52 protein-coding genes and 1 tRNA gene (1 of these 53 only partly in view) are annotated in these 56821 nt (G+C 70.4%); 24 read left to right on the top strand and 29 right to left on the bottom strand.

Annotated elements, in window-relative coordinates:
* Together IEY33_RS01290 and IEY33_RS01285 are read right to left on the bottom strand one after the other, a co-directional pair.
* Window positions 1-933, bottom strand: partial view of an ion channel gene (locus IEY33_RS01290; protein ID WP_229670666.1) — the 5' portion only. It extends 159 nt beyond the left edge of the window; 933 of the gene's 1092 nt are visible here — the first part of the coding sequence; it begins with the start codon at window positions 931-933; its stop codon lies off the left edge, out of view.
* 105 nt (window positions 934-1038) lie between these two features.
* Complete coding sequence (locus IEY33_RS01285) at window positions 1039-1209, bottom strand: hypothetical protein (protein WP_188960415.1); 171 nt, start codon at window positions 1207-1209, stop codon at window positions 1039-1041.
* Between the two features lie 49 nt (window positions 1210-1258).
* Between IEY33_RS01285 and IEY33_RS01280 the strand changes: the two genes are divergently transcribed.
* Together IEY33_RS01280 and IEY33_RS01275 are read left to right on the top strand one after the other, a co-directional pair.
* Window positions 1259-2917, top strand: a complete 1659-nt coding sequence (locus IEY33_RS01280) for an acyl-CoA carboxylase subunit beta (protein WP_188960414.1) — start codon at window positions 1259-1261, stop codon at window positions 2915-2917.
* Window positions 2918-3097: 180 nt separating this feature from the next.
* Window positions 3098-3859: a TerC family protein gene (locus tag IEY33_RS01275; protein ID WP_188960413.1), complete on the top strand. Its 762-nt coding sequence runs from the start codon at window positions 3098-3100 to the stop codon at window positions 3857-3859.
* 106 nt (window positions 3860-3965) lie between these two features.
* Here the strand turns inward: IEY33_RS01275 and IEY33_RS01270 are convergent, their stop codons facing one another.
* Window positions 3966-5309, bottom strand: a complete 1344-nt coding sequence (locus IEY33_RS01270) for a lasso peptide biosynthesis B2 protein (protein ID WP_188960412.1) — start codon at window positions 5307-5309, stop codon at window positions 3966-3968.
* A 205-nt stretch (window positions 5310-5514) separates the two neighbouring features.
* On the opposite strand from IEY33_RS01270, the gene IEY33_RS01265 reads away from it, so the two are divergent.
* Window positions 5515-5697, top strand: coding sequence for a hypothetical protein (locus IEY33_RS01265; RefSeq protein ID WP_188960411.1), 183 nt, complete (start codon window positions 5515-5517; stop codon window positions 5695-5697).
* A gap of 396 nt (window positions 5698-6093) precedes the next feature.
* On the opposite strand, the gene IEY33_RS01260 is transcribed toward IEY33_RS01265, so the two are convergent.
* Window positions 6094-7458 carry an acetyl ornithine aminotransferase family protein gene (locus tag IEY33_RS01260; RefSeq protein WP_188960410.1) on the bottom strand — a complete coding sequence of 455 codons (1365 nt, stop codon included), beginning with the start codon at window positions 7456-7458 and terminating at the stop codon, window positions 6094-6096.
* A gap of 162 nt (window positions 7459-7620) precedes the next feature.
* A complete protein-coding gene (locus tag IEY33_RS01255) occupies window positions 7621-9039 on the bottom strand; it encodes a KamA family radical SAM protein (protein ID WP_188960409.1) in 1419 nt (472 codons plus the stop codon).
* Between the two features lie 240 nt (window positions 9040-9279).
* Here IEY33_RS01255 and IEY33_RS01250 point away from each other — a divergent pair, with 240 nt between their 5' ends.
* The 3 genes from IEY33_RS01250 to IEY33_RS01240 all read left to right on the top strand — a co-directional run bounded on the left by IEY33_RS01250 (window position 9280) and on the right by IEY33_RS01240 (window position 11424).
* Window positions 9280-9741, top strand: a complete 462-nt coding sequence (locus tag IEY33_RS01250) for an Lrp/AsnC family transcriptional regulator (RefSeq protein WP_188960408.1) — start codon at window positions 9280-9282, stop codon at window positions 9739-9741.
* Between the two features lie 65 nt (window positions 9742-9806).
* Window positions 9807-10262, top strand: a complete 456-nt coding sequence (locus IEY33_RS01245; protein ID WP_188960407.1) for a DinB family protein — start codon at window positions 9807-9809, stop codon at window positions 10260-10262.
* A 31-nt stretch (window positions 10263-10293) separates the two neighbouring features.
* On the top strand, window positions 10294-11424 hold the full coding sequence (locus IEY33_RS01240; protein ID WP_188960406.1) for an alpha/beta hydrolase: 1131 nt from the start codon (window positions 10294-10296) through the stop codon (window positions 11422-11424).
* Between the two features lie 283 nt (window positions 11425-11707).
* Here IEY33_RS01240 and pepF read toward each other — a convergent pair whose 3' ends face one another.
* From pepF to IEY33_RS01195, 9 genes are all read right to left on the bottom strand, one after another.
* Window positions 11708-13516: an oligoendopeptidase F gene (pepF, locus tag IEY33_RS01235; RefSeq protein ID WP_188960405.1), complete on the bottom strand. Its 1809-nt coding sequence runs from the start codon at window positions 13514-13516 to the stop codon at window positions 11708-11710.
* An 84-nt stretch (window positions 13517-13600) separates the two neighbouring features.
* Window positions 13601-14389 carry an alpha/beta fold hydrolase gene (locus tag IEY33_RS01230; protein WP_188960404.1) on the bottom strand — a complete coding sequence of 263 codons (789 nt, stop codon included), beginning with the start codon at window positions 14387-14389 and terminating at the stop codon, window positions 13601-13603.
* Window positions 14386-15162 carry an alpha/beta fold hydrolase gene (locus IEY33_RS01225; protein WP_229670665.1) on the bottom strand — a complete coding sequence of 259 codons (777 nt, stop codon included), beginning with the start codon at window positions 15160-15162 and terminating at the stop codon, window positions 14386-14388. The genes IEY33_RS01230 and IEY33_RS01225 overlap by 4 nt, the downstream gene beginning before the upstream one ends.
* Before the next feature lie 395 nt (window positions 15163-15557).
* Window positions 15558-16193, bottom strand: coding sequence for a pyridoxal 5'-phosphate synthase glutaminase subunit PdxT (gene pdxT, locus IEY33_RS01220; RefSeq protein WP_505691146.1), 636 nt, complete (start codon window positions 16191-16193; stop codon window positions 15558-15560).
* Between the two features lie 40 nt (window positions 16194-16233).
* Window positions 16234-17142: a pyridoxal 5'-phosphate synthase lyase subunit PdxS gene (gene pdxS / locus IEY33_RS01215; protein ID WP_188960402.1), complete on the bottom strand. Its 909-nt coding sequence runs from the start codon at window positions 17140-17142 to the stop codon at window positions 16234-16236.
* Window positions 17143-17247: 105 nt separating this feature from the next.
* Window positions 17248-17634 (bottom strand): response regulator, encoded by a 387-nt coding sequence (locus IEY33_RS01210; protein ID WP_188960401.1) that lies wholly within the window; start codon window positions 17632-17634, stop codon window positions 17248-17250.
* 10 nt (window positions 17635-17644) lie between these two features.
* Window positions 17645-18946, bottom strand: coding sequence for a peptidoglycan DD-metalloendopeptidase family protein (locus tag IEY33_RS01205; RefSeq protein ID WP_229670664.1), 1302 nt, complete (start codon window positions 18944-18946; stop codon window positions 17645-17647).
* Window positions 18947-19330: 384 nt separating this feature from the next.
* Window positions 19331-21613, bottom strand: a complete 2283-nt coding sequence (gene secD / locus IEY33_RS01200; RefSeq protein WP_188960400.1) for a protein translocase subunit SecD — start codon at window positions 21611-21613, stop codon at window positions 19331-19333.
* A gap of 120 nt (window positions 21614-21733) precedes the next feature.
* On the bottom strand, window positions 21734-22099 hold the full coding sequence (locus tag IEY33_RS01195; RefSeq protein ID WP_188960399.1) for a hypothetical protein: 366 nt from the start codon (window positions 22097-22099) through the stop codon (window positions 21734-21736).
* 166 nt (window positions 22100-22265) lie between these two features.
* Between IEY33_RS01195 and IEY33_RS01190 the strand changes: the two genes are divergently transcribed.
* From IEY33_RS01190 to IEY33_RS01175, 4 genes are all read left to right on the top strand, one after another.
* Window positions 22266-23075 carry a TrmH family RNA methyltransferase gene (locus IEY33_RS01190; protein ID WP_188960398.1) on the top strand — a complete coding sequence of 270 codons (810 nt, stop codon included), beginning with the start codon at window positions 22266-22268 and terminating at the stop codon, window positions 23073-23075.
* Window positions 23072-24274, top strand: a complete 1203-nt coding sequence (locus IEY33_RS01185) for a coiled-coil domain-containing protein (RefSeq protein WP_188960397.1) — start codon at window positions 23072-23074, stop codon at window positions 24272-24274. Before IEY33_RS01190 ends, IEY33_RS01185 begins: the two co-directional genes overlap by 4 nt.
* A gap of 292 nt (window positions 24275-24566) precedes the next feature.
* Window positions 24567-25814, top strand: coding sequence for a glucose-1-phosphate adenylyltransferase (gene glgC, locus IEY33_RS01180; RefSeq protein WP_188960396.1), 1248 nt, complete (start codon window positions 24567-24569; stop codon window positions 25812-25814).
* A 94-nt stretch (window positions 25815-25908) separates the two neighbouring features.
* Window positions 25909-26499, top strand: a complete 591-nt coding sequence (locus IEY33_RS01175; protein ID WP_188960395.1) for a hypothetical protein — start codon at window positions 25909-25911, stop codon at window positions 26497-26499.
* Window positions 26500-26557: 58 nt separating this feature from the next.
* Here IEY33_RS01175 and bshA read toward each other — a convergent pair whose 3' ends face one another.
* Window positions 26558-27685 (bottom strand): N-acetyl-alpha-D-glucosaminyl L-malate synthase BshA, encoded by a 1128-nt coding sequence (bshA, locus tag IEY33_RS01170; protein WP_188960394.1) that lies wholly within the window; start codon window positions 27683-27685, stop codon window positions 26558-26560.
* Window positions 27686-27876: 191 nt separating this feature from the next.
* On the opposite strand from bshA, the gene IEY33_RS01165 reads away from it, so the two are divergent.
* Window positions 27877-28758 (top strand): DegV family protein, encoded by an 882-nt coding sequence (locus IEY33_RS01165; protein ID WP_188960393.1) that lies wholly within the window; start codon window positions 27877-27879, stop codon window positions 28756-28758.
* A gap of 57 nt (window positions 28759-28815) precedes the next feature.
* Entirely contained in the window at window positions 28816-29181 is a 366-nt protein-coding gene (locus tag IEY33_RS01160; RefSeq protein ID WP_188960392.1) for a hypothetical protein, read from the top strand.
* A 96-nt stretch (window positions 29182-29277) separates the two neighbouring features.
* Here IEY33_RS01160 and rpsT read toward each other — a convergent pair whose 3' ends face one another.
* Window positions 29278-29562 carry a 30S ribosomal protein S20 gene (gene rpsT / locus IEY33_RS01155; protein ID WP_188960391.1) on the bottom strand — a complete coding sequence of 95 codons (285 nt, stop codon included), beginning with the start codon at window positions 29560-29562 and terminating at the stop codon, window positions 29278-29280.
* 201 nt (window positions 29563-29763) lie between these two features.
* Between rpsT and IEY33_RS01150 the strand changes: the two genes are divergently transcribed.
* From IEY33_RS01150 to IEY33_RS01125, 6 genes are all read left to right on the top strand, one after another.
* Window positions 29764-30324: a RecX family transcriptional regulator gene (locus tag IEY33_RS01150; protein WP_188960390.1), complete on the top strand. Its 561-nt coding sequence runs from the start codon at window positions 29764-29766 to the stop codon at window positions 30322-30324.
* 144 nt (window positions 30325-30468) lie between these two features.
* Window positions 30469-31749, top strand: a complete 1281-nt coding sequence (gene coaBC / locus IEY33_RS01145) for a bifunctional phosphopantothenoylcysteine decarboxylase/phosphopantothenate--cysteine ligase CoaBC (RefSeq protein ID WP_188960389.1) — start codon at window positions 30469-30471, stop codon at window positions 31747-31749.
* A gap of 69 nt (window positions 31750-31818) precedes the next feature.
* On the top strand, window positions 31819-32280 hold the full coding sequence (gene argR / locus IEY33_RS01140) for an arginine repressor (protein WP_188960388.1): 462 nt from the start codon (window positions 31819-31821) through the stop codon (window positions 32278-32280).
* A gap of 287 nt (window positions 32281-32567) precedes the next feature.
* A complete protein-coding gene (gene rho, locus IEY33_RS01135) occupies window positions 32568-33869 on the top strand; it encodes a transcription termination factor Rho (RefSeq protein ID WP_188960387.1) in 1302 nt (433 codons plus the stop codon).
* A 125-nt stretch (window positions 33870-33994) separates the two neighbouring features.
* The gene (locus IEY33_RS01130; protein ID WP_188960386.1) at window positions 33995-34477 is read left to right on the top strand and encodes a hypothetical protein; all 483 of its coding nucleotides are present in this window, start codon (window positions 33995-33997) and stop codon (window positions 34475-34477) included.
* A 105-nt stretch (window positions 34478-34582) separates the two neighbouring features.
* Window positions 34583-35257 carry a hypothetical protein gene (locus tag IEY33_RS01125; RefSeq protein ID WP_188960385.1) on the top strand — a complete coding sequence of 225 codons (675 nt, stop codon included), beginning with the start codon at window positions 34583-34585 and terminating at the stop codon, window positions 35255-35257.
* Window positions 35258-35400: 143 nt separating this feature from the next.
* On the opposite strand, the gene aspS is transcribed toward IEY33_RS01125, so the two are convergent.
* Window positions 35401-36717 carry an aspartate--tRNA(Asn) ligase gene (aspS, locus tag IEY33_RS01120; protein WP_188960384.1) on the bottom strand — a complete coding sequence of 439 codons (1317 nt, stop codon included), beginning with the start codon at window positions 36715-36717 and terminating at the stop codon, window positions 35401-35403.
* A 294-nt stretch (window positions 36718-37011) separates the two neighbouring features.
* Here aspS and IEY33_RS01115 point away from each other — a divergent pair.
* A tRNA-Ser gene (locus IEY33_RS01115) sits at window positions 37012-37101 on the top strand.
* Window positions 37102-37156: 55 nt separating this feature from the next.
* Here the strand turns inward: IEY33_RS01115 and IEY33_RS01110 are convergent.
* The 8 genes from IEY33_RS01110 to IEY33_RS01075 form a co-directional block, all read right to left on the bottom strand.
* Window positions 37157-38203 carry a 3'(2'),5'-bisphosphate nucleotidase CysQ gene (locus IEY33_RS01110; protein ID WP_188960383.1) on the bottom strand — a complete coding sequence of 349 codons (1047 nt, stop codon included), beginning with the start codon at window positions 38201-38203 and terminating at the stop codon, window positions 37157-37159.
* A 138-nt stretch (window positions 38204-38341) separates the two neighbouring features.
* On the bottom strand, window positions 38342-38929 hold the full coding sequence (purN, locus tag IEY33_RS01105) for a phosphoribosylglycinamide formyltransferase (RefSeq protein WP_188960382.1): 588 nt from the start codon (window positions 38927-38929) through the stop codon (window positions 38342-38344).
* A complete protein-coding gene (locus IEY33_RS01100; RefSeq protein WP_188960381.1) occupies window positions 38926-40302 on the bottom strand; it encodes a dipeptidase in 1377 nt (458 codons plus the stop codon). Before IEY33_RS01100 ends, purN begins: the two co-directional genes overlap by 4 nt.
* Window positions 40303-40462: 160 nt before the next feature.
* Window positions 40463-41350 (bottom strand): metallophosphoesterase, encoded by an 888-nt coding sequence (locus tag IEY33_RS01095; protein WP_188960380.1) that lies wholly within the window; start codon window positions 41348-41350, stop codon window positions 40463-40465.
* 92 nt (window positions 41351-41442) lie between these two features.
* On the bottom strand, window positions 41443-41919 hold the full coding sequence (locus tag IEY33_RS01090) for an NUDIX domain-containing protein (RefSeq protein ID WP_229670663.1): 477 nt from the start codon (window positions 41917-41919) through the stop codon (window positions 41443-41445).
* 2 nt (window positions 41920-41921) lie between these two features.
* The gene (gene hspR / locus IEY33_RS01085; protein WP_188960379.1) at window positions 41922-42668 is read right to left on the bottom strand and encodes a heat shock protein transcriptional repressor HspR, fused homodimer type; all 747 of its coding nucleotides are present in this window, start codon (window positions 42666-42668) and stop codon (window positions 41922-41924) included.
* 94 nt (window positions 42669-42762) lie between these two features.
* Entirely contained in the window at window positions 42763-43542 is a 780-nt protein-coding gene (locus IEY33_RS01080; RefSeq protein WP_188960378.1) for a hypothetical protein, read from the bottom strand.
* Window positions 43543-43788: 246 nt separating this feature from the next.
* Entirely contained in the window at window positions 43789-45834 is a 2046-nt protein-coding gene (locus IEY33_RS01075) for a hypothetical protein (protein ID WP_229670662.1), read from the bottom strand.
* A gap of 155 nt (window positions 45835-45989) precedes the next feature.
* Here IEY33_RS01075 and IEY33_RS01070 point away from each other — a divergent pair, with 155 nt between their 5' ends.
* Together IEY33_RS01070 and rnr are read left to right on the top strand one after the other, a co-directional pair.
* Complete coding sequence (locus IEY33_RS01070) at window positions 45990-46757, top strand: exodeoxyribonuclease III (protein ID WP_188960377.1); 768 nt, start codon at window positions 45990-45992, stop codon at window positions 46755-46757.
* A gap of 268 nt (window positions 46758-47025) precedes the next feature.
* The gene (gene rnr, locus IEY33_RS01065; RefSeq protein WP_188960376.1) at window positions 47026-51108 is read left to right on the top strand and encodes a ribonuclease R; all 4083 of its coding nucleotides are present in this window, start codon (window positions 47026-47028) and stop codon (window positions 51106-51108) included.
* A gap of 149 nt (window positions 51109-51257) precedes the next feature.
* Here the strand turns inward: rnr and IEY33_RS01060 are convergent, their stop codons facing one another.
* The 4 genes from IEY33_RS01060 to pyrR all read right to left on the bottom strand — a co-directional run bounded on the left by IEY33_RS01060 (window position 51258) and on the right by pyrR (window position 54721).
* Window positions 51258-51794 carry a class I SAM-dependent methyltransferase gene (locus IEY33_RS01060; RefSeq protein WP_229670660.1) on the bottom strand — a complete coding sequence of 179 codons (537 nt, stop codon included), beginning with the start codon at window positions 51792-51794 and terminating at the stop codon, window positions 51258-51260.
* 67 nt (window positions 51795-51861) lie between these two features.
* Window positions 51862-53109 carry a dihydroorotase gene (locus tag IEY33_RS01055; RefSeq protein ID WP_188960375.1) on the bottom strand — a complete coding sequence of 416 codons (1248 nt, stop codon included), beginning with the start codon at window positions 53107-53109 and terminating at the stop codon, window positions 51862-51864.
* 122 nt (window positions 53110-53231) lie between these two features.
* On the bottom strand, window positions 53232-54167 hold the full coding sequence (locus tag IEY33_RS01050) for an aspartate carbamoyltransferase catalytic subunit (protein WP_188960374.1): 936 nt from the start codon (window positions 54165-54167) through the stop codon (window positions 53232-53234).
* Window positions 54164-54721, bottom strand: coding sequence for a bifunctional pyr operon transcriptional regulator/uracil phosphoribosyltransferase PyrR (gene pyrR, locus IEY33_RS01045; RefSeq protein WP_188960373.1), 558 nt, complete (start codon window positions 54719-54721; stop codon window positions 54164-54166). Before pyrR ends, IEY33_RS01050 begins: the two co-directional genes overlap by 4 nt.
* Window positions 54722-54987: 266 nt before the next feature.
* On the opposite strand from pyrR, the gene IEY33_RS01040 reads away from it, so the two are divergent.
* The 3 genes from IEY33_RS01040 to IEY33_RS01030 all read left to right on the top strand — a co-directional run bounded on the left by IEY33_RS01040 (window position 54988) and on the right by IEY33_RS01030 (window position 56790).
* Window positions 54988-55509: a redoxin family protein gene (locus IEY33_RS01040; RefSeq protein WP_229670732.1), complete on the top strand. Its 522-nt coding sequence runs from the start codon at window positions 54988-54990 to the stop codon at window positions 55507-55509.
* Between the two features lie 38 nt (window positions 55510-55547).
* Complete coding sequence (locus IEY33_RS01035) at window positions 55548-55985, top strand: hypothetical protein (protein ID WP_188960371.1); 438 nt, start codon at window positions 55548-55550, stop codon at window positions 55983-55985.
* 283 nt (window positions 55986-56268) lie between these two features.
* Window positions 56269-56790 carry a winged helix-turn-helix domain-containing protein gene (locus IEY33_RS01030; protein ID WP_306415594.1) on the top strand — a complete coding sequence of 174 codons (522 nt, stop codon included), beginning with the start codon at window positions 56269-56271 and terminating at the stop codon, window positions 56788-56790.
* The last annotated feature ends 31 nt before the right edge of the window (window positions 56791-56821 follow it).

Raw genomic sequence — 56821 nt, 5'->3', positions numbered from 1 at the left:
GAGTTCGTTGACCTTGTAGCTGCTGCGCGCGTGAATGCTGCTCTGTGAGGCGTCGTCGGTGGCGCGCAGCACGACGAGGATCTCGGCGTCGTCGCGGTCCAGCGCTTCGAGCGTCTGGTTCCAGAGGGGGCTGCCCTGCACGATGGGGTGCACGACCGTCCAGGTGGTCGGGAAGAACGTGACGCGGCTGCGTTCCAGCGGCAGCGGGTAGAAGCGCCGCACGCGGCCCGGTTCGGTCGGGCCGGTGGCGGGGTGCAGGGCGACCTCGCTGCCGGGTTCGCGGTCCTCGAAGTGCGAGAAGGTCACCTCGGCGTTCAGGTCGATGAGTTGCGTGCGGTGGCCGTTCATGACGCGGAACATCAGGGCCTGTCCGCCCTGGTAGGGCGCGATGACGGCCGTTTCGCTGAACAGCACGCGGTGGTTCGGGCGGGAGAAGCGCGCGAAGAGGATCCCGGTGGCGAGGGCCACTCCGAGCAGGCCGACGAAGGCTTCGGCCGTCACCACGAAGTCGGCGGCGATGCTCTTGGGGTACACGTGCCCGAAGCCGATGGTGCCGAAGGTCTGCACGCTGAAGAAGAAGCACGCGAGGTACCGGTCGAGGCCGCGTGCGGGCATCTCGCTGAGGGCGGACGGGCCGAGCATGGCGTACACCGCGCCGAACAGGCCGTTCAGGAGCAGGTACGCGAGGGCCATCATCAGGAAGAAGCGGTTCCAGGAGATGGTGAGCAGTTCGCCGTACAGGTTGATGCCCTGCAGGCCGATGTTCTGGCGGCGGACGTTGAAGCTCCCGTCGCGGTTCAGGAAGCGTTCGCCGCTGTCGTCGGCGACGGCGCCGCCGAGGCCGAGGTCGGCGTTCAGGTCGTTGGAGGTGGCGGAGGTGGGGGGCGTGCCGAGCGGCTGGCGGGCGACACTGTCGGGGGCGGGGCGGGTCAAGCGCGGTCCCGTGCGGGTTTGAGTGCGGGCGGGCAGGGGTGGGGCGCGCGGGCGGGGTGGGCGCGCGCGCCGGACGGACAGCGCGGCCGGGTCACGCCGCGCAGTCTAGAGCATGGCCTGCAGCGTGAAGTGTGCCCGCTTGCCGGGGTGGGGGGCGTGGGCGGCGTGCTGGTGCGGCGCGCCCGGTCCGCCGCGCGGCAGCCCGGACGCCAGCAGTGGGCTGTTCAGGTCCGGCAGGCCGGGAAGGTCGGACGGCGGGGTGAGGTCCGGTCGCACGGCCCGCGCCTGCCTAACGCCCGTTAGCCTGCGCTGATAGACTTCAGGCATGACCAAGACCACCAGCGCCTGGCCGGAGGCGCTCGAACGCCTGCAGCACGACCGCCTCGCCGTCCACGCCGGAGGCGGCCGCAAGGCCACCCAACGCCAGCACGACAAGGGCCGCCTCACCGCCCGCGAACGCGTTGCGGCCCTCGTGGACCCCGGCACGCCCTTCGACGAGCTCATGACCTTCGCCGGGTGGGACATGTACGCCGACGCGGGCGGCTGCCCCGGCGGCGGCGTCGTGACCGGGATCGGCACGGTCGCCGGACGTCCCTGGATGATCATCGCGAACGACGCGACCGTCAAGGCGGGCGCCTTCTTCCCCATCACCGCCAAGAAAGTCATCCGCGCGCAGACCATCGCCTTCGAGAACCGCCTTCCCGTCATGTACCTCGTGGACTCCGCCGGCGTGTACCTGCCCATGCAGGACGAGATCTTCCCAGACCAGGACGACTTCGGCCGCGTCTTCTACCTCAACGCGCGCATGAGTGCGGCGGGCATCCCGCAGATCAGCGCCATCATGGGCAACTGCGTGGCGGGCGGCGCGTACCTGCCCGTCATGTCCGACACGCTCGTCATGACGGAAGGCTCCGGCCTGTACCTCGCCGGTCCGGCCCTCGTGCGCGCCGCGATCGGACAGGTGGTGGACAGCGAGGAACTCGGCGGGGCAGGCATGCACGCCGCCATCGCCGGGACCGTCGATTACCGCGAACCGGACGACGAGGCCGCCCTGCGCCGCCTGCGCAAACTCGCGGACCTGTACGCCCGTGGACGGCAGGCGGGCTTTGCAGGGCAGCGCCGCGCCCCCCTGCCCCCCGCGGGCGCCCGAACGCCGCAGGACGTGGTGAGCGTGGACGGCAGCGCCCCCTACGACGTGCGCGACCTCGTGCACGCCCTCACGGACGCCGACCCGGACGGCGGGAGCAGCTTTCAGGAGTTCAAGGCCGAGTACGGCGAGACGGTCGTGTGCGGCTTCGCGCGGCTCGGCGGGTACCCGGTCGCGCTCGTCGCGAACCAGCGCACCGTGATCCGCAAGAAACTCAAGGCGACCGGCGTGCCGGGCCTCAACACCCGCATCGAGGTGGGCGGCGTCATCTACGGCGACAGTGCCGACAAGGCCGCCCGCTTCGTGCTGGAAGCGAACCAGGCGGGCGTGCCGCTGGTGTTCCTGAGCGACGTGACGGGCTTTATGGTGGGCCGCGACAGCGAGCACGAGGGCATCATCCGGCGCGGCGCGAAACTCGTGAACGCCATCAGCAACAGCGTCGTGCCGCGCCTGACCGTCATCACGGGCGGCAGTTTCGGGGCCGGGCATTACGCCATGAACGGCAAGGCCTTCTCGCCGCGCTTCATCTTCGCGTGGCCCAGCGCCCGCTACGCCGTCATGAGCGGCAACGCCGCCGCGAAGACGCTGCTCGACATTCAGCTCGCGGCCCTGAAACGCGCCGGGCACGAACCGGACGACGACGAACTGCAGCGCCTGTACGGCGAGGTCAAGGCCAAGTACGACTCGGAACTCGACCCGCGCTACGCCGCCGCGCGCCTGTGGGTGGACGACCTCGTCACGCCCGCCGAGACCCGGGACCGCCTGATCCGCGCGCTGGACGCCTGCGCGCAGAACCCCGAGCAGGACGCACTGCGCCTCGGCGTCTTCCAGGTCTGACCCAGGCGGGACGGCGGCAGGACCGGCTGCTGTGCCCTGGATCCGGGGTGGGCTTCGGTATAGTCCGTGCCCACCCTGGATAAAGTTCCTTCATTCGGGCCTTAGAAGTCGCATCGTTTCTCCCGACACCATGGAGGCGAGGGTGGCCCGGCAGCGACCGGTGCGCCCCGAGGAGCCCCCGTGCTGGAATCGTTCAGTTTCGCCTGGCTGTCCCAACCGGAAGCCTGGCTGGCCTTCGCCACCCTGCTGCTGCTGGAAGTGGTGCTCGGCATCGACAACGTCATCTTCATCTCGATCCTGGCAGGCAAACTGCCGCCCGCGCTGCAGGCACGCGCACGCACCGTCGGCCTGCTCGGCGCGCTCGTCATGCGGGTGCTGCTGCTGTTCTCGGTCGCGTGGATCGCGCGCCTCACCACGCCGCTCTTCGCGGTGTTCGGGCACGACTTCTCGGGCCGTGACCTGATCCTGCTCTCGGGCGGCCTGTTCCTGCTGTACAAGGCCGTGACCGAGATGCACGAGCAGCTCGAAGGCGGTGAGGAGCACGCGGGCACGCCGGGCCGCAGCCTGAGTTTCGCGGCCGTGATCGGGCAGATCATGCTGCTCGACATCGTTTTCTCGCTCGACAGCGTCATCACGGCCGTCGGCATGGCGGACGACCTGGGCGTCATGGTGAGCGCCGTGATCGTCACGGTGGGCATCATGCTGTTCGCGGCAGGACCGATCAGCAGTTTCGTGTCGCGGCACCCGACCGTGAAGATGCTGGCGCTCGCGTTCCTGCTGTTGATCGGCGTGAACCTCGTCGCGGACGGCCTGGGCCTGCACATCCCGAAAGGCTACACGTACTTCGCGATGGCGTTCTCTGTCGCGGTGGAACTCCTGAACCTGCGCCTGCGCCGAGGCAAGGCCGTGCAGCTGCACGACCGCACGGACCGCGTGAGCTGACGCCAGCAGAGATGAACGAAGGGGGCGGCGAGCCGATTGACTCGCCGCCCCCTCCTCTACTGCCCTGGTGATTTCCGGGCCACGCGCGGCCGTCCCCGGCATCCCGTCAGGGAACGCCTGCGCGTTCCTCGAAGACGGGACGGTACACGAAGCGGTTCATCGGTTCGCCGTAATCGTCGAGCGGCCCGTTCGGCCCCTCCACCCACGCGTGCCCGATCACGCCGCCGTCCTCGGTGCGGCGCACGCCGCTCACGTACACGGCCGGGAAGCCGCGCCGCCGCAGGGCGCGGAACGTGGCGAGCGACAGCGGCACGCACACGCCCGGACTGCGCGGATACACCAGTTTCGTGAGCCAGCGCGTGCCCTGCATGATGCCCTGCGTGAGCACCGGGTCGAGGGACGCGGCGGGCGGCGGCGTGCCCTGGGCCATCTGGCGCACCAGTTCACGCGGGTCACGCAGGGCGCCCGCGCCGGACTTCACGGACACCCGGGAGGCCCGCAGGGCCAGTCCGGCCGCCAGCACGTCCGGCGCGGCGAGCGCCATGCGCCACAGCAGGCGCGGGTGCAGCCGCATGAACGCCAGCATGAACGGGTACGTGGACCCGTCGCGCAGGGCCGCGCGCCGCACCCGTGCCGCCCAGGTGGAGTCCCCGTACCGGTACTCGCGGCGGTAGGGGTCGCAGCCCTCCAGGAACGCGAGCCACGTCCACGCCACCCCGAGTGCGCGCGCGCGTGCCGTGACCGTGCCGCGCGTCACGCCCGGCAGGGACAGCAGCACCTGCAGGTCCACGTAATCGGCGGGCCGGGTGTCGCCCGCGTCTCCCGTCCAGCCCCGGTTGAGCGCGACATGCAGGGCCGCGTCTTCCCACGACGGTCGGCGCACGCGCACGCCGTACAGCGTGACCGGCACGGACGCCGCCCAGAACGCCCGCGTCAGCCCGAGCAGGCGGCGGTTCGGGCCGGCCGCCCAGTACAGCAGGTACCGGTGCACGTCCAGCCGCACCTGCCCGTCCGGGCTGTACAGGTGAGCGATCTCGTGATTCCAGCGGCCCGGATTGCCGGAGAACCCGTCGTCCCGCCAGCCGAGCCTCGCGGCGACCTCCAGCAGGCGCGGCAGGTCCCGCTCGTGCAGCAGAACGTCCACGTCCCCGTACGGCCGGGCGCCCGGCACCGGGTACGCGAGTTCCGCCAGCATGAAGCCCTTCAGCAGCACGCACTCCACGCCCACCTCCGCCAGCCCCGCCAGCAGCGACACCACGTTGCGGCGCTGCACCATCTGCCGCGCCAGCAACGACAGGCGGTGTGGCTGCAGCGCGGCCCGCATCGCGTGCCCGTCCGGCAGGCGCGACGCCACCCACGCCGCCATGCCGGTCGGCACGAGCAGAGGCGCGTCGCCCCGCACGGGGTCCGGCACGTCCGACGTGAGCAGCTGAGCGAGACGGTGCGGCATGACAGTCATTCTAGAGGCACGCTGCCCCGCACGAACATTCACGCGAGGTGCAGACGCCCTCAACGTCTGCTCAAGTATTTCCCCGTGGCCGCGTCAGGTTCACATGAGTACACTCGGGGCAGTCATCGGGCCGCTCAGGCGCTGTCCGGGTGGGCACATCGCTCACCTCTCCCGTCCCACACCCGCCCGAAACTGGAGGTTCAGCATGTCCAACTTTATGATCTACATGATCGGCATCGTCGTTCTGATCGTTGCTCTCTTCGTTGCCGGGAGCACTTTCGGCTGGCCGCAGAGTTACGTCCTCATCGGTGCGGTCGTCCTGCTCGGCATCGGCATCCTCGCGGGCGTCACCAGCACCAAGCGCCGCGACCCGCCCGCCGGCGAATAACCCCGCCCGCCATACCATAAGCGACGGAGGCCCGGCTGTAACTCGCAGCCGGGCCTTCCATTGTCACCCCTCCTCGAGCTGCACTTCTGAAGGCCGTCCGAGCGAGCCAAGCACCCACGTGTACCGTCAGGAGAAGATCAAACGGATGCCGGTACTGTTTCAGGCGCCTCTGAACTCCGATCAACTCCATGATCACCGCCTTCCCAGGACGATCACCGGAATGTGGGTATCGTCCGGTATACAGCTGAACTCTTAGAGTTCAGCCGAGCGACAAGGGCACCAACAGGTATGGTGTTGAGGAGATAGAAGCGGGCAGGCGTCCTCATGAGCGCTGTTCTGCCCAGGAAGAGATGCTGGCGCTGCTCCTGGCATCACTTCCATCTCCTCGACACCGTGTCACTTCAGGGCGCGCAGGGCGTCCCGCATGATCTCCAGGCCCGTCGCGGCCTCCTCGCGCGTCAGGATCAGGGGCGGAGAGATGCGGATCACGGCCTCACCGCAGTCGAGGTTCAGCAGGCCGCGCCCGAACATCGCCATGCTCGCCCGGTCACGCAGCTTCCCGTCCGGGCTGCCGTCCGGTTTCACGAACTCCAGCCCGATGAACATGCCCGCGCCGCGCACGTCTCCCAGGAACGGGAATTCCGCCTGCATGCCCCTCAGTTCCGCCATGATGAACTCGCCCACCTGCGCGGCGTTCTCCATCAGGCTGTCACCGCAGCCGGGGTGCTTCACGGCGCCCTCCAGCAGGTCCAGCGTCGCGTGCGCCGCCGCCGCCGCCACCGGGTTGCCGCCGTACGTGCTGCCGTGCGACCCGACCGGCCACGTCATCACGCTCTCCTTCGCCAGCATCGCACTGATCGGCATGCCGGACGCGATGCCCTTCGCCACCGTCACGATGTCCGGCTGCACGCCGTCGAAATGCTGGAAGGAGTACATCTTCCCGCTGCGGCCCATGCCCGCCTGCACCTCGTCGAAGATCAGCATGATGCCGTACCGGTCGCACAGCGCCCGCAGCTTCGGCAGGAAATCGGCGGGCGGCACGATGTACCCGCCCTCGCCCTGCATCGGTTCGATGATGATGGCCGCCACCTCGTCCGCCGGAATGATCGTCTGGAACAGGCCCTCGATGTGGTCGATCACGGCCTGCCCGCACGTCTCGGCCGTCGCGCCCAGCGGCGGACGGAACGGGTTCGGGTACGGCACGTGCGACACGTTCGGCAGCAGCGGCCCGAAACCACGCTTGTACTTCGTCTTGCTGCCCGTCAGCGTGATCGCGCCGTACGTGCGCCCGTGAAACGACCCGATGGTGCTGATGATGTGCGACCGCCCCGTATGGTTCCGGGCCAGCTTCACGGCCGCCTCGACCGCCTCCGCGCCGCTGTTCCCGAAGAACACGCGCCACTTCTCGCCCGGCCGCTCCACGTGCTTGACCATGCGCTCCGCGAGACTCGTGGTGATCTCCTGCGGGTAATCCGTCAGGCAGACGTGCGTAAATTTCGTGATCTGCTCCTGCACCGCCCGCACCACATGCGGATGCGCGTGCCCCGTCGTACTCACCGCGATGCCTGCGAAGAAATCCAGCATCGTGTTCCCGTCCACGTCCGTGAGCCACACGCCCTCCCCGTGATCCGGCACGAACGGATAGGGCCGCATGTAGGAGGTCGAGAGGTGCTGTGAGTCACGCTCCATGATCACGGCGGTTTTGGGGCCGGGCAGAGAAGTCTTCAGTTCAGGCTGACGGGGTTTAGGAAGGGTGGTCATGGGTGTTCTCCTGGGGGTGGGACGGCAGGGTCGCGGACGACCCCTCCGTCCCTTCGGGTCACCTCTCCTCAGAGAGAGGCGGATGATTCTGGCTTCCCTTGACTCGTTGAGCCCACAGGGAGGGGCGCTGGCCGCACAGCGGACGGAGGGGTCGCCTCTCGCTCAGTCGCCGCTGACGGGTTGCGCGGCCTGAATCATGCCGTCGGGTGCGGTGTCCGTCACGGCCATGTCCAAGCCGATGCCGTGGGCGGCCCACTTGTCCTCGCGGCTGTTGAGGCGGTGCTTGGTGGCGCCGGGACGGTTGCGGCTCTCGCTGAATTCCTTGGGTTCGATGCTGATGCGTTCGCCTTCCATCAGGCCGTAGATGCCGCTCTGGCCGGGTTCCTTGCGTTGCCATTCGGTGGGGACGAGCATGTCGGGGCCGGTGTAGTCGGTGGGTTCGCTGTACGCGGCGATGTAGCCCTCGAAGTTGCGGAGGATGAGTTTCTCGGGGCTGTGGCTCAGGACGTAGTTGGGGGCGACGGGGATCTTGCCACCGCCGCCGGGCGCGTCGACGACGTAGGTGGGGACACTGTAGCCGCTGGTGTGGCCGCGCAGGCTTTCCATGATTTCCAGGCCCTTGCTGACGGTGGTGCGGAGGTGCCCGGCGCCGTGGACGAGGTCGCACTGGTAGATGTAGTAGGGGCGGACGCGGATCTTGACGAGTTCCCGCACGAGTTTCTGCATGATGACGGCGTGGTCGTTCACGCCGCGCAGCAGGACGCTCTGGTTGCCCAGCGGCACGCCGGCGCGGGTGAGGCGGTCGCAGGCGTCGGCGACTTCGGGGGTGATCTCCCGCGGGTGGTTGACGTGGATGTTCATCCAGACGGGGTGGTTCTCGCTCAGCACGTCGCAGAGTTCCTGCGTGACACGCATCGGCATGAAGACGGGGACGCGCGTGCCGATGCGGATGATCTCGATGTGTTCGATCTTGCGGAGTTCCGCGAGCAGGCGGCCCAGCACCTTGGGGGCCAGGGTGAGGGGGTCGCCGCCGGACAGCAGCACGTCGCGCACCTGGGGGGTGTTGCGCAGGTAGTTGAGCTGCGCCTCGTACTCGGCGGGGTTGAAGGTCTCGCTGGGGTCGCCCACGATGCGGCTGCGGGTGCAGTAGCGGCAGTAGCTGGCGCACTGCGTGGTGACGAGCATCAGGACGCGGTCCGGGTAGCGGTGCACCAGGCCGGGGACGGGACTGTGCTTGTCCTCGGCGAGGGAGTCTTCCATCATGCTGGTGAACGGTTCGAGTTCGTGGTGGGTGGGGATCACCTGCCGCCGGACGGGGCAGGTGGGGTCCGTGGGGTGCATCAGGGACGCGAAGTACGGGGTGATGTCGAGGCGGAAGATGCCCTTGGCGCTGGCACCCTGGCGTTCGCTGTCGGTCAGGCGGACGACTTCTTCGAGTTCGTCGACGGTGTTGATGCGGTTCTTGAGCTGCCATTTCCAGTCGTACCACTGTTCGTCGGGCACGTCCGCCCACTTGGGTGCGCGGTGGTTTCTGGGCAGCATCTGCTGGCTGTCGGTGGTCGCGTGGGGGTGGATGTGCATGCGGTTGACCTCGGGGGACGCAGGAGTGACCGTGCCCGGCAACGGTGGTTGCGGGTTCGGGTGGGTGCTCTCGTGAAGTTCGGGAGGGCGGATGGACGTTCTGGCCTCTTCAGCTTAATGGTGGGCGTGGTTGCATTGGAATGGGCGTTGACGTTCAAAAGCGGCTGTTTCTCGGCCAAAACCCTGCCAAACGGCACGCCGCACTTTACGCTTGCCAAGTATCCTGCTAGACTCGGCCCAATGAAACTGCATGGCGGCTCCCTCGACCCCCTCGACTACCGCATTCTGAGAGAGCTTCAGGAGGACGCCCGCCTGAGCATGCGCGAGCTGGGCCGCCGCGTTGACCTGTCCGCGCCCGCCGTCACCGAACGCGTCCGCCGCCTGGAAGAGACGGGCGTCGTCCTCGGGTACGGTGCGCGCGTGGCGTCCAAACCGCTCGGGCGCAGCATCACGGCCTTCGTCGGCGTGCAGGACAGCGGCAAGCGCGACCCGGAACTCGTCCGCTGGGCACAGAAGCACGACAGCGTGCTGGAGTGCCACAGCGTCACCGGCAACAACTCCTGCATCCTGAAGGTCGCCGTGCCGGACGTGCACGCCCTGGAAGGCCTGCTCGGCGAACTCATCGCGATGGGTTTCACCTGCGAGACCAGCATCGTGCTCAGCACGCCGCTGGAAGGCAAACTGATGCTCCCACCCCGCTGAACGGGGCGCGGGTGCGCCCGCTGCGGCCTGACGCGCCCACCTGTCGGGCCGGGTAAGCTGCCTGCATGCTTGCTGAACTGCGTGACCTGTTCGTGCGTGACCTGGAGAGACTGACGGCGCAGCTGGAGGCGTACCCGTCGGAGGCGTCGGTGTGGGTGGTGCCGGACGGCGTGCTGAATTCCGGCGGGACGCTGGTGCTGCATCTGGTGGGGAACCTGTCTCAGTTCGTGGGGCTGGAGCTGGGCGGCGTGCCGTTCGTGCGGGACCGTGCGGCGGAGTTCGCGCGGCAGGACGTGCCGCGCGCGGAGCTGCTGGCGCTCCTGGCCGGGGTGCGGGAGGCCGTGTCTGGCACGCTGGAGCGCCTGCCGGAGTCGCGGCTGGGCGAGGTGAGCGGCACGCAGCTGCCGGGCTTTCCGGCGGGCATGACGGTCGGGTTCTTTCTGGTGCACCTGTACGGGCACCTGAACTGGCACCTGGGGCAGCTGGATTACCACCGCCGCATGACGGGTACGGGCCAGTGAGAGGCAGCGGCCGGTGACGGGCGAAGGCTTCGTGCAGACCTTCATACTGGGGTCGCTGCCGGACGGCACGCCCGGGGCGGCGTTCGCGCTGGTGACGGCGCAGGACGGGTGGGACGCGGGCCGGGCCGACCTGCGCTTCGCGCTGGAGGACGACCGCTTCGTGCTGCGGCGCGCTTACCCGGCGGGCACCCTCCTGAGTTTCAAGGTGACGCGCGGCTCCGCGCAGAGCGAGGAGGGGGACGCGTGGGGGCAGCGTCGCCCGGACCGGCGGCACGAGGTGACGGGCGACGCGGTGCACGTGCTGGACGTGCAGTCGTGGATGGACGGGCCGAGCGTGCCGCGTCCCTCGAGCGTGACGGGCGTCACGTGGACGCACGCCCTGCACAGCCCGGAGCTGGGGGACGCGCTCACGGTGACGGTGTGGGTCCCGCCCGGCTACTCCGGCGGCACGGCGCGGTTCCCGGTGCTGTACCTGCACGACGGGCAGAACGTACTGGATCGCCGGACGGCGTTCGCGGGCGAGGAGTGGGCGTGCGACGAGGCAGCGCACGCGCTGGCCCTGGCGGGCCTGCCGTGCCTGCTGGTGGCCGTCACGGTGCGCGGCGAGCACCGCGCGGAGGACTACGTGCCGTTCGGGATGGAGGCGAACGGCTTCACGAGCAGCGCGGACGCGTACCAGGCATTCCTGGCAGGCACCCTGAAATCCTTCGTGGACGCCACGTACCGGACGGTACCGGACGCGGCCCACACGGCGCTGGCGGGCAGCAGTTTCGGCGGGCTCGCGTCCCTGTACGGCGGGCTGTCACGACCGGGCGTGTGGGGCACGGTCGGCGCGTTCAGCCCGAGCCTGTGGGTGAGGGACGGGGGTGGACGGGACCTGTTCGGGCCGGGCGAGGGTGGGCGCGGCATGGTGGAGTGGTGCGCGGACCACCCCTCCCCCACTTCACGCGTGTACGTGGACATGGGCACGCGCGAGGGGACGACGCTCGCGTGGGCGGACTCGCTGGTGGCGCACACGCGGCATTTCGCGGACGTGATGGCGGGGCGGGTGCGCGAGGTGCAGCTGGTGATCGCGCCGGGCGACCATCACGACGAGCGGGCGTGGGCGGCGAGGTTCCCGGGATTCCTGCGCTGGTGGCTGGAGGGCCTGCCGGACGCCTGATACGGTGTTGATCCGATTCCAGGGATGCCGGAACGTGTACCGGCAGCCCTTCTTGGGCAGAACGGGAAGAGTGACGTGGCCAGCCGCGTCCGTTCACGACGACACGCCCTGCAGGACGCCTGCCCGCTTCTTGGGCAGAACAGCGCCCATGACTGGCGCAGCTCCGCAGGAGGGGACGCCTGCCCGCTTCCGTCTCCTCCAAACCGTACTTTCTGGCGCCGTTACCGCTCGGCTGACCTCCAGAAGTTCAGCTCGACACCATAGGGCAGCCGGTGAGGACGTTTCAGGGGCGGGCGGCGTCCCTGGCCTGCAGGAGCGCTTCCAGGCGGTCCACGTAGCCGGACAGCACCGCGAAGGTCCGTTCGACGGCGTCGGGGCGTTCCATGTCCACGCCCGCATTCCTGAGCGCGTCGAGCGGTTCGAGACGGCCACCCTCGCCCAGGAAGGTCAGGTAGCGGCGCGCGGCGTCCCCGTGCGCGGCGAAGCCCGCGAGGAGTTCGTGCGCGGCGGCGATGCCGGTCGCGTACTGGTACGCGTAGAAGTTGCTGTACAGGTGCGTGGAGAACTGCCCCCACAGGATGCCGCTGCGTTCGCGGTCCATCTGCACGCCGGTCCCGTACCCGTCCTGCAGCAGGTCGGCCATCAGGGCGTTCAGGTCCGGGGCGGACAGGCCGCGTCCCGTCTCGACGCGCGCGTGGATTTCGGCCTCGAAGCGCGCGAGGGTCGGCATGATGAAGAAGTACCGGTGGAAGTTCCCCATGGCTTCCTCGATGATCGCCACCTGGACGTCCGGGTCCTGCTGCGTGTCGAGCAGGTGCGCGCGGACCATCGCCTGGTTGAAGTTGCTGGCGACTTCCGCCGCGAAGAGGGTGTAGCGGGCGTGCGCGTACGGCTGGTGCTGCCAGCTGAGGAAGCTGTGCATGCTGTGCCCGATCTCGTGCGCGAGGGTGCTCATGCTGGGCAGGCTGTCGTTCCAGCTCATGAAGATGTACGGCTTGATGGGGTACACGCCGTTGCTGTACGCGCCCTGGCGCTTGTGGCGGTTCAGGCCGTAGTCCACCCAGCGTTCGCTGGTCAGGCCGCGCCGCATGGCGCTCACGTACTCTTCCCCGAGGGGCGCCATGCCCTGCGTGATCCAGTCGACGGCCTGCGCGTACGTCACGGTGGGCGGGTTGGCGCTCAGGGGGGCTTTGACGTCGTACTCGCGCAGGTGGTCCTGCCCGAGCCAGCGGGCGCGGACGTTCCAGTACCGGTGCCAGATGGGGAGGTGTGCGCGGTACGTGTCGATCAGGGTGTGGAAGACGGGGTTGGGGATGGACGTGGCGTGCAGCGCGGCCGTGAGGGCGTCCGGGTAGCGGCGGGCGCGGGCCGTGAAGACGTTCTGGCGGACGCCGGTGGCGAGCGCGGCGGCCATGCCGTGCCGCACGGCGAGGTGCGCGTCCGCGTACCCTTCCCAGGCGGAGCGGCGCACGTCCCGGTCGGCGGAGGCCGTGAGCGCGTCGATGTTGCCGTGCCCGACCTTGACGCCGTTCACGCTGCCGAAGTCGAGGTCCATGTTGGCGAGGGTGGGGTGGATGCCGCGCGCGCTCCCGAACGGCGAGCCGAGCGCGCCGAGCAGTTCCTCCACCTCGGCGCTGCGGACGTGCGGCCGGGTCCGCAGGACGCGTTCCACCAGCACGGCGTAGTCGCGCAGGTCGTCGCGCTGCAGCCAGCCGCGCAGGGTGCCTTCGTCCATGGCAAGCAGTTCGGGGGACGCGAAGGCCGTCGCCTGCGCGTGGCTGGACGCGAGGACGCCCGCCCGGTCACGGCGGTCGGCGGCCTGGGTGTCCTGCCCGTCCACGCTGGCCTGCATGCCCGCGTACGCCGTGAGTCGCCCGAGGCGCTGCCGGACCTGTTCGTCCTCGCGCAGGTACGCGGCGAGCGTGACGGCGTCCGTGCCGAGGCGGCCCGCGAAGGCGCGGAGCGTGCCGAGCGCCTCCGGGAAGGTGCGGGCGTCGTCCTCCCAGGCGTCCGGCGTGGCGTAGATCGCCTCGATGTCCCAGCGGACGGCGGCGGGAAGGTCGGCGCGGGCGGGCGGGTCCTGGAGGGTCATGCAGGGCAGGGTAGCGCAGCGGGACGCCCCTGCCGTGAGTGGCGCTCCGGGCATCCCGCACCCTTCACGTGCGGTGGGGTGGCGTCAGGGTTCGGGGCGGAAGGTGCCGGCCTTCACGTCACGCAGGAACTGGACCGTCTCGCGGGCCACGTCGCGCGGGTGACTGTCGATCAGGGCGTGCGTGCCGCCCTGCACGGTGCAGGCGCGCGCGTACGGGAGGCGGCCGCACAGCACGTCGAGCGTCCACGAGCGGATCACGGGGTCGGCCGAGCCGTCCACCACCAGGGCCGGACAGTGCACCTGCGCGATGAGCGGCCCCGTCTCGTGCCGCGTCTGGTCCTGCGCGAGCCGGTACGTCCTGAGCGGCGAGACGCGCAGGTACGCGCTCAGCGCGAAGGGGTACAGCCTGAGGCGTTCGCGCGGCAGGTTCAGCAGGAAGCGCACGATCTGCGCCGTGACGCTCGGGTTCTCGGGAATGCCGGTCGGGGCGCACAGGGTGAGGCTCTCGGGAAGGTGCGGGTAGCGGGCCGCCACGTCGATGATGACCTCGCCGCCCAGCGAGTGCCCCAGCAGCGGCACGCCGTGCAGGCCGCGCGCCGTGAGCCAGTCGGCGAGGTGGTCGGTGAGCTGCTCGATGCGGTACGGGCCGCGCGGGTGCGCCTGACTGAAACCCATGCCGGGGTGGTCGTACACCCAGACGGTATGTTCGCGCCGCAGGATGCGCGCGAGGCGGCGGTACATCCACGACGCGCAGCCCAGACCCGGCACGATCACGAGCGGCGCGGCGTCCGGCGGTCCGGGGTACACGCGCGCGTGCCGGATCAGGCCGTTCACCCGGACGAAATGCGAGTACGGCGCAGCAGATGGGGTCAAGGGGCGCTCCGTCCGGCACGCGGGTCGTTCAGGAAGGCGAGGACCTCGCGGTTGAAGCCCGGCGCCTCGTCCACCATCAGGACGTGCCCGGCGCGCGGCAGCAGCACGTACCGCGCGTCCGGCAGGGCCGACGCGAGCGCCTCGCCGAGCGCCGGGGGGAGCAGCACGTCCCGCCCGCCCCAGATGACCAGCGTCGGCTGCCGCACGTCCGGCAGCAGGTCCGTCACGTCGTCGCTCAGCAGGTCTCGGCTCGACCGCACGAGGTTCGGCAGGCCCGCCCGCGCGCCGTCCGCCAGGATGGTCGGCACGAACCCCAGCCGCCCGTACCGCAGGGCGCGCGGCAACTGCGCCGCGACGCGCCACCACTCGCGGTGCAGCAGGCCGCTCGCGGCCGCCAGCACCAGCCGCGTCACCCGCTCGCCCTGCAGCGCCGCGGCGCGCAGCGCGATCTGCCCGCCCATGCTGTGCCCCAGCAGCGTCACGTCCCGCAGGTCTGCCGCAGCGATCCACTCGGCGACCAGGGCGGCCGCGTCGCGCACGCCGAGCGCCCGCTGGCGCCGCCGCAGCGACCCGAACCCCACCAGTTCCACCACGTACACGGTCCGTTCGCGCTCCAGCACCGGCAGGTTCGCCCGCCACCAGCGGCGCGACCCGCTCAGCCCGTGAATGAGCACCAGCGGCGCCGCCTCGCCCGGCGGGCGGCCACTGCGCCGGAAGTACAGTCGGCGCGACCCGGACACGTACACCTCCGGCGGACGCTCCCGCGTCAGCACGCCGTCCCCGGCAGGTGAACGGAGGAGCGGTGGGCAGGGCGGGCGGCGAGGGTGGACGCGGCGGTCACGTGCGGAGCGTAGCATGCCGCGCCGCGCCCCTCTGTCGCCGGACAGACAGCAGGAACACCACCGCGCGGACCCCCACAGGCCCCACGGACGACGTGCGCACCCGGCCAAAAAGACCGGACGCGCACGCCACAGACGACTGAACTGTCCACCGCACGCGGCGGCAGGAGGGGACCGGTGAGCCCTCATACGGTTTTGATCCGATTCCAGGGCTGCCGGAAACAGCACCGACATCCCTTCCATCTTCTCCAAACCGTACTTTTTGGTGCTCGCTTCGCTCGGCTGAACTCTACAAGTTCAGCTCAAAACCGTATCAGACCGTCAGGATCTCAGCCCGCCAGGGTCGGGGCCGTCACCGGCAGCATCGTCAGGAACAGCTGGTGAATGCGGGCGTCCCGCGTGAGTTCCGGGTGGAAGCTCGACGCGAGCAGCCGTCCCTCACGCGCCAGGACCACCTGCTCCCCCTGACGCGCCAGGACCTGCACGCCCTCCCCCACCGACTCGATCACGGGCGCACGGATGAACATCGCCGGGAACGGCGCGTCCAGCCCGCCCACCACGAGCGGCCCCTGGAAGCTGTCCACCTGACGTCCGAACGCGTTGCGCTGCACCACGATGTCCATCAGGTCCAGGCTCGGCTGCGTCCCGAACTGCGGCGGCGCGCCACGCACCGCGCCGCTCATCAGGATGGCGCCCGCGCACGTCCCGAACACCGCGCCGCCCGCCGCGTGAAACGCCCGGATCGGCTCACGCAGCCCGTAATCCAGCATCAGCTTGCCCATCGTCGTGGACTCGCCGCCCGGAATGACCAGACCCGACAGGCCCGGCAAATCCGCCGGGAGGCGCACCTCCCGCACCGTCACGCCCAGCGACTCCAGCACGCGCCGGTGCTCCCGGAACGCGCCCTGCAGCGCCAGCACCCCCACCACCGGCCCACCCGCTCCGCTCGGCCCTTCAGGCGGCAGGTGCCCACCCGCTCTGCTCGGCCCTTCGGGCGGCAGGGTGTTACCAGCCACGCGTGGCGAGGCGTTCCTTGAGTTCCAGGGTGTCGAGGTTGATGCCCACCATCGGCTCGCCCAGGTCGGTGCTCACCTCGGCCAGCACGTCGGGGTTGTCGAAGTGCGTCACGGCCTTCACGATGGCGCGCGCGCGCTTCTCGATCTTGGCAAGGTCGCCCTCGCCGCTCTTGAAGATGCCGCTGCCCACGAACACGCCGTCCAGGCCGAGCTGCATCATCAGGGCCGCGTCGGCGGGCGTGGCGATGCCGCCCGCCGCGAAGTTCACGACCGGCAGCGTGCCGTGCTCGTGCACGTACCGCACCAGTTCGTACGGGGCCTGCAGGTCGCGGGCGACCGTCATGAGTTCCTCGGTCGGGCGGGCCTGGACGCTGCGGATCTCGCCCAGGATGGTGCGCGCGTGACGCACGGCCTCCACGACGTTCCCGGTGCCCGCCTCGCCCTTCGTGCGGATCATGCTGGCGCCCTCACCGATGCGGCGCAGGGCCTCGCCGAGGTTCTTGCTGCCGTTCACGAACGGGACCTTGAACTTCGACTTCTCGATGTGGAAGGCCTCGTCGGCGGGCGTGAGGACCTCGCTCTCGTCGATGAAGTCCACGCCGAGCGACTGCAGGATCTGCGCTTCCACGAAGTGCCCGATCCGGACCTTCGCCATGACGGGGATGCTGACGGCGCCGATGATGCCGCGGATCATCTGCGGGTCGCTCATGCGGGCCACGCCGCCGTCCTTGCGGATGTCGGCGGGAACGCGTTCCAGTGCCATGACGGCGGTCGCGCCGGCGGCCTCGGCGATGCGGGCCTGGTCGGGCGTGACGACGTCCATGATGACGCCGCCCTTGAACATCTCGGCGAAGCCGGTCTTGATCTGGATGGTGGCGGTCTGGGTGATGTTGTCCATGCGGGCAGCATACCGAAAACTGGCCCCATGATTAAGGCCAGTTCAGGGATTGCAGTGGTGCCAGTTTGGCCCTGGTGGGGCGGCCCGCTTCAGGGCGTCAGCGCTTCAGGAGGTCTGCGGGGGCAGGTTCAGCACCCGCCGGATGATCTCCACGAGCTGCGACGGCCGGAAAGGCTTGGTGAGGTACGCCGCGCCGAGCCGCGCGCCGATCTCCTGCTGCGCCTGACCGCTCACGCCCGACAGGAACACGATGGGCGGGCAGCCGCTCAGCTCCTGCATGCGGCGCGCCGTGTCGAAACCGTCCCAGGGAGACATCAGCACGTCCATCACCACGAGGTCGAAGCGGTCCCGCTGCACGGCCGCGAGCGCCTCCTGCCCGGACGTGGCCGTCGTGACGCAGAAGCCGCGCGCGGTGAGACTCAGGTGCAGCAGTTCCAGAATCTGCACCTCGTCGTCGACGACCAGCAGGGTGGGGCACTCGACGGACCTCACGGCGCGTCCATCAGGGCAGCAGGCCCAGCGGGTTCACGGGCCGCCCGCCGAGACGCACCTCGAAGTGCAGGTGCGGGCCGGTGCACATGCCGGAGCAGCCGACGTAGCCGAGCACGTCGCCGCGCTGCACGTGCTGCCCGACGCTGACGGCCGTGCGGCTCATGTGACCGTAGATGATGAGGGCCTCGCCGGTGTCGGTGTACACGTTGTTGCCGAAGGCGCCGTAGCCGCTCTCGGTGACGGTGCCGGACGCGGCCGAGTAGATCGGCGTGCCGTACGGCGCGGCGAGGTCCACGCCGCCGTGGAAGAACTCCTTGTGGAACTCGATGTCCTCTTCACCGAAGCGGCTGGTGATGCGGTAACTGCGCAGCGGCCAGATGAGGCCCCCGCCGACCGAGCCGCTCGACGCGGCGCGGACGGTGCTGCCGCGCGGCGCGCTGGCGACCGCCCGGGCCTGCAGGGCCGCAGCCCGCTGGGCGGCGTCGTAGCGGGCCTGCGCCTCGTACTTCGCGATGAGCGCCTGACGCTGCGGGCTCTTCTGGTACGCGAGGTACTTCTCGTACTGCTCCTGGATGGCGTACTGGCGCTTGAGTTTCTGGGTTTTGACCTTGTCCTGGTACGCGAGGTACTTCTCGTACTGCGCCTGGACGCGCGCCTGCCGGGCCGCTTCCTTCTGGCGTTCCTGCCGAGCGATCAGCTGGTCGCGGAAGCCGGTAGCGATCACGCCGGGCAGCAGCAGGTAGTCGCCGACGTGCAGTTCGTTCGGCAGGCCGATGCCGTTCGCGAGGGCGACGCGGGCGGGGTCGGCGCGGTACGCGTGCGTGAGGCCCTGCACGGTCTGGCCGTCCTTGATGCGGACGAGCAGGCCCGGAGCGTCCGGGATGAACAGCCGCTCGCCGACCGAGAGGCGGTCGAGCGTCTCGCGGCTGAGGTTGGCGCTCAGCAGTTCCGTGACGCTCAGACCGTGCCGCGCGGCGACACCCGCCATGGTGTCGCCCTCCTGCACGGTGTACACCTGCACGCCGGGCGGCAGCTGCCCGTCCTCGGTGACGGCGTTGCGCAGCGACACGGCGACGACCGCGCCTGCCGGGAGCGGGCCGGGCCGGGCGGTGGACAGGGCGGAGACGTCCACGCCGTAACTGTCGGCGATGGCCTGCGCGGTGTCGCCCGCGCGCGCGACGACGTACACCGCGCCGGGCCGGGTGGGGGCGACGTGCGCGGGGAGGGTCAGGCCGGGGGCGCGCAGGGTGACCTGCGGCAGGGCGTGTTCCAGGACGGGAGAGGTGGCGTGCGCGGTGGCCGAGAGGGTCATCAGGCCCAGGCTGATGAGGGTAACGGTGCGGACCGGGCCAGAGAGGGGTTGATGAATCACAGGGATCTCCATCCGGGGGCGGGCCAGGGGCACGCGGCGTCCGGTGTTCAGTCACACTCGCGGCGGTGGGAGGCGGTGAGTCCACCCGTCCCGCCCGACACAGCATGAAGTTTAGCTTAATGTTCGCGGATCGGGAGCGTCAAACGCCGCGCCTCGACCGGCCCGGTCATCATGCCGCCCCTGCATGAGCCTCACCTAAACCCCGACCACACCCGCCCCCGCCCCGCCGCACCCGCACACACACACGAAAAACCCCCGCACGCGGCGGGGGAACATGAGAAACGGAACCGTGAGCTCCGGCGCGGCCACCGGGCCGCTCCAGGCTCAGCTCTTGACGGGCGCGGGCGTGCCCTTGCCGCGGTTCTGGCTGCGCTCCTCGAAGAACACGATCATCGGCGAGACGATGTAGATGCTGCTGTACGTCCCCACCACGATCCCCACGATCATCGCGATCGAGAAGTCGCGCAGCACCGGACCGCCGAACACCAGCAGCGCGAGCAGGGGAAGCAGCGTGCAGACCGAGGTCATCACGGTCCGAGACAGCGTCTGGTTGATGCTGCCGTTCACGATGGCGCGCGAAGTCTGGCCGCGCATGACCTTGTGGTTCTCACGGATGCGGTCCGACACGATGATCGAGTCGTTCAGCGAGTACCCGATCACGGTCAGGACCGCCGCGACCGTCGCGATCCCGAACTCCAGGTGCAGCAGGCTGTACAGGCCCATCACGATCGCCACGTCGTGGAACACCGCGAACACCGACCCGGCCCCCGTCACGAGATCGAAGCGGAACCACACGTACGCCAGGATGAGCGCCAGGCCCAGCAGCACGGCGTAGATGGTCTGCGTGGTGAGTTCCTGCCCGACGGCCGGCCCGATCGTCTCGGTCTGCTGTACCTGGCCGCCCGGCAGGGCCGAGATGCGGGCCGAGATGGCCTTGATCTGCGTGTCGTTGAGCTGCGGGACCTTCACGGTGTACTGCGCGCCCTGAATGCCGGGCGTGAGGCTGCGCTGGATGGTGGAGTTCTGCGCGGTCACGTTCGCGATGCCTGCCCCGGTCACGGCGGTCCGGACGGCCTCCACGTCGGTGCTGGTGTCGGCGCGCACGGTGAGGCTCGTGCCGGACGTGAAGTCCACGCCGTAGTTCAGGCCGCGGACGCCGAGCAGGACCGCCCCGCCGAGCGCGAGGAGCAGCGAGATGCTCGTCACGATGGGCGCGACCTTGATGTAGTCGAAGTGCGGCACGCCGATCCGGGCGGGCGCGGTGAAGTCGCGGCGGCGCGACAGCCACTGCAGCATCCACCTCGCGAACACCAGGTTCGAGAAGGCGGACGCGACCACGCCGATGATCAGCGTCACCGCGAAGCCCTTCACGGGGCCGCTCGCGTACGCGTACAGCGCCAGCGCGGACAGCAGGTGCGAGGCGTTCACGTCGAGGATCGTCATGGTGGAGTGCTCGTAGCCTGCCTGGATGCTGTTCTTGATGCCCTTGCCGATCTTCAGTTCTTCCTTGATGCGCTCGAAGGAGATGACGTTCCCGTCGATGGCCGCACCGATCGTCAGGACGAGACCCGCGATGCCGGGCAGCGTGAGCGTCGCGCCCAGCCCGCCGAGCAGGCCGAGAATGATGACGCTGGAGAACAGCAGGCCGAGCGCGCCGACCAGACCGAACCACAGGCCGTAGTAGAAGAACAGCATCACGAACACCAGCGCGATCCCGACGAGCGCGGCGATGGCGCCGCTGCGGATGGCGTCCGCACCGAGGCTCGGCCCGATGGCGCGCTCCTCGTCGATCTTGATCTTGATGGGCAGGCTGCCGGACTTCAGCACGAGGGCCAGCTGGCTCGCCTGCTCCTGCGTGAAGGTCCCGGAAATCTGGAAGGAGTTGTACAGCGCCGACTGGATGGTGGCGACGCTCTTGATCTGGTTGTCGAGCACGATCGCCATGAGACGGCCGACGTTCTTGCCGGTGAAGTCCCCGAAGGCGGTGGCGCCCTTGCTGTTGTTGGTGACCTGCACGATCCAGCGGCCGGACTGGTCGGTGCCGGCGCTCGCGTTGGAGATCAGCTCACCGGTCGCCTGCACCGGGCCGAGGTCCGTGAGGGCGTAGCCGCTGCTGTCGGGGTTCTTCTGCTGGAGGGCCGCGTCGGGCTTCGCGCCCTGGTTGACGATCCGGAACTCCAGTTTCGCCTGCTGCTGGATGATGCTGCGCGCCCGGTCCTGCTGGGCGGGCGTCGCGCCGGGGATCTCGACCACGACGCGCTTGCCGCCCGCGACGGTCACGGTCGGTTCGGTCACGCCGAGCGAGTTGATGCGGTTCTCGATGATCGTCTTGACCTGGTCGAGCTGTTCGCGGGTGGCGGTGCCGCTCTCGGGCGACAGCGCGATCCGCAGGCCGCCGCGCAGGTCGAGGCCCAGCGTCACGAACTGGTAGTTGCTGTCGTTGAGGGTCCAGAGGTTCTGCTTGTGCTCCCAGGGCCGCCACACGAACAGCAGCGAGAGGAGCAGCACGGCGAGCAGCATGAAGGTGGTGGTGGGACTGGCCTTGGCGGGCGGCGCCTTGCGTTTCGGCGTGGGGCGACGCTTCTGGTTGGGGTTCATCAGGGACATGAGGTCTCCGGGGCTGAGGTGAGGCGGGAAGTGGAGGGGCGGGCGCGGGGGCCGCCGCGAACGCCAGCGTCGGCCCCTGAGGGGACCGGGCACACCGGGAGGGCGGCCGTCCGGGCGTTCCTAGCCGCCGTCGAGGTTCAGGCGGCCGAGCGTCACGAGGCGCGGCTGGACGCCGGGGACCGCGTGCAGGCGCGGCACGGCGAGCGGGCGCGGCCATGCGCGCAGGGCCGGGGCGGGCGCCTCACTGACCTGACCGGGACCGCCCACGCTGGGCTGCGGAACCGGGACGGGCCGCAGTTCCGGCAGGGCCGGACTCGTCTGCGACGCCAGCGCCTGCCGCGCGTGCAGGGACTCGCCGAGCGTCAGCCCGAACACCAGCCACGCGAGCGGGAGCAGCACCGACACCAGCGCGCGCATCCACACGGCGGGCAGGGCGCGGGCGTCGCGGCCGGTCGGGGCGGGGTCGGGTGGAGGGGGTGCGGTCATGGGGAGCTTTCGGGCGCGGGGGCGGGCCGCGCGGCACCGCCCGCGTGCCGGACAGCCCACGATATCAGGTCCGCCTGACGCGGATCTCACAGCCTCTCGGCCCGTGCGCCGTGCGGGCGGAGCGTCGTACGGCGCGGCCCTGGCCCCACGCGTCATAATGGCCGTGATGTCAGTTCCGGAACCCGTCCATTCCCTGCAGAATCCCCAGGTCAAACGCCTCGTGCGCCTCAAGTCCCGCCGTGAACGCGACGCGGAAGGCGTGTGGCTCGTGGAGGGCGCGCGTGAACTGAGCCGCGCGCACGAGGCGGGCGTGCAGCTGCGGCAGCTGTTCGTGTGCCCGGACCTGTACAGCGACGAGGCCCGCGAGGTCGCCGGGGCGCTGCAGGACGCGGCCGGGAACGTGACGGTGCTGGGCCGCGCGCCCTTCGAGAAGGCCAGTCACCGCGAGAACCCGGACGGCCTGCTCGCGCTCGCCGAACCGTTCCGGCCCGCCCTGCCGGAGCCGGGCGAGGACACGCTGGTGCTGCTGCTGATGGGGCTGGAGAAACCCGGGAACCTCGGGGCACTGCTGCGCACGGCGGACGGGGTGGGCGTGGACGCCGTCCTGGTGGTCGGGGACGGCACGGACCTCGGGAATCCCGGCGTGATCCGCGCGAGCCAGGGCAGCGTCTTCTCGCGCCCCGTGGCGGGCCTGCCCGAGGCGGACGCGCTCGCGTGGCTGCGGCGGCACGGCTTCCGGCTGGTGGCGTGCACGCCCGAGGCGAGCACCGTGTACTGGGACGCGCCGCTCACGGGCCGCGTGGCATTGTGCCTGGGAAGCGAGCACGACGGCCTGCCCGCCCACTGGCGCGAGCAGGCGGACGTGCGCGTCGGGATTCCCATGCAGGGGCAGGCGGACAGCCTGAACGTGTCCGTGGCAGGTGCGCTCGTGCTGTACGAGGCGCTCAGGCAGCGGCGCGCCGGGAGGGGCGCGTGAACGTCAGCAGCCTGAGCAGCGACCCGTACCGCGACTGGCTGCGGCAGACACTGAGCCCCGAGATGGGCCTGCGCCGCGCCGACACGCTCGTGCAGGCGGCCGTCACCCGGCGCGGCTGGCCCGCCATGCAGCCCTTCGGGCCGCGCGAGGTGGTGGCCGTGCTGCAGGACATGTACGGCACGCTGCGCGAGGACCTCGGCGACGCCCGCGCCGACAAGTGGCTGGAGGCCGCCACGCAGTCCCTGTCGCTGTTCATGCAGACGGCCCCCGCGCCCGTCAAACCGGACCCGAACGCCGAACCGGTCCGCGCGCCCGTCAAGTGGGGCCGCCGCGCGCACGACCTGCCGCTGCTGCTCGCCCGCGTGCACAGCGAGACGGCGCAGCGCTCCCTGGACGCCATCCGCGTCACACCGGAACTCGCGGGCCTGGAACGCGCCGCCGAGTGGGACGTGCAGGCCACGCACGCCGAACTGCGCCGCTGGGAGGCCGAGGACCGACTGAGCAGCATGCGCGCCGAGCACGCCCGCGCCGAGATGGCCGAACAGGTCCGCAGCGCCCGCGCGCAGGAACGCCTGCTGGACCTCACGGTCCGCGAACTGGAGAGCGAACTGAAGTTCACGGAGCAGGCGCAGCGGCGCGGCAACGTGCCCGGTGACGGGCGCAACAACAGCTCCATGACCACGCAGCTCGCGCACAACCGCCTGATGCTCACGCAGACGCGCGCCTTCCTGGAGGTGTTCGCGCCGCTCGCAGACGAGCAGTTCGCGGACGTGGCCCCCCTGGTGCCGGACATCGACCTGGAAGCGCAGCGGCTCAGCATCAGCGTGCAGCTGCACCCGAACGTGCTGCGTGCCCGCCACACCCTGAACTACGCCGAGTGGCAGGCGGGCGACGCGGCCGACAGCGACCCGCGCGTGCGCGAGGCCCAGCAGGCGCTCGCGCAGGTGGAGCGCGAGGCGGCCGCGCTGCTGCAGGACACGCTGAACACGGCCCGGCAGCACCAGATGCAGTTCTCGGCGCTGCGGCAGCGTTCGCAGGAGCTGGAGCGCCGCGTGGCGCAGCTGAGCGGCGCGGGCGGCGACCCGCTCTCGCTGGCGCGCGTGCAGTTCGAGGCGCAGCAGCTCCGCGCCGCGATCCGCGTGCACGCCGACCGGCTGCTGGAGGCGCTCGGCCTGCTGGACGCCCTCGGCGGGAACTGAACGGCACGCGCACGGCACCCCGGCCCCCGCACTCCGCGGCCCTGCCGGGCCGGAACGCGCTTCAGTGTTTCTGCGGTTGCTCCTCATGCACTTGCGGCGGGGCCACCCCTTGCCGGTATGCTGTGCGTACCGGGCTGGACGGTATCCATGACAGGCCAGTGTGCCCGGCTCGACCGGACCACGCGGGATGAAGCACGGGAAGTCCACGGCGCAGGCGTGCGCGCCGCACTCCGGCCCGACATCACGAATCAGGCGGACAAGCACCGCGACAGCAGGTCACGAGGGGGATGTTATGAAATCAGCACGCATTCTGGGCATGATTCTCGCGGGCGGGCAGGGCAGCCGTCTCTCACCACTCACCCTGAAACGCTCCAAGCCGGCCGTGCCGTTCGGCAGCAAGTACCGCATCATCGATTTCGCGATCAACAACTTCATGAACAGCGACATCTTCAGCATCTACGTGCTGACGCAGTTCAAGGCGCAGAGCCTCACGGAGCACATCCAGCGCGGCTGGCGTTTCGGGACGTTCCTCAGCGATTACTTCATCACGCTGGTGCCCGCGCAGATGTACCGCTTCGAGGAGCTGGGGCCCGTCTGGTACCGCGGCACGGCGGACGCGGTGTACCAGAACATGCACCTGATCGACAACTACGACGCGGATTACGTCGCGATCTTCAGCGGCGACCACATCTACAAGATGAACATCCGGCACATGGTCGAGCAGCACATCGACGCGGGCGCGGACGTCACCATCGCCGCGTACCCCATGCCGCAGACCGAAGCGCACCGGTTCGGTGTGATGCAGGTGGACGACAACTGGCGCGTCACGGAGTTCCTCGAGAAGCCCGCCAACCCGCCCGGCATTCCCGGTGACCCCACCACGACCCTGACGAGCATGGGCAACTACATCTTCTCCCGCAAGGCGCTCGACGAGTTGCTGAACACCAACATGGGCGGCGACCTGGCCGGGTTCGACTTCGGCGGGGACGTCATCCCGCACGCGCTCGCGGCCGGGTACAAGGTGCAGGCCTACGACTTCCACAAGAACCCGATTCCCGGTCAGGAAGGCATCGCGAACACGTACTGGAAGGACGTGGGGACGCTCGACGCGTACTACGAGGCGAACATGGACCTCGTGAGCGTCTCGCCGGAATTCGACCTGTACAACCACCAGTGGCCGCTGCGCACCAGCAGCGAGTTCTCGCCGCCCACGAAGTTCGTGCACGAGGTCGAGGGCCGCAAGGGGCAGGCGTTCAACAGCATCATGGCGGGCGGCACCATCATCAGCGGCGGTACCGTGCGTGACAGCGTGCTGGGCCGCGCCGTGCGCACGCACAGTTACTCGCTGGTGGAGAGCAGCGTGCTGTTCGACAATGTCGAGGTGCACCGCAACGCGCACATCCGCCGGGCCATCATCGACAAGGATGTCGAGGTGCCCGAGGGAACCCGTATCGGCCTGAACGCCGAGGAGGACGCGGCGCGCGGCTTCAAGATCACCGAGAGCGGCATCGTGGTCGTCCCGAAAGGCTACAGGTTCTGACCCTCGCGGCTGGGTGCGTGCCGCGTGAGGGCACGCTCAGGGCCGCGTGAGGGGCCGTCACCGGGCCGTCAGCTTCGCGGCCTATACTCTGGGCATGAAGAGGACCCTGCTGGCCCTGCTGCTGGCCGCCACGACCAGTCTGACCGCCGCCCAGTCCGGCGGCACCCTGAACGGACTGACGGTGAGCGGCACGGTGAGCGGTCCCCTGCCCGCGCAGGCCCGCATCGGCGGGTTCACGATGGACCCGGGCGGTCAGCCGGTGTCGGAACTGGCGAGCGTGCCCGTCACGGGCAGCCGTTTCAGCATCGACCTGCCGAGCGTCCTGCCGCCCCAGCGGACGCTGGTGCAGCTGCGCCCGGACGCGATCTTCTGGCCGGGCGTGCTGGAGCCCGTGACGGTCCAGGGGCAGGCGAGCATCGCGGAACTGCGCTTCTACGTGTACGGCGACGGGAACGGCAACGGCCGCCGCGACGACACCGAGGGACTGCAGGAAACGTCGGCATTCGTGGGCAAGTCGGTGCTCGTGGTGAGTTTCGCGAGCAGCGCGTCGCAGGTGGGCGCCGCACGCGGCTTCCAGGCGAACCTGAAGCCCGGCTGGAACGGCCTGCTGATCGACGTGGGCCGCGCCGTGAAGGTCACGTCGAGCGGCACCGTGAACGGTGTGACGGTCAACACGCAGCGCTGAACCACGCAGAGAGCGGCGCGGCCATCCCACGGGAGGCCGCGCCGTTCCGCGTTCCGCGTTAAGGCTGCAGCAGCTGCGCGTACGCCTGCAGGTACTGCGGCACGATCAGCGACGGGTGGAAGTGCTCCACCGCCCGCCTGCGCGCCGCCTGACCCATCGCGAGGTACGTGTCCCGGTCACGCAGGATGGACAGGGCGGCGTGCGCCATGGTGTCCACGTCGCCCACCCCGGCGAGGGCGCCCGTCACGCCGTCCAGCACCACTTCCGGAATGCCGCCCGCGCGCGTTGCGACGACCGGCACCTCGCACGCCATGGCCTCCAGCGCTGCCAGACCGAAGCTTTCCTGGCTGCTCGGCAGGAGGAACAGGTCCGCGATGCCCAGCACCGACTGCACCTCCGGGAAGGACCCCAGGAACTGCACGCGCCCGATCACGCCGAGCCGTTGCGCCAGCTCGAAGGCCGCGACGCGTTCCGGCCCGTCCCCGATCATCAGGAGGCGAGCCGGGAGTTCCGACGCGACGCGCGCGAACGTCTCGATCACGTCCGTCGCGCGCTTCACGGGCCGGAAGTTGCTGACGTGCACGATCAGCGCCTCGTCCGGGTGCGCGAAGCGGGCGCGCACCGTCGGGTCCGGGTTGCGCCGGAAGCGGTCCGTGTCCACGAAGTTGTGAATCACCTCGATCGGCACGTCCACCCCGAACACGTCCCGCGTCTGGTCCGCCAGGAACTTCGACACGGCCGTCACCATGTCGGACTTCAGGATCGCGTGCCGCGTGCTGTGCAGGAAGCTGGGGTCCGCGCCGACCAGCGTCACGTCGGTGCCGTGAAGCGTCGTGATGACGCGCGAACGGCCCGTGATGGCGCGCGCGTGGATGGCGGCCGTCGCGTGCGGAATCGCGTAGTGCGCGTGCGTCAGGTCCAGGTCGTGCTCCAGGATCACTTCGGTCAGGGCGTTCGCGGCGCTCAGTTCCGGGTACGGCTGCTCGAACAGCGCGTACGCGTAACTGCTCACCTGATGGAAGTACGGCCCCCGCCCGAACAGGCCCGGATGCCCGCCCAGCCGGAACGGCACGGACGCGCCCACGAAGTGCACCTCGTGCCCGGCCCTGGCGACCTCCAGGCCGAGTTCCGTGGCCACCACCCCGGAACCGCCCGCGCCGGAGTGACACAGCACGCCGACCTTCATGGCTTCCCGGCGGCGCGGGCCGCAGGCTGACGGGTGGACAGGTGGTCAGTGAGCATCGGGTGCGGAGTATAGCGGTCCGTCGTCAGTTCCGGTGTTCGCGGCGCGCAATCCGGCACCCCGGACAGGCATTCGTGAGGGAAGCGTGAAAAAGGTCATGGCGGCCCTTCAGGCACGTGCCCATCATGCAGCCAATGACCACCCCCACCCGCCCCGCGGCCGACACCGGCTTCGCGCTCGTGACCGACTCGACCTGCGACCTCGGCCCGGCAGACCTGCGGAACATGAACGTCACCTCGCTGCCCCTCACCGTCACCCTGCAGGGCCGCCGCTACCAGGACTGGACGGAACTCGACCCGGAAACCCTCTACGACCGTATGCGCGCCGGCCACCAGGCCACCACCGAACCCCCCAGCGTGGAGGCCTTCATGCGCGCGTACCGCCCCCACCTCGACGCGGGCCGGGACGTGCTCAGCCTCCACCTGTCCGCCAGCATCTCCGACACCGCCGGGCACGCCCGGCAGGCCGCGAAGGAACTCGGCGCGGCCGACCGCGTCACCGTCTTCGACTCGCGCATGGCGTCCGCCGGACTCGCCGAGCTGCTCATCGCCGCCGCCAGCCACCGCGACCGGCACCTCAGCGTCCAGCAGGCCACGCAGGCCCTGGAAACGCTGCGCGGGAACATCCACGCGGAATTCGTGGTCCCGAACCTCGAATACCTGCAGCGCGGCGGCCGCCTCTCCCGCGCCGCGCTGGTCCTCGGCAACCTGACCGGCATGCGGCCCGTCCTCGGCTTCGAGAACGGCAGCATCGCCGCGCGCCGCCGCGTCCGCGTGAACACCGCCGAACAGGACCTCGTCCGGCACCTCGAACAGCACGCGCAGGGCCGGCCCGTCAACGTCACCGTGTATCACGCGGGGCGCGACCCGGAACGCCTGCAGGACCTCCAGAACGCCGTGAAACGCTCCTCCCTGCAGGTCAGGCGCGGCCGCCTTCAGCTGCTCGGCTGCGTCATCGGCGCGCACGTCGGCCCCGGCACGTACGGCTTCATGGTCTCCCCCACCGACACACCCTGACGCGCCCGGCAACGTCCGTACACAAGACGCACCCGACCCGCTAAAGTGTGACTCAACATGCGATTCCTCGTTGCCCTGCTGCTGCTGCTCGCCACCACCATCGGGCTCATCTACCACTACGGCGGCATCAAGCTCGGGCTGGTCACCGTGAACAACACGCGCATGTGGAACGTGACCGGCGAGACGAGCTACTCGTACCTCAACGGCAGCGCCGGAGTGGATGTCGAGGGCGAATGCACGTCACGCTCCGGCACGGTGATCCTGCGCCTCATCAGCCCGGAAGGCGAGCAGGTGGGCGGGCAGCAGTGCCCGAAAGGCCACTGGCGGATCAGGATGGCGAACAAGGACAAGATCGGCGTGTACCAGCTGAAGATCACGTACCTTGACTACTTCGGCACACTCGACATCAAGGTGCAGCGCTGACAGGGAAACCGGACGGTGAGAGGCCGTTCACACCTGACAGAAGAGGAGCGGCTCCCCGTGTATGGGTGCCGCTCCTCTGATTGTGGTGGGGTCTGGTTACTTCTGGGCGGCCTGCGCGGCGGCTTCTTTGTTGATGCGCTTGGCGAGGCGGCTCTTCTTGCGGGCCGCGGTGTTGCGGTGCATGGTGCTGCCCTTGGCGGCCTTGTCGATCAGGCTCTCGGCCTTGCGCTGCATTTCGGCGGCGTTGTCGGCGCTGAGGTGGGCGGCTTCGACGGCCTTCTTGACGAAGGTCTTGATGGTGCTCTTGCGGCTGCGGTTGAGGGCGCGGCGCTTGAGGCTCTGGCGGTGGCGTTTCTGGGCGGACTTGTGGCGTAAGGCCATGATGGTCTCCTTCTCCCGCGTGGGCGGGGCGGTTCCTGCCGGGCGGGCGGGAACGCGAGCGTCAGGGGGGCGCGCTGGCCTCCGTGCGCGGCCTGCGTGGCGGGTGCCGTGCAGGTGTGCCTGCGGTACAGGCAACTTATGAAGTGTACAGGGTGTGGCGGGTGTGGGCAAGTGCCGGGGGGCGGGTGGGAGAATGCGGGCATGAGGCGTGGTCGTGAACGGCGTGACGGTGAGGGCAGTGTGGGGGCGCAGCGGGCGCGGTCGCCGGAGGAGGTGCGGGAGGCGCTGCTGATGTATGCGTTCCGTGCGCTGGGGCAGCGGGCGCTGAGCGAGGCGGAACTGCGGGCGCGGATGCTGCGGCGCTCGGAGGACGCGGCACTGGTGGAGGGCGTGCTGGGGCGGGTGCGGGAGCTGGGGTACCTGAGTGATGAGCAGGTGGCGTTGTCGGAGGCGCGGCGGCCGGGGGTGGGGGCGGGGCGGGTGCGGCAGAAGTTGCGGCAGCGGGGCGTGGCGGGCGCGCTGATCGAGGAGGTGCTGGAGGCGCGGGATCCGGAGGTGGAGGTGCTGGAGGCGCGGCAGCTGCTGGCGCGGCGCTGGCCGGGGTTCCTGCGGGCGCCGGACCCGAAGCGGCGGGCGTTCGCGTTCCTGGTGCGGCGGGGGTACGCGCCGGGCCTGATCTGGTCGCTGCTGAAGGACATGCCGGAGGCGGGCGACGTGCTGGAGATGGACGGGGAGGGGTGGGGCGGGGACCTGGAGGAGTGATCCGGCGTTCGTCCGGTCCGGCCTGAGCGTGAGGTGCGGCGGGGGCGCGGGGCCTGGACGCCCGTTCGGCTCCGTTCGCGTCCCCGGGCGACCGGGGTGCCTGGGCGGGGTGGGGCGGTCTGGCAGCTCGTTTAGACTGGGGGGATGAGTTCCGGTCCCGATGTCGCGCCTGTCCATCCCGAGTCCTCCCCTGCCCGGTCGTCCGTGGAGGCGGCGTTTCCGGGGGCGCGGCCGACGGCGCTGGTGATCGTGGGGGGCAGCATGGCGGCCGTGAAGGCGCCGTCGGCGCTGCGGCGGTTGCGGGAGGCGGGTTTCCGGACGCGGGTGATCGCGACGCGGGCGGCCCTGGCGTTCGTGACGCCGCTCAGCCTGAGCACGGCGGCGGACGACGCGGTGGCGACGGACGAGTCGTGGTTCGTGCCGCAGCCGTCCGCGCAGCACCTGACGCTGGCGCGGTGTGACGTGGCGGTGTGCGTGGGGGCGGGCGCGGACCTGCTGGCGCGGGCGGCGCAGGGGCGGGCGAGCGACCTGGCGAGCGCGACGCTGCTGAGCGTGCCGGGGCCGGTGCTGTGGGTCCCGGCGATGAACGAGCGGATGTGGTCGCATCCGGCGGTGCAGGCGAACGTGGCGGTGCTGCGCGGGTTCGGGCACCGGTTCCTGGGGCCGGAGTACGGGGCGTTCGGGTCGAGCGGCGAGGGGGAGGGGCTGGGGCGCATGGCGGAGCCGGAGGCGATCGCGGCGGCGGCACTGGCGCTGGTGCGGCCGCGCGTGCAGGATCTGGCGGGGCGGCGGGTGGTGGTGTCGGCCGGGCCGACGCGGGAGTACCTGGACCCGGTGCGGTTCATCAGCAATCCGAGCAGCGGGAAGATGGGGTTCGCGGTGGCCGAGGAAGCGCGGGACCGGGGCGCGCGGGTGGTGCTGGTGTCGGGTCCGGTGTCGCTGCCGGACCCGGCGGGCATGGAGGTGCGCCGGGTGGATTCGGCGCTGGAGTTGAGGGACGCGGTGGTGGGTGCGGCGCTGGGGGCGGACGTAGTGGTGATGACGGCGGCGGTCGCGGATTACCGGGCGGCGGAGCAGTCGCAGGAGAAGCAGGCGAAGGTGGCGCAGGAGGTGGTGGTGCGTCTGGTGCCGAATCCGGACATCCTGGCGGAGCTGGGGGGACAAAAGGGCCGCCGGGTACTGGTAGGCTTTGCGATGGAGACGCATGCGGGCGTGGAGCGCGCGGCGGCGAAGGCGCAGCGGAAGAACGCGGATTTCATCCTGTTGAATTATCCGACGCAGGAGGGGACGTCGTTCGGCGGGGACGACAACGAGGTGACGCTGGTGCGGCCGGACGGGTCGTGGGAGGCGTGGCCGCGCACGTCGAAGCGGGAGGTGGCGCGGCGGTTGCTGGATGAGGCGGTGCGTCTGCTGCCCGGGGACTGAGTGGGCGTGGGGCATGGTGGCATGAATGAGCGCTTGCATATTCAGCCCATTTGTGTATAACTATTCATCATGCTCAGCAAGGACCAGCGGCACCGCCGCATTCAGGACATCATCGCGCAGGACAGCATCGCCACGCAGGCGGAGCTCGTCGCCCGGCTGCGCGCAGAGGGCATCGTGGTCACGCAGGCCACCGTCAGCCGCGACATCAACGAACTGCGCCTCGTGCGCCTCCCGGTCGGCAAGGGTCGCCACCGCTACTCGCTCGCGCAGGTCAACCACCACGACACCACCCAGGTGGAACTCGAACGCCTCTTCCAGAACTTCGTGACGGACGTGGACCGCGGCGAGAACGTCCTCGTGATCCGCACCGCCGACGGGCACGCGACCGGCGTGGCCCTGCTCCTCGACCGCCTGCGGCGGGACGACATCGTGGGCACCATCGCGGGCGAGGACACCATCTTCGTGGTGGCGCGCAGCGTGCAGGACGGCGAGGTGCTGATGGAGGAATTCAACGAGATGATGCTCGGCTGACCCCCGCTCCCCGGTCGTCTGCCCCTGGCGCGCGCCGACCGGACGGACGTATGCTGAACCTGCACCCTCCACCGCATCTTTACTCCCGGCGCGACCGGCACTCCGGGCACCAGGTGTTCCCGGGTGAGGCACCACCCGCCCGACATACCGTACCTTGTACACCAAGGACCCTGTCCTTCCCCCCTCGACCGCCTGCCCCGCCCGGGCACGCGGCCCCTGCCGCCCCCGGCGCAAGGAGACCCCATGACCCCCCACACCCCACCGGCACCCCAGCAAGGGCGTGCCGCATGACCGACCAGCGCTCCCGCCCCGCCCCCGACAGCCCCGGCGACAGTTACAACTACGCCGACCTGCAGAACAAGATCCTGCCGGAACTGCACCTGATTGCGGCCGGCATGGGCATCGAACACTACCGCAAGCTCAAGAAGGACGCCCTCGCCCTCGCCATCCTGGAGCGGCAGGCGGAACGCGACGGGCAGGTCCTCGCGAGCGGCTACCTGGAGATCGCGCCGGACGGATACGGCTTCCTGCAGCGCGACCTGCTGGACGCCGAATCGCGCACGGTGCTCGTCACGGCCGGCGTCATCAAGCAGAACCACCTGCGGACCGGCGACCAGGTGATCGGCCGCGCCCGCACCCCCCGCGAGAACGAACGCTACGGGACGCTCGTGCGCGTCGAGGCGATCAACGGCCTGGAGCCCGAAGCGGCCCGCCTGCGCCCCCGCTTCGACGACCTGACGCCCACCTTCCCGGAACAGCAGCTGGTGCTGGAAGAGCCGGGCCGTGACGACGGCCTGAGCCTGCGCGTGGTGGACCTGCTCGTCCCGATCGGGCTGGGGCAGCGCGCGCTGATCGTGGCGCCCCCCAAGGCCGGCAAGACCACGCTGCTGAAGAAGATCGCGAACAGCATCGTCCGCAACTACCCGAACGTGACCGTGATGGTCCTGCTCGTCGACGAGCGCCCCGAGGAGGTCACGGACTTCCGCGAGAGCGTGGAGGGCGCGCAGGTCATCGCGAGCACCTTCGACGAGCCGCCGCAGAACCACGTGCGCGTCGCGGAATTCGTGCACGAACGCGCCCGGCGCATCGTGGAGGACGGCGGGGACGTCGTGATCCTCCTCGACAGCATCACGCGCCTCGCCCGCGCGAACAACCTCGTGACGCCCCCCACCGGCCGCACCCTGTCCGGCGGTCTGGACAGCAACGCCCTGCACTGGCCGAAACGCTTCCTGGGCGCGGCCCGCAACATCCGGGGCGGCGGCAGCCTCACGATCCTCGCGACGGCGCTCGTCGAGACAGGCTCCCGCATGGACGACGTGATCTTCGAGGAGTTCAAGGGGACCGGCAACGCCGAACTGGTGCTGTCGCGCCGCCTGGAGGAACGCCGCGTGTTCCCCGCCATGGACATCACGAAGTCCGGCACGCGCCGCGAGGAGCTGCTGATGGACCCCGGCACCCTGCAGAAGATGTGGCTGCTGCGCAAGGTCATCAGCGACATGGATCCCGCCGACGCGATGGAGATGCTGCTCGGCCGCATGGGCAAGACCCGCAACAACCAGGAGTTCCTGTCCGCCCTCGCCGGAGGGTAACCCGGAGTTCCGCCCGCCCGCCCGCCCACCCCGCCGCGTCCACCCGGACCGGCGGGGTTCTCCTGTGGTGGGTGAACGGTTCCCCTGCACGGCGCTGACGTGTTTCAGGCATGCTGGAGCGCGTCATGCTTCCGTACTCCTCTCCCCTCCCGTCCGTCCGCCACCCCTCCTGCTGCCTCGTGGCCGCCCTGCCCCTGCTGGGGGCACTGCTGGGCAGCGTGGGGCACGCGCAGGCGCTGCAGGTGTCGCTCGGCGGGGCGTACGGCACGGACGGCCGCGCGTCCCTCAGTCCGGCCGTCACGATCCTGAACGCGACCATCGTGGCGGGCTTCGGCGTGAACGCCCGCGTCACGGCGGACCTGGGCGCACGGAACGCCCTGGACGGCTCGCTGCTGGCGGTGCTGCCGGTCGGTCCGTCCACGTCCAGCTGGAACGTGTACGCCGGGCCGGGCGTGTCCCTGACCTTCGGGCGGCCCGTGCTGCTGCGCCCCAGCGTCACGGCGGGCCTCAGCAACGAACTGAACGGCCAGACGCAGCTGTTCGCGGAGGTGAGCGCCGTGTGGCAGGGGCCGCTGCTGGGGCGCGCGGGCTTCACGTACTCGTTCTGACGGACAGGGCGGGCGTGTTGACCTGACGTTCATCTGTTCCGTCCTTCAAGGCTCCGTGAGACTTTCTGAGGAAGCGACTCATGTTGCTGGCCCAGGCTGGAAGGCATGAAGAACTTCCTCGCTCTGACCGCCACCGTCGTCGCCGCCACCCTCGCCACCGCTGGCGCGCAGACCTACACCCCCAACCTCAACAACGTCGAACTCGGCCTGAACGGCGGGTACCAGCAGGGCCTCAGCGGCGGCATCACGCTGCGCGCCGGGAACGTCGCCGGTCCCTTCGGCTTCCGCGTCGGCGCCGACTACAGCCGCGTCAACGACTCCCTGAACGACGACGCCAACCTCGGCCTCGGCACCTGGGGCACCTACAAGCAGGCGGGCGGCAGCGAGTCCGGCCACAGCACCACCCTCAGCGCCGACGCCACCTACGACCTGCCCTCCGCCGTGCCCGGCGTGAACGCCTACGTGTACGGCGGCGCGCGCTACAACATGTTCCAGGCCGTCGCGGACTTCGGCAACGGTGGCGGCAAGACCACCTACACCGCCAACCAGATCGGCCTGGGCGCGGGCGTCGCGGCCGGGTACGCCATCACCGGCAACCTCAGCCTGACCGGCGACCTCGGCTACGACCACTACTTCGCGGGCCCCATCAGCTACAACGACGGCACGAACAGCGGCACCGTGTCCAGCTCGGACGGCGCGGCGTACACGAACCTCGACAGCCTCGTGAACCAGCCCACCAACGTCGTCAAGGCCAAGATCGGCCTCGCCTACCGCTTCTGATCCCGCACTGACACTTCATACGGGCGCCCCCCACCATGACCGGTGGGGGGCGCTTTCCGTGCTGCTCATACGGTTTTGATGCTCGCGGCCGGGCGGCGGCTTCGCGTTCCGCTCGGCTGAACTCCAAAAGTTCAGCAACCGTATCAGGGGGTGAGGCGGTTGCGGTCGCGGGGGAAGGCGCGGGCGTACCGGACGTTCGCGATGCCCAGCAGGCGCGCCGTGAGGCGTTCCGCGCCGATGGCGAAGCCACCGTGCGGCGGCATGCCGTACTTGAAGACCTCGCTGTACCCGGCCAGCGATTCCGGGTTGAGCTTGTACGTGCGGATGCTGTCCATCAGCATCTCGTACTCGTTGATGCGCTGCCCGCCGGACGTGATCTCGATGCCGCGGAACAGCAGGTCGAAGCCGCGCGTGAGTTCGCCGCCCTCCTCGGGGTACGCGTAGAAGGGCCGGGCGGCGCGCGGGTACTTGGTGACGAACACGAAGTCACTGCCGTGCCGCTCCAGGTAGTACTGGCACAGCAGGCGTTCCGCTTCCGGGTCGAGGTCCTTGCCGCCCACCACGTGCCCGTACTCGCGGTGCACCAGTTCGCGCGCCTCCATCAGCGGGATGCGCGGGATGAAGTCCGGCAGGGCGGGCAGGGCCGCGCCGAGCAGCGCGAACTCGGCGGCGCAGGTGGCCTTCAGGTGCGCCATGATGCTCACGAGCAGGCGGTTCTCCAGGGCCATCACGTCCTCCTCGGAGTCGATGAAGCCCATCTCGACGTCGAGGCTGAGGTACTCGTTCAGGTGGCGGCTCGTGGCGTGCTCCTCGGCGCGGTACACGGGCGCGACCTCGTACACGCGCTCGAAGACGCCCACCATGATCTGCTTGTACAGCTGCGGGCTCTGCGCGAGGTACGCCTGCTCGCCGAAGTAGTCGAGCTTGAAGAGGTTCGCGCCGCCCTCCGCGCCGGCCGAGACGATCTTCGGCGTGCTGATCTCGGTGAAGCCCTCGGCGTTCAGGTGCTCGTGGAAGGCGCGCACGAGTTCCGCCTGCACGCGCAGCGTCGCGCGTTCCTTCAGGCCGCGCAGCGACACGTAGCGGTAGTCGAGCATGGTCTCAGGGTTGACGTTCCACTCCATCTTCGGGATTTCGAGCGGGCTGGCCTGCACGGCGGCGCTCAGCACGCGGAAGTCCGTGATCTGGATCTCGTACCCGCCGGGCGCCTTGGGGTGCGCCTTGACGGTGCCGGTCACCTCGATGCTGCTCTCCGGGAGGGGCAGGTGCAGGCCGCTGCCGACGCACTGCGCGACGCCGCTCACGTCGCGCAGCACCGCGAACTGCACGCCGCCCAGGTCGCGGCGGGCGTGCAGGAAGCCCTGCAGGCGCACCTGCTGCCCGTCGTGGCGGCCGAGGTCGCGGGTGAGGGTGCGGGGGAGGGCGTGGGTGGCTTGCGCGGGCGTTTCGGGGGTGGTCATGGGACTCCTTCTGGCGGCGGGCGGGAAAGGGAACGCCCCCGCTCCGTTGAGGGGCGGGGGCGCGATACACGGCAACGGCGTCCCCTACCGGGAATCGTCGTTATTGGCGTTGCGGGCCGTGTTCATTGCCTGCGAGTGTAGCGGCGCGGCCCGCCGGGGGTCAAGGCGTGAGCTAGACGTGAGGTGCGGCGGCGGGCGCGGCGGACGGAGCGCTTGCGCGATGCGCGGAGGTACGCTAACCTGAGCCGCTCCGGAAGACAGACGCCGCAAGGCGCTGACACCGGCCAGGATTGTGGAGAGGTGCCCGAGTGGTTGAAGGGGTACGCCTGGAAAGCGTATGTGCTGGTAACGGTACCGTGAGTTCGAATCTCATCCTCTCCGCCAACCAAGAGCAGGCCCGCGAACGAGTGTCGCGGGCCTGCCTGCTTTGGCTCTCCGGTCAGGCGGGCGTGAGCGGCCCGTAGATGCGGGTCAGGTCCTTGCGGAGGGTGGCGACGTGGTTCGGGACGCCTTCCTCGCGGGCCAGCACCGCTCCCTTCTGGTCCACGCCGGGCCGCACGAGCGCCCACGCGACCAGCTCGCCGGACGCCTGCCGCAGGTGCAGCTTCAGACCTGCGGCCACGCCGTCACGGGCGTCCTGCGGCGCGATGGCCCACACGTCGTCCGCCGGGGTGACGGCATGCACCTGTTCCGGCACGTGCAGGCGCAGCAGTTCGCCTTTCAGCCAGTCCATCACGTCGCGCCGCCCGGCGAGCAGGCCGCGCCCGATGTCCGTCCGGACGTTGTTGAGCGTGATGGTCGTCCCGTTGCGGCGCGTGCTGGTGCCGCCTGCCGCCGCGATGAGCGCCATGCCCGCCGCGATGTCCCACTCGCTGCGCGGCGACATGGTGAAGGTCGCGTCGGCCTCGCCCGCCGCGATGCGCGCCATCTTCAGGGCGATGCTGCCGCTCGGGTGCATGGTCGGCAGCGGGTAGGCGTGCAGTTCGCGCTCGTGCTCGGTGTCGGACACCGCGATCACGCTCTGCTGCGGCGCGCGGTCACTGAAGCCTGCCGGGACGCCGTTCTTCCAGACGCCCTGGCCGACGATGCCGGTGAACAGTTCGTCGTTCTCCGGGGCGAGCACCACGCCGAGGACCGCCTCGCCGCGCACGCTCAGGCCGATGCTGACGCAGTAGTCGGGCTTGCCGTCCACGTACTCCTTCGTGCCGTCGATGGGGTCGATGATCCACACGCGCTCGCGGTCCAGGCGCTCGTCGGTGTCGAGCAGTTCCTCGCTCAGGATGCCGTCGTGCGGGAAGGCGGCGCGCAGGCCCGCCACGATGAGTTCGCTGGCCTCGCGGTCCGCGACGGTGACGGGGTCGTCCTGGGAGGTCTTGAGTTCCACCTCGAAGCCGTGGCGGCGGTAGTGCAGCAGGATGACGCCCGCCTGCCGGGCGAGGTCCTCCGCGACGAGGCGTTCCTGAGTGTAATCGGCTGAATTCGTCATCGGACCAGTGTAGTGCGTGCAGGACAGCCCGCTCCCCGGCGGCGGGAGGGCCGGAGCATGCAGACGGGGCGCCGGGACTGTCCGGCGCCCCGCTGGGGAACTCGTGCTCGGCTCGGGTGACCGAGCCGAGCTTGAGTGTCAGTCCGGCGCGTGCCCGCCGAGGTCGCGCAGCGCGCCGACGAGCAGCGGCCCCTCGACGGCCATCACGCGGGCGCGCAGGGTGGCGAGCGTGTCGCCCGGCAGGACCGGGACGCGTTGCTGCGCGAGGATGGGGCCCTCGTCGATGCCTTCCTCCACGAGGTGCACGGTCGCGCCGGACTCGCTCTCCCCGGCGGCCAGGACGGCCGTGTGCACGAGGTCGCCGTACATGCCGCGCCCGCCGTAACTGGGGAGCAGGCTGGGGTGCACGTTCACGAGGCGGCCGTGGTACGCGGCGAGCACCTGAGGCCCGAGGGCCTTCATGTAGCCGCTGAGGACCACCGTGTCGGCCTGCGCGTCGTGCAGGGCGTCCAGCATGGCGCGGTCGAGGTCGGCCGGGTCCGGGTGGCGGCGGGCGCTCAGGTGCAGGGTGTCCAGGCCCGCGTCCCGCGCGTGCGTCAGGGCGGGCGAGCCGGAGTTGTTGCTGATGCACAGGACCGGCGTGGCGTGCAGTTCGCCGCGCTGCACGGCGCTCAGCACGGCGCGCATGCCGGACCCGCCGTGCGACGAGAGGAAGGCGAGCTTCAAGAGGTCGCCCCGGAGATCTCCCGGAGCAGGTGGGCGCTCGTGAGGACGCCGTCGTGGTAGTCGCTGAGCGCGAAGCTCTCGTTGGGGCTGTGCGGCGCGTCCTCGTTCAGGCCGAAGTCCACGAGGACGACGGGCGCGTGCAGCAGTTCGCGGAACGCCGCGACGATCGGGATGCTGCCGCCGCCGCGCGTGTACACGGGCGCCTTGCCGTGCACGGCCGCGAGCGCGCGTCCGGCCGCCTGCACGTAGGGGTTGTCGAGGTCGATCAGGACGGGCTGACCGCCGTGCAGGTCCTTCACGACGACCTGCGCGCCTTCCGGGGCGATGGTCGGCAGGTACGCCTGGATGAGGCGCGTGATGCGTTCCGGGTCCTGGCCGGGCACGAGGCGCATGCTGATCTTCGCTCCGGCGGTGCTGGCGATGACGGTCTTGCTGCCTTCGCCCTGGTAGCCGCCCCAGATGCCGTTCACGTCGAGGGTCGGGCGGGCCCACAGGCGCTCCAGGGTGCTGAAGCCCGCCTCGCCGGGCAGGGCGGTCGCGCCGATGCTCGCGGCGAAGCTCGCGTCGTCGTGCGGGAGGCCCGCCCACATCTCGCGTTCGGCGGGCGTTAGTTCGTCCACGCCGTCATAGAAGCCGGGGATGGTGACGCGGCCCTGCTCGTCCTTCAGGGAGGAGATGATCTGCGCGAGCGCGTTGATGGGGTTGGGGGCCGCGCCGCCGTAACTGCCGCTGTGCAGGTCGCGGTTCGCTCCGGTCACGTGCACCTCTACGTAGCTCAGGCCGCGCAGGCCGTACGTGACGGTGGGCACGTCGGGAGCGAAGCGCGACCCGTCCGAGATGACGATGGTGTCGGCGCGCAGTTCGTCCACGTGCGCGCGGATGTACGGTTCGAGGTTGGGGCTGCCGACCTCCTCCTCGCCTTCCAGCAGGAATTTCACGTTGACCGGCAGTTCGCCCTGCGTGAGGAGCAGTTCGGCGCCGCGCACGTGCGCGTACGCCTGGCCCTTGTCGTCGGTCGCGCCGCGCGCGTAGATGCGGCCGTCCCGGACGGTCGGCTCGAAGGGCGGCGTCTCCCACTTCTCGAGGGGCGCTTCGGGCTGCACGTCGTAGTGCCCGTAGATGAGGACGGTGGGCTTGCCCTGTGCCTGGAGGCGTTCGGCGTACACGACGGGGTGGCCGGGCGTGTCGTCCACGCGGGCCGTGAAGCCCAGCGACGCGAGTTTCGTCTGCAGGTACTCGGCGGCGCGGCGCATGTCGGCCCTGCGGGCCGGGTCGGCACTGACGGACGGGATGCGCAGCAGCGTGAAGAGTTCCTGCTCGGCCTGCGCGCGGGCGTCCTGCGTGTACTCGGGGAAGTCGGTGGTGGCAGTCATGCGGGAGATTCTAGAGCGAATCTCGCGGGCGGGCAGGGCGCGCGGCCCTCGCCGTCCGGTGGGTGCGTCCCGGCGCGCCCGTCCCGGGCCGGGGGCAGGATCAGGGGCGTTCCACCCGGATTGAACCCGCACATACCGCGGGATTCCGGCAGAGTCCGGGTCAGTCGCGTTCGGTGCGGGGGAGGCCGACGGCGAGGTCGCGTTCCGTGAGGTACACGGTGTCCAGAATACCGACGTATCCGGGCTGGTCGAGGCGGCCCGGGTCGGCGTCGAGGCGCACGATGAAGCCCGCGCCCGCCTGGTACGCCATCGCGCCGTCCAGGCCGAGGACCGTGCCGCCCGCGTAGCTGTGCGGCCGCAGGAAGGGGCTGGACGGTTCGCCGCTCAGCACGAAGACGGGCGTGTGGCCGTGCACGAGGCGCTTCCCGCCGAAGAAGTCCAGCATTTCCGCCGCGAGGTCCCCACCCTGTTCGGTGGTGTAGATCTCGCGTTCCGCGAAGGCGTTCAGGAAGTCCACCCAGTTCTCGGGCGTGCTGGCACGCAGGAACGCCGAGGTGCGCGCCGCGACCTGTTCGCGCGTGTGGCCCAGCGCGAGGTACAGGCGGGCGTCGGCGTGCACGAACAGCCAGTCGCCGTGCAGGTACGTGGGCGGGCGCTCTTCGAGCCATTCCATCTCCTCGGGTTCGAGCTGAGACAGGTCGCGCAGTCGGCCGCCGTTCTGCTTCCAGTAGTCGTACAGGCCGTACGGGTCGCCGCCCTGCCTGCGCCTCCCCCGGAAGCGGAGCGCGGCGAGCAGCATGACTTCGTGGTTGCCGAGCAGGCTGATGACCTGCCCGCCCGCCTCGCTCGCCTGCTGTTCGAGGCGGCGCACGAATCGCAGCACGCCCAGCCCGTCCGGGCCGCGGTCCATCAGGTCGCCGAGCAGCACGAGGGTCGCGCCGTCCCCCAGCCAGTTGTCCTCGAAGTCGGCGAGCCGGGCGCGTTGCAGCAGGGTCCGCAGGCTGGACAGGGCGCCGTGAACGTCGCCGATCACCCAGAGGTCACTCACGCGCGTGGCCGGGGCGGCACGGGGCGGGGAGCGTGCAGGAGGGGCCTGCGCCGTGCGTGGAGGGGGTCTGGTCGTTGCTCACCGGTAGTTCATCATAGCGGGCCGGGCGTGCCCGCGTGCAGGGAAGCGTGCAGCGCCTGCAGGTACTGCCGCGTGGCGGGCGACAGCGGGCCGGGCACCTCGCCGGGCGGAAACCAGCGCGCCTCGCAGGCGTCGTCGGCGGCAGTGGGCATGCCGCTCACGTCCCGCGTCAGGTACAGCACCGTCACCCACGCGACCGTGTTGCCGTCCGGGTACGTGTGCAGCGTGTCCGGGCCGCTGAACACGCCGAGCAGCGAGAACGCCCCGGCGGTGAGGGTCGTCTCCTCGTGCAGTTCGCGGCGGGCGGCAGCGTCCGTGGCCTCGCCCGGTTCGACTCGGCCACCGGGCACGTCCCAGCGGCCGTTGTCGCCGCGCCGCACGAGCAGCACCTCGCCGCGCGCGTTCAGGCACAGCACGCCCGCCCCGACGAGCTGCCGGGGCGGGCGAGTGACCTCCCTGCGACTGAAGGCCCTGAGCAGGGCGCGCACCTTCAGTCGTCCTGTATATCCGGGTCGGGGGCGTCCGGGGAGAGCGTGCCCCGGGCGGGCGAGGCGTTCGGCAGTTCACGCCACGCGGTCATGCGGCTCTGGATGTCCTGCTGGATGTCCCCGATGCGGTTCTCCAGGCGGGCGCGCGTGCCTTCCAGCGCGAAGCGCAGCCGCATGATCTCCTCGACGCCCGCGAGGTTCACGCCGAGCTCCTGCGTGAACCGGCGGATCTCGCGCAGGTGGTCGATGTCGCGCTCGCTGTACAGGCGCGTCTTGCCGCTGCTGCGCCCCGGACGGATCAGGCCCTTGCGCTCGTACAGGCGCAGCGTCTGAGGGTGCATGTCCACCAGTTCCGCCGCGATGGAGATGACGTACACGGGCCGGTCCTTCGGGTCGCTGACGGGGCCCTCGCTGGACGGCAGGGCGCCCGCCTGGGCGCGGGAACGGATCTCGCCCTCCAAGCGCTCGATCTCGGCCTCGAACTCGTCCTGAATGTCGTCCAGTTCGTGCTGGAGACGCATGACTTCCTCGACGCCCGCGAGGTTCACGCCGAGTTCCTGCGTGAGCCTGCGGATCTCGCGCAGGTGGTCGATGTCGCGTTCGCTGTACAGGCGCGTCTTGCCGCTGCTGCGACCGGGACGGATGAGGCCCTTGCGCTCGTAGAGGCGCAGGGTCTGCGGGTGCATGTCGACCAGTTCTGCCGCCACACTGATGACGTACACGGGTCGCTGCTTGGCATCGGTCGCCATAATTAACCTGAGTATAGCGCAGTCAGGATTCAGGAACCCGGCATGGGAAGCAATTGATCCGGCCGCTCCAGGCGCGCCTCCAGCGCCAGAACCGTCAGTTCAGGATGCGGCTGGCGTCGTTCTGGACGGTCCAGTCTGCGCGGAACACCAGCGGTTCGGCGGGCGCGGCGTGCCGGACGTACCAGACGCGTACGCCACGCTGACCGTCCGGCCAGGGCGTCAGGACGGCGCTCGCCCCGACCGGCAGAGACGTGAGCGGCCGCCCGCGCTGGTCCTGCGGGCGCAGCCAGCCGTTCTGGCCGCTGGGCGACCAGCCCGCGAGGTACAGCGCGCCGGAGGACACGTTCAGGATCTCGGCGCGGCCATTCCCGAGCCGCAATTCCAGGTCCGGCCACGCGGGCGACTGCAGCGGCCGGAACCGGAGGTCGAAGCCGGGGTGCGGGCTGCGGGTGCGGACGGGCGGCCGCGCGCCGCTGAGCGCGTACCCGAACGCCATGAGCAGCAGCCCTGACCAGAGCGGCCACGTGATCTGCACGGGCGCGAGCGCCACCGACGCGCCCGCCAGGAACGCCATCGTCACGAACGCGCCCCGCCCGATCACGCGCGCCTGCCTCGCGTGGCGGGCCGGGGCGGGCTGGAATGCGCCCGGCGCGTACGCCGCGATCAGGAGCAGGGCCGCGCCCAGCCCGAACATCGGGTCGGCCTGTACGAGCGGCGCGGCGAGCAGGGCCGACACGCCCGGCGCGGCGAGGTACGCGAAGGCGGGCCGTTCACCCTGCCGCGCGTGCCGCCACACGCGCACGAGCCAGTGCAGCGCGAGGGCCAGCACCGCCAGCAGGTACGGCCAGGAGAGCGTGGTGAGCGTGTCAAGCATGACGCGGCACGGCGGGGCGGGCGGGGCGGGCGGCGGGCATCCGTTCAGCATGCCGTGCCTGCGGGGCGCGGCGCGGTGAGTGAACGCGCAATGTGCCGGAAAGGGCTGGTGGGAGAGGCACAGCGAAGGCGGGAGGGTGAGGACCGCTCTCCCCCGCTCTCCCGCCCCGTGTTCGTGGCACCGTGCTGTCCGGCTTCGGTCCTCGTTCCGTCCGGCTGACCTCCTGAAGGTCAGATCACCGTGTCGTTACCAGCTCAGTTCGGGCGTCGTCACGACGCGGTCGGCGGGCAGGTCCGTGAACAGCGTGTACCGGACGGTGTACGTGCCGGGCAGGATGCGCGGCAGGACGATGGTGTCGCCGTCCAGGGTGGGCGTGAGCGACGCGAGGCTCGGGCCGGACACGCTGAGCGGGCCACGCAGCACGGGCGCGCTCGCCCCGGTGGGCAGCGGGTCGAGGATGCGGAGGTTGTCGACGTTGCCGTCCGACACGATCTGCAGCGTGACGGTGTACCCCGGCTGGCTGGGGCCGTTCCCGCCGAGCGACGAGACGCTCTCGGCGGTCTTGGCGACGTGGACGCGCTGGCCGTTCTGGACGCTGCGCGTGACGTTCACGCCGCTGGGGTTGCGGACGCTGGCGTCCCCGGTGGCGCGCACCCCGACGGGCGCGAGGACCGCTTCGGCGCTGTCGCTGCGGCAGATGCGGACGGGGACCTTCAGGCGCAGCGGCGTGCTGCTGCTCAGGTCGCCGCGCAGCTGCAGCGGGTAGTCGCTGCTCCAGCCGACCGGGAGGTTCAGGTTGAGGGTGCTGGGCAGCCGGTACGGGAAGTCCGTCTTGGCCTGCGCGGTCAGCTGCGAGGCGTCGCAGGCGTCCAGCACGTCGGGCGACGTGGTGAGCGTCACCTCGGTCCGCACGTTGTACTCCAGCGTGACGTGGCCGGTCGCGCCGTCCGTGACGATGCCCGACTGGGCGGGCGTGACGGTCGCGCCGGGGATGCTGCCGGGCGCGACGGGGTAACTGCCGGGCGCGAGCGGCACCGTGACGGGCGCGGCGTACGTGCGGCCGCCCAGGTCGAAGGGGACGTTCGTGAGCGGGATGCGGGTGTCGCCGTACACGGCGACGGCGTCCACCGTGAGCGCTCCCTGCGGCGGGCGGGCCACGAAGCGCAGCCGGGCGTTGCCGGGCGCGACGCGCAGCTCGGTGGGGGACGTGACGGTCCCCTGGCCTTCCAGCACGTTCGCGGAGACGGGCACCCAGCCCTGCGGGAGGCGCGGCCGGACGACGTTGTCACTGCCGACGCTGTAGGTCGCGCCGGGAATGGGCTGGCCCTGCGGGTCCACCACGTCCACGATCAGCTGGTTGGCGACCTTCTGCCCGCCGGGGTCGGCGAACCCGCCCACGAGGGCCGTGACCGGCTGGTTGTCGAGCCGGAAGCTGAACTGCACGGCGTTCGAGTACTGCCTGGTGGTGGGCAGCACGCGGATGTACACGGGCCACTCCCCGACCATCGCCTGCGTGACCACGAAGGTGTTCGTGGCCTTCTGGCCGTCGTTGCTGGTGGTGAGGTTCACGCGCGTCCCGTCCGGCTGCACCACCCAGGTGAGCGCCTCCTGCGGGCCGTCCACGTCGTAGTTCGACACGGCGAGCGTCTTGCCGACCCACGCGGCGGGCACGCGCAGGCGCGCGGCGAGCAGGTCCTGCTGCGTGCTGTCGCGCGCGTTGACGCTGAAGTCCGACGTTTCGAGCGCGAAGGGGGACGCGACGCGCAGCGCGAAGCTGTTCTTGCCGTCGCCGCTGCTGCGGACCGTCAGGGTGTACGTCCCGGCGGGCAGGCCGCCGGACAGCAGCGATTCCCACGCGTGCTCGCGGCTCGCGAGGTAATGCCGTTCGATGACCGTGCCGGACGGGCCGGTCAGCGTGAAAACCGTCTCGAACGGTTCGTTCTTCTTGTACAGCTCGTCGCCGAAGTACCCGGCGCCGCGCCGTCCGTCCGCGTAGTCCATCAGGTTCAGGGCCGGGCTGTACACTTCCAGCCCGATGGGACGACCGGCATTCTGGCCGTCCACGCGGATCTGGTACGTCTCGGTGTTGGAGGTCCAGCGCTGCCCGACCGACACGAGCGGCAGGATGCCGCCGGTGGACTGGGCGCTGCCGGGCGCGGTGACGGGCGCGCTGGTGGGCACGACGGGCGCGCCCGTCTGCGCGCGGGCGGCCGCGAGGGTCAGGGTGAGGGTCAGGAACGCGGCGCGCCTCACGGCGTGGCTGCGCGGGCGGGCGGGGGTCTGGTCGGGCATGGAGGGTCCTCCGGTGGGGTCGTGGTCGTCAGCGTGGGGATTGAGGGATTCTTAACTTCAGAGCAAATATACACGCGCCCACCCGGACTCCAGCCTGAACCCGGCCCACCCGCCGGGGGGGGTGCGGGTGGGCCGGAGCGGGCAGGACGGGCGGTATGCTGCCGGGCGTGCATGTCGTCACCCTGAACCTCAACGGACTGAGAAGTGCCCTGCGCAAGGGCCTGCTGCCCTGGCTGGAGGAACACGCGCCGGACGTGCTGCTGCTGCAGGAGGTCCGCGCCAGCAGCATGCCGGAAGTGTTCGCACCGCTCGGCTACCACTCGGTGTGGCACCCGGCGAGCAGGGCCGGGTACAGCGGCGTCGCCATCCTGTCGCGGGAAGCGCTGCAGGACGTGGTGATCGGCATCGGGGACCCACTGCTGGACGACGAGGGCCGCCTCGTGTCGGGCGTCCTGCACGGCGTGCGGTACGCGAGCCTGTACCTGCCGAGCGGGTCGAGCGGCGAGGAACGCCAGGGCTTCAAGGACCGCAGCCTGCCCATCCTGAGCGCCTGGGTGCAGGCTCGGCTGCAGGAGGGTCCGCTCGTGCTGGGCGGGGACTTCAACGTCGCGCACCGCGAGATCGACATCCGCAACTGGCGCGGCAACGTCCGCAACAGCGGCTTCCTGCCGCACGAGCGCGCGTGGATGGGTGAGCTGCTCGCGCTGGGCCTGCGCGACACGCACCGAGAGACGCTGGGCGAGCAGGCCGCGTACACGTGGTGGAGCAACCGCGCGAACGCGTACGCGAACGACGTGGGGTGGCGCATCGATTATCTGCTGAGTGCGGGCGTGGACGTGCGGGACGTGACGGCGCACCGGGCGGCAAGGCTGTCGGACCACGCGCCGCTCGGCGGACGGGTGCGCGCCCTGACGCAGGACTGACCCGGGTTGCGCTCCGGACCGCCTCCCTGCCTGCGCTGAGCATGAGGGTCCGGTCAGGCCGGAAAGGTGGGGGCGTGCTACAGTGGAGGAGCTTCCGGGCTATGGCTGCACCTGAGCGTTGTGCAGGCCCGTGACAAGCAATCCTCGCCGGAGCGGCTGGGCAGGAAAATCCCGCCCCGCGCAACTGTACCGCCGAAAATCCCGCAGACGGAATGCGACGAGGTTTCCGGCGTACCGCACCGCCCGCGAGCGAACACAAAGGTGCTGAATGCCAAAGAGCAGCAAGGAGCGCGGGGCCACGAAGCCCGACGCGACCCCCCGGGACAGCAGTGTCCAGAAGAGGGCGAGCAAGGCGAAGAACGCCGCGCCAGACGTACAACCCGAAGCCGAATCCAGCCGCAAGCGCGCTAAGCGTACCGCGGCGAGCGTCACCCCTATCCCAGAGGCCGTGCAGACCGAGACGGCCCCCGCCCGCCGCGCCCGCAGGACCAGGGACGCGGAGCCCACAGCGGCCGACGTGCAGCCGGCCCAGGCGGCTGAGCCGATCACCGAACCCGTGCAGGCCGCGACTCCGGCCCGCCGTGGTCGCCGGACCTCGAAGCAGGCCAGCGAAGTGCAGGTCAGCGAAGTGACCGGGCCGCTGCAGGCGCAGCCCGAGGTCACGGAGGCCGTGCAGCCCGAGCCCGAGCAGCCCGTGGCGCCCGCGCGCCGTGGCCGCAAGCCGAAGGCCGCCGTTGCCGCGCCCGGAGCGCAGCCTGAAGTGGCCGCGTCTGCTGAAGTGGTGGAAGCTTCCGACGTGGCCGTTCAGCCCGAACCCACTCCCGAGCCCGAGATCGCCGTTCCCACGCCGCGCCGTGGCCGCAAGCCGAAGGCCGCCGTGCAGGTGGAAGCTGTCGTTGCGCCGGTGGCCGTGCAGATGGAGGATGCGCAGGTCGACGCCGTTCCGGCCGAGGCTGTCCTGCCGGAACCCGAGCAGACGACCACGGAACCTGCCCAGCCGCCCGTCACGAAGGCGAAGCGTGGCCGCAGGGCCGCCGTGACACCTGTCCCCGAGGCCGCTCCCAGCGAACCGGAAGTGGTGTCGGTGGCCGTGCCCGTGGACGAGACGCCCGTGGAGCCCGCTCCTGCCGCCCGTCGTGGCCGCAAGCCCGGCCGTGCCCGCAAGGACGAGACCGTGACGGCCGAAGTGGCCGCAGGGCCGGTCGAGACGACGCCCGAAACGGTCGCCGAGACGCCCGCCCAGCAGCAGGCGCCCACTGAGGAGCCGCGTCTGACGCGCCGCGGTGGCCGCAAGCCCCGCACGACGGCCCCCGACGTGGTGGCCGAGCAGGCCGGGACGGGCGCACAGGCCGAACCTGCCGTGACGCCGGACACCCTGGCAACCGTGCAGGAAACGCAGGACGCCACACCCGAACAGGGGGAGCAGGACGAGCCTGTCGCCCCGCGTGGCCGCCGGAACCGTGGCCGGGGCAGCGTCAAGGTGACCGTGCAGGCGCAGGACGCCGGGACGCCCGCCGGACCGCTGACGGACGAACGGCAGGACGACGGGGAACAGGACGACGCGACCGACGGAGACGCCACCGCAGCGGCGGACGCGCACCCCGCGCAGACGCTCGTGATCGAGCAGCTGCGTAAACTCGGCCGTCCCGTGCACATCCGCGACTTCGAACGCAGCTTCACCCGGCAGGGCCGCGAGCGGCTCGGCACGTACCGCAGCGACCTGACGGCCCTGATGGACGAACTCGTGCACGCGGGCCTCGTCATTCAGACGCGCAAGCGCACGTACGGTCTGCCGGAAGCGATGAACCTCGTGCGTGGCCGCTTCCAGGCGTCCGCGAGCGGGTTCGGCTTTGTAATCCCCGACTCGGGCGGCGACGACTACTACATCCCCGAGGGCCGCACCATGGAAGCCTGGAACGGCGACACGGTCCTCATCCGGCCCGAGGGTCGCGGCGGGCGGCGCGGCGACAGCCCGGCGGGCGTGGTGGTGCGCGTCGTGGAGCGCGCCTCCGCGCAGCTGGTGGGGAGCCTGGAGCACTCGCACGGGTACGCGTTCCTGAAGCCGGACGACATGCGCAACAAGCACCGCATCATGCTGGTGCCCGAGGGCCTGGAGGGCCTGCCGGACGGGGCGCGCCTCGTGACGGAACTGTACTGGCCGGAAGACACCGGTGAGGACGAAGTGTACGGTCAGGTGCTGAAGGTCCTCGGGAACGAGGACGACCCCGTCACGGAAACGCAGGCGGTCGTCATCAAGTACGGCCTGCGCGACGAGTTCCCGCCGGAGGTGCTGGAGGAGGCGGAAGCCATTCCGTCCAGCATTCCCGAGTCGGCGCTGTTCGGGCGTCTCGACCTGCGCGACTACAACATCTTCACGGTGGACGGCCGCGACGCGAAGGACTTCGACGACGCGATTCACATCCAGCCGACGCCCGAGGGGAACTTCGTGGTGGGCGTGCACATCGCGGACGTGTCGCACTACGTGAAGGCCGGACAGCCGCTCGACGACGAGGCGTACGCCCGCGCGACGAGTGTGTACCTGCCGGGTCAGGTGCTGCCGATGCTGCCGGAGCACCTCAGCAACGGCGTGTGCAGCCTCGTGCCGTACGAGGACCGACTGACGCTCAGCGCCCTGATCGAACTGAACATCGACGGGGACATCCTCGACGTGAAGCTCGCGCCGAGCGTCATCCGCAGCAAGGCGCGCCTCACGTACGACGAGGTGCAGGCGTACAGCGAGGCTGTCGCGACCCTGCAGGGCGACGCGCGCGCCCTGGAAGGCGACCTGCACCTGCTGCTGAAGATCACGTCGCGCCTGCGTCAACGCCGCCTGCGCGAGGGAGCCCTCGACTTCAAGATGCGTGAAGTGAAGGTCGACGTGGGCAAAGGCGGGCACCTGGAGCTCGTGCCGGTGCGCGAGGAGACGGCGCGCGGCATGATCGAGGACCTGATGCTGCTCGCGAACAAGGTCGTCGCGCGGCACCTGCTGGAACGCAACGTGCCTGCCCTGTACCGCATTCACGAGGAGCCGACCCTGGCGCGCTTCCAGGAGGTCAGCAGCGCCATCGGGCGACTCGGGCTGGCCTTCCCGGGCGGGGAACCCACCCCGCAGGCGTACCAGGCGGTCCTGAAGAAGGTGCGCGGCACGCCGCAGGAGACGGCCGTGAACACCCTGCTGCTGCGCAGCATGCAGCAGGCGAAGTACGCGGGCGAGAACCTCGGGCACTTCGGGCTGGCCTTCGACGAGTACCTGCACTTCACGTCCCCCATCCGCCGTTACCCGGACCTGCTGGTGCACCGCATGCTGAAAGCCAGCCTGAGCGGTGAACTCAGCGACCGGCAGAAGGCCGAGATGGAGGCCCGCCTCGCCGAGATGGGCCGCCACACCAGCGAACGCGAACGGACGGCCAGCGAGGCCGAACGCGACCTGACGAAGTACTATCAGGCGAAGTGGGCGCAGGAGAACCTCGACGGCGTGTTCGAGGGGTACGTGTCGGGCGTCATCGCGAGCGGCCTGTTCGTGGCGCTGGAGAACGGCGTCGAGGGACGCATCCACATCTCGAACCTCGACGACGACTACTACCTGTACATCGAGGACGCCGGCATCATGAAAGGCAAGACGACGGGCCGCGTCTTCCGGGTCGGCGAGCACATCACCATCCGCATCACCCAGGTCAACCCGCTGGCCCGGCAGATCGAATTTTCACAGGAGAGCAACATGGACGGCAATGAAGGCAAGCCCCGCGCCCGTCGCCGCGAAGAGCGCGAGACGAGCAAGCGCGAGAAACTCAGCACCCTCGTCCCCAGCGTGCGCGCGCCCCGCGCCGCTCAGGACGACACCCAGCCCGCGCAGGCCGCCCAGAACCGTGGCGGGAACCGGAATGAACTGCGGATCGGGCGCGGCCGGGACGGCGGGAGCCGCCCGTCCAGCAACTACAGTGGCGGCGGCAAGCGCCGCATCGTGACGCTCGACCGGCCCCGCAACGAGCACCTGCGGCCCGTGAACGTCACCGTGCAGCGCATGTACTTCGGCGACTGGACGCTGGAAAACATGCCGCCCGAGGACGGCCAGGGCGGCCACAACCGCAGCGGCGGCTTCCGTGGCCGTCCGCAGCCGCAGACGGCGCGCAGCGGCAACGAGCGCGGCGGAAACCGTGGCGGCAACGGGAACGGCGGGAACTTCCGCAACCAGAACCAGGGTCAGGACGGCCGCGCGCCGCGCCAGCAGGCCGCCGCGCCCGCCCATGGCAGCGCGCCCGCCACGGCGGAAGGCGCGGACGGCAGTGACGCCAGCAAGCGCCGCCGCCGTCGCCGGGGACGTCGCGGCGGGAACGGCAGCAGCCAGAGCTGACAGGAAGCTCGGGGTGACGGTTGAATCATCACTCCGAGCAGCGCAGAAAGGCGGCAGACGCCAGAGGTGGAGCGCTTCGGGCGCTGTTCCCGGAAACGAGGAGAGGGGGACGGACACGTGAGTCCGTCCCCCTCTCCTCTGTCTGCACGTCAGGGTCGCGCGGCGGGCGCGCGCACCACCCATCCCTGCAGGTGCAGGGACGTCTCCAACATCCTGCGGGGCATGCCCGGCGGCACGCTGTATGCTTCCGCCAGGGCCACCCAGTCTGCCCAGGCGAACCGCGCAGGCCGCGTCACGGCGAGCGCGGTGGCCCGCCAGCCGTCTGGCAGGGCCGGGCAGGGCGCTGGAACGCCCACCGGGAGCAGGCCCGGCAGGTGCTGCGGGCCATGTGCGGCCACGAGCAGCACCCCGTGCGGGCGCAGCACCCGGCACGCCTCCGCCACGGCCAGGCCCGGCGAGTGCAGGTGCGTCAGCACGCGCAGCATCACGACCACGCCGAACGACGCGTCCGGGAACGGCAGGGCGTGCGCGTCCACTCCGGCGGAGGCGTCCGCCACCACGCCCCGCCCGGTCTGCCCGCGCCGACGCCACTCGGCGAGCAGACGACCGTCTCCCCCACCCACGTCCAGCACGTCCGCGCCCAGGTCCAGGCGTGCGGCGTCCAGCAGCGGCCCGAACGGCCACACCGCGCCGCACGCCCGACCCAGCAGGGCGTCCCGTTCCGCGAGCGTCAGGGGCAGGCGCGTCCGCCGGTCAGCGGCGGTACGCGACCCGGCCGCCCACCACCGTCAGGGTCGGCCAGCCGCGCAGCTCCTGCCCCGCCCACGGCGAGAACTTCGCCTTGCTGCGGAACTCGGCGGGCGTCACGGGACGCGCCGTGTCCAGGTCCAGCAGCACGAGGTCCGCCGGTTGCCCCGCGTCCAGCGTCGGCTCGGGCCAGCCCATCACGCGGGCCGCGCCGCCCGTGAACAGGTGCAGCAGGCGCTCCAGGCCCAGCACCTCCCCGAACTGCGTCCACATCAGCGGGAACGCCACCTCGATGCTCGGAATGCCGAACGGCGCGTGCAGCATGTCCTGCTCCTTCTCCGCGCGCGTGTGCGGCGCGTGATCCGTCGCGAGGCAATCCACCGAGCCGTCCAGCAGGCCCGCCAGCAGGTGCTCCGCGTCCACCTGCGTCCGCAGGGGCGGCGCGACCTTGAACATCGGGTCGAAGCCCCGCAGGGCCTCGTCCGTCAGGGTCAGGTGGTGCGGGCACACCTCGCACGTCACCGGCACGCCCCGCGCCTTCGCGTCCCGCACCAGATCCAGCGCGCGCGCCGTGGACAGGTGCTGAACGTGCAGCCGCGCGCCCGTCAACGCCGCGATCTCGATGTCACGCGCCACGCGCGCCGCCTCCGCCGCCGCCGGATTGCCGGGCAGACCCAGCGCCTCGCTGACCGCACCCTCGTTCATCACGCCGTCCGCCCGGAGCGTCGCGTCCTCGGCATGCACGCTCACCACCATCCCCAGGCTGTGCGCGTACTCCAGTCCCAGCCGCAGCACGCGCGCGTCCTCGTTGGTGCGGCCGTCATCGGTGAACATGACTGCGCCCGCCTCCCTCAGCAGGCTCAGCTCGGCCAGCTGCTTGCCCTGCTGCCCCTTCGTCAGCGCTGCCGACGGCTTCAGGCGAGCGAACCCCAGCGCGTCCGCCTTCTCGATCAGGGCACGCACGAGCGCCGGGTCGTCGATGACCGGCGAGGTGTTCGGCATGCACACCACCGTGCCGTACCCGCCCGCCGCCGCCGCCGCGAGACCCGACGCGAGATCCTCCTTGACCTCCTGCCCCGGCTCGCGCAGGTGCGCGTGCAGTTCCAGGAGGGCCGGAGCGACCGTGGCCCCGTTGCCGTCGATGGTTTCGCCTTCAGCCGGAAGATTCCAGCCCTTGATCAGACCGTTCTCGATGGTGAGGGTTTCAGGAGTGTCCGAGTTGGGTCGGCGGATGTTGGTTATGGTGATGGTCATTTGTTCTCCTGATCGAACTCCAGAACTACAGTGTCAGGGTCATGGCCCTTAAGCACGACATCTCGAAAAATCGCCTGTACGGGCGTGGCGGCAGCTCGCAACAGGCCAGCGTTCACAGATGTTCAGGCCCGCCCGACCAGCAGGTGGTACAGGACGCTCATGCGGACTGCCTGGCCGTTCTCGACCTGTTTCAGAATGCGGCTGCGGGGGCCGTCGGCGGTGTCGGCGCTGATTTCCAGGTCGCGGTTCATGGGGCCGGGGTGCAGGACGATGGCGCCCGGCTCGGCGTGTTCCATCAGCGCCTCGTTGACCTGATAACCCTGGATGTATTCCGGGAGGCTGCCGAGGTATCCGGCGTCCATGCGTTCCGTCTGGAGGCGCAGGGCCATGACGGTGTGCGCGCCTTTCACGGCGGTTCGGGCGTCGGTGGTGAGGGTGACGCGCTCGCCTGCGAGGTCGCGGGGGAGGAGGGTGGCGGGGCCGCACAGGGTGACGTTCGCGCCGAGCCGGGTGAGCAGTTCGGTGTTGCTGCGGGCGACGCGGGAGTGGCGCACGTCGCCGATGATGGTGACGTTGCGTCCGGCCAGGTCGCCGTATTCCTGCCGGATGGTGTAGGCGTCGAGGAGCGCCTGGGTGGGGTGGGCGCGGCGGCCGTCTCCGGCGTTGATGGTGGGTTTGCCGCTGAACTGCGCGACGCGGTGCGCGGCGCCGCTCGCTTCGTGCCGGACGATGAACGCGTCGACCTTGTACGCGGTGAGCGTTTCGATGGTGTCGCGGAGGCTTTCGCCCTTGCTGAGGCTGCTGCTGCTGGCGGCGAAGCTGACGACGTCGGCGCTCATGCGGCGCGCGGCGAGTTCGAAGCTGATGCGGGTGCGGGTGCTGTTCTCGAAGAACACGGTGCAGACGGTGAGGCCCTGCAGGGCGGGGACCTTGCGGACGGGCCGGTCGAGGACGCTGAGCATGGTGTCGGCGTTGTCGAGGATGGCGGTGAGGCGCTCGGTGCTCCAGCCCTGGAAGTCCAGCAGGTGGCGGGGGCGGGTGTCGGAGAAGGCGGTCATGCCTGCTCCGGCGTGCCGTCGCGTTCCCAGAGTTCGACGGCGTCCACGCCGTCCGTCTCTTCGAGCTTCACCTTGACGAGTTCCGTGCGGGCGGTGGGGAGGTTCTTGCCGACGTAGTCGGCGCGGATGGGGAGTTCGCGGTGGCCCCGGTCGACGAGGACGGCCAGCTGGATGCTCTGCGGGCGGCCGAGGTCGAGGAGCGCGTCGAGGGCGGCGCGGACGGTGCGGCCGGTGTACAGCACGTCGTCGACGAGGATGATGCGGCGCGGCTGCATGTCGAAGTCGAGTTGCGTCTCGCGGATGACGGGCTGGCGCGCGATTTCGGAGAGGTCGTCGCGGTACAGGGTGATGTCGAGCCGTCCGAGGGGCACGTCGACGCCTTCGAGTTCGCGGAGTTTCGCGGCGAGCCTGGCGGCGAGCGGGATGCCGCGCGTGTGCACGCCGACGAGCGCGAGGCCTTCGGCGCCCTTGTTGCGTTCGAGGATCTCGTGCGCGATGCGGGTCAGGGCGCGGCGGAGTTCCTCACTGGTGAGGATGGAGGCCTTCAGCTGCATGTGGCGCTCCCGGCCAAAAAAAAGGCCGTCCGGGCGTTCCGGCGGCAGCGGTGGTGCGGTGGGTGTGCGTTCATGGTGCTCCTTTCCTGCCTCACGGGGCGGGTGCAGACTCACGGGCCTGCTGAAAAGGACGAGGGTGGTGCGCCGGAATCTCCGGGCCGCCGGAAGTATAGATCAAATGCGGGCGGGGGACTGAACTTCGGGGCGGTGCGGTGCGTACCTGGGGTATGGGCGTTGAAGGGTGGTGGGCTGGGGCGGGCAGGTTGGTGCGGGTGCTGGCGTGCGTGGGCGCGATGTTCGCGCTGGGCGGGGGTGCCGGGTCGGTGCGGGTCGGGGAGGCCGCGCCGGAGTTCGTGGCGGGCGGCGCGTGGCTGAATTCGGCGCCGCTGCACGTGCGGCAGTTGCGGGGGCGGGTGGTGCTGGTGAACGTGTGGGTGTACTCGTGCATCAACTGTCACCTGAGCCTCCCGACGCTGCGGGGGTGGTACGCGCGGTTTCACGCGGCGGGCCTGGAGATCGTGGGGGTGCACTCGCCGGAGTTCCCGTCGGACCGGCCTGCGGGGAATGTCGCGGCGGCCCTGCGGCGAGACGGGGTAGACTGGCCCGTCATGCAGGACAACGATCTCGCCACCTGGAACGCGTACGGCGTGAGCGGCTGGCCGAGCTTCTATCTCGTGGACCGGCGCGGGAAGGTGCGGGCCGTGCACGTGGGTGAGCTGTCGGCGCGGTTCCCGGACGCGATTCCGGGCCTGGAGCGGCAGCTGATGGCGCTGCTGGCCGAGAAGTGATGCGGGGCGGCGCGGCACGCCAGGCGTGCCTTCGGGCGGTGCGGGGCCTCGGGTGCCTGCTGGCGCTGCTGGCCGTGCCGCCTGCCCTCGCGGTGGCCGCCGGGGGGAGCGTGACGGTGCGGGTGCAGGTGCCGCCCGTCGCGGGCCTGACGTTCAGCCGCGCGGCGCCCGCCGACCTGACCGTCACGACGCCGTGGGGCGTTCACGCGGGGCGGTGGCGGGGCGGGGCGCTGTACGCGCCGGACCCGCAGCACTACTGGAGTCGCCTGAACGCGGCGGCGGTAAGTGTGCCGGTCCCGCCGGGCACGCCTGCCGGAACGTACCCGGTGCGGGTGAACGCCACCCTGTACGTCTGCGATCAGCGGGCGCACCTGTGCAGCGTGCGGCCCGCGCAGGCGAGCGGGAGCGTGAGGGTCGGGCCGGGCGCGCCAGGGAGCACCGTCACGCTCGGCGTGCCGTCCGCCCGGACCTTCTGATGCCAGATTGAGCTGAACGCCTGAAGCTCATACGGTTTTGATCCGATTCCAGGGATGCCGGGAAAAGCAAAGGCATCCCTTCTTGGGCAGAACGGACGCCCTACAGGACGCCTGCCCGCTTCTTGGGCAGAACAGCGCCCATGACTGGGACAGCTCCGCAGGAGAGGACGCTTGCCCGCTTCCACCTCCTCCAAACCGTCCCTGTTGGTGCCCTTGTCGCTCGGCTGAACTCCAAAAGTTCAGCTCAAAATCGTATCATACGGTTTTGAGATAAACTGAGTCCATCAAAGCGACTGAGATCATCCCCCACCTGACCCTGGAAGAACTGCGTGAGCGGTTCAAGACCGCCGCCACGCACGACGAACGCACCCGTTGGCAAGCGCTGATCCTCCTCAGTGACCCCACGCATCCCCGGTCGCGAAAGGAGATCGCACACATCGTGCAACGCACTCCCAACTGGGTCGGCCGCACCATCAAGCGATACAACGCCGGTGGGCCCGATGGGCCCAAAGATCGCCGGAAAGGCCGCTCGCAGCGTCCCTTACTGCTCGATGAGGTCCAGCGTCAGGCGCTGGACCTGCGATTGCAGCACCCACCGGATGATGGCGGGCGCTGGACGTCCCGTCAGGTGGCCGCCTGGATCGAAGAGGTGGTGGGCCATCCGGTGAACATCGTCACCGGATGGAACTATTTGCGTCGGCTCCAGTACACGGTTCAGCTCCCCCGTCCACAGCATCCCCAGGCGGCGAGCCCGGTGGAGCAGGAGGCGTACAAAAAAAAATCTGCGCCCTTGTCGAAACGCTGAAGGGCACTTCATCGGGACGGGAGGTGGAACT

The sequence above is a fragment of the Deinococcus aquiradiocola genome (assembly GCF_014646915.1).
In the GTDB taxonomy this organism is placed as follows: Bacteria; Deinococcota; Deinococci; order Deinococcales; family Deinococcaceae; genus Deinococcus; species Deinococcus aquiradiocola.
This window is presented reverse-complemented; position numbering and strand designations above follow the sequence as displayed.

Coding starts and splice junctions, on each gene's coding strand:
- IEY33_RS01280 (WP_188960414.1), top strand. CDS start 1,259: ATGACCAAGACCACCAGCGCCTGGCCGGAGGCGCTCGAACGCCTGCAG.
- IEY33_RS01270 (WP_188960412.1), bottom strand. CDS start 5,309: ATGCCGCACCGTCTCGCTCAGCTGCTCACGTCGGACGTGCCGGACCCC.
- IEY33_RS01265 (WP_188960411.1), top strand. CDS start 5,515: ATGTCCAACTTTATGATCTACATGATCGGCATCGTCGTTCTGATCGTT.
- IEY33_RS01260 (WP_188960410.1), bottom strand. CDS start 7,458: ATGACCACCCTTCCTAAACCCCGTCAGCCTGAACTGAAGACTTCTCTG.
- IEY33_RS01255 (WP_188960409.1), bottom strand. CDS start 9,039: ATGCACATCCACCCCCACGCGACCACCGACAGCCAGCAGATGCTGCCC.
- IEY33_RS01250 (WP_188960408.1), top strand. CDS start 9,280: ATGAAACTGCATGGCGGCTCCCTCGACCCCCTCGACTACCGCATTCTG.
- IEY33_RS01245 (WP_188960407.1), top strand. CDS start 9,807: ATGCTTGCTGAACTGCGTGACCTGTTCGTGCGTGACCTGGAGAGACTG.
- pepF (WP_188960405.1), bottom strand. CDS start 13,516: ATGACCCTCCAGGACCCGCCCGCCCGCGCCGACCTTCCCGCCGCCGTC.
- pdxS (WP_188960402.1), bottom strand. CDS start 17,142: ATGGACAACATCACCCAGACCGCCACCATCCAGATCAAGACCGGCTTC.
- IEY33_RS01205 (WP_229670664.1), bottom strand. CDS start 18,946: ATGACCCTCTCGGCCACCGCGCACGCCACCTCTCCCGTCCTGGAACAC.
- secD (WP_188960400.1), bottom strand. CDS start 21,613: ATGTCCCTGATGAACCCCAACCAGAAGCGTCGCCCCACGCCGAAACGC.
- IEY33_RS01195 (WP_188960399.1), bottom strand. CDS start 22,099: ATGACCGCACCCCCTCCACCCGACCCCGCCCCGACCGGCCGCGACGCC.
- IEY33_RS01190 (WP_188960398.1), top strand. CDS start 22,266: ATGTCAGTTCCGGAACCCGTCCATTCCCTGCAGAATCCCCAGGTCAAA.
- glgC (WP_188960396.1), top strand. CDS start 24,567: ATGAAATCAGCACGCATTCTGGGCATGATTCTCGCGGGCGGGCAGGGC.
- IEY33_RS01175 (WP_188960395.1), top strand. CDS start 25,909: ATGAAGAGGACCCTGCTGGCCCTGCTGCTGGCCGCCACGACCAGTCTG.
- bshA (WP_188960394.1), bottom strand. CDS start 27,685: ATGAAGGTCGGCGTGCTGTGTCACTCCGGCGCGGGCGGTTCCGGGGTG.
- IEY33_RS01165 (WP_188960393.1), top strand. CDS start 27,877: ATGACCACCCCCACCCGCCCCGCGGCCGACACCGGCTTCGCGCTCGTG.
- IEY33_RS01160 (WP_188960392.1), top strand. CDS start 28,816: ATGCGATTCCTCGTTGCCCTGCTGCTGCTGCTCGCCACCACCATCGGG.
- rpsT (WP_188960391.1), bottom strand. CDS start 29,562: ATGGCCTTACGCCACAAGTCCGCCCAGAAACGCCACCGCCAGAGCCTC.
- IEY33_RS01150 (WP_188960390.1), top strand. CDS start 29,764: ATGAGGCGTGGTCGTGAACGGCGTGACGGTGAGGGCAGTGTGGGGGCG.
- coaBC (WP_188960389.1), top strand. CDS start 30,469: ATGAGTTCCGGTCCCGATGTCGCGCCTGTCCATCCCGAGTCCTCCCCT.
- argR (WP_188960388.1), top strand. CDS start 31,819: ATGCTCAGCAAGGACCAGCGGCACCGCCGCATTCAGGACATCATCGCG.
- rho (WP_188960387.1), top strand. CDS start 32,568: ATGACCGACCAGCGCTCCCGCCCCGCCCCCGACAGCCCCGGCGACAGT.
- IEY33_RS01130 (WP_188960386.1), top strand. CDS start 33,995: ATGCTTCCGTACTCCTCTCCCCTCCCGTCCGTCCGCCACCCCTCCTGC.
- IEY33_RS01125 (WP_188960385.1), top strand. CDS start 34,583: ATGAAGAACTTCCTCGCTCTGACCGCCACCGTCGTCGCCGCCACCCTC.
- aspS (WP_188960384.1), bottom strand. CDS start 36,717: ATGACCACCCCCGAAACGCCCGCGCAAGCCACCCACGCCCTCCCCCGC.
- IEY33_RS01110 (WP_188960383.1), bottom strand. CDS start 38,203: ATGACGAATTCAGCCGATTACACTCAGGAACGCCTCGTCGCGGAGGAC.
- IEY33_RS01100 (WP_188960381.1), bottom strand. CDS start 40,302: ATGACTGCCACCACCGACTTCCCCGAGTACACGCAGGACGCCCGCGCG.
- hspR (WP_188960379.1), bottom strand. CDS start 42,668: ATGGCGACCGATGCCAAGCAGCGACCCGTGTACGTCATCAGTGTGGCG.
- IEY33_RS01080 (WP_188960378.1), bottom strand. CDS start 43,542: ATGCTTGACACGCTCACCACGCTCTCCTGGCCGTACCTGCTGGCGGTG.
- IEY33_RS01075 (WP_229670662.1), bottom strand. CDS start 45,834: ATGCCCGACCAGACCCCCGCCCGCCCGCGCAGCCACGCCGTGAGGCGC.
- IEY33_RS01070 (WP_188960377.1), top strand. CDS start 45,990: ATGCTGCCGGGCGTGCATGTCGTCACCCTGAACCTCAACGGACTGAGA.
- rnr (WP_188960376.1), top strand. CDS start 47,026: ATGCCAAAGAGCAGCAAGGAGCGCGGGGCCACGAAGCCCGACGCGACC.
- IEY33_RS01055 (WP_188960375.1), bottom strand. CDS start 53,109: ATGACCATCACCATAACCAACATCCGCCGACCCAACTCGGACACTCCT.
- IEY33_RS01050 (WP_188960374.1), bottom strand. CDS start 54,167: ATGACCGCCTTCTCCGACACCCGCCCCCGCCACCTGCTGGACTTCCAG.
- pyrR (WP_188960373.1), bottom strand. CDS start 54,721: ATGCAGCTGAAGGCCTCCATCCTCACCAGTGAGGAACTCCGCCGCGCC.